This window comes from Mesorhizobium sp. P3_B5, from assembly GCF_056402815.1.
Genome location: NZ_JBFUGR010000009.1, coordinates 2501 through 59052, shown reverse-complemented (window position 1 = coordinate 59052; position 56552 = coordinate 2501). Strand labels below are relative to the sequence as shown.

At 63.2% G+C, this 56552-nt stretch carries 52 protein-coding genes, 1 tRNA gene and 2 rRNA genes (2 of these 55 running past the window's edge); 37 read left to right on the top strand and 18 right to left on the bottom strand.

All coding sequences use genetic code 11. The annotated features are described in order from the left end of the window. On the bottom strand, positions 1–356 hold the 5' portion of the coding sequence (locus tag AC1DVW_RS21770) for a TetR/AcrR family transcriptional regulator (protein ID WP_477325800.1). 292 nt of this gene lie to the left of the window's left edge; only the first 356 of its 648 coding nucleotides appear in the window; the start codon lies at positions 354–356; its stop codon lies beyond the left edge, outside the window. A 105-nt stretch (positions 357–461) separates the two neighbouring features. Between AC1DVW_RS21770 and AC1DVW_RS21765 the strand changes: the two genes are divergently transcribed. Genes AC1DVW_RS21765 through AC1DVW_RS21755 form a run of 3 tightly spaced genes read left to right on the top strand, consistent with a single transcriptional unit; the run spans position 462 to position 2953 of the window. Continuing rightward, entirely contained in the window at positions 462–1658 is a 1197-nt protein-coding gene (locus AC1DVW_RS21765; RefSeq protein ID WP_477325798.1) for a Tm-1-like ATP-binding domain-containing protein, read from the top strand. Positions 1659–1669: 11 nt separating this feature from the next. Next, the gene (locus tag AC1DVW_RS21760; protein WP_477325796.1) at positions 1670–2533 is read left to right on the top strand and encodes a phosphoenolpyruvate hydrolase family protein; all 864 of its coding nucleotides are present in this window, start codon (positions 1670–1672) and stop codon (positions 2531–2533) included. A 3-nt stretch (positions 2534–2536) separates the two neighbouring features. Continuing rightward, a complete protein-coding gene (locus tag AC1DVW_RS21755) occupies positions 2537–2953 on the top strand; it encodes a cupin domain-containing protein (RefSeq protein ID WP_477325794.1) in 417 nt (138 codons plus the stop codon). Positions 2954–3139: 186 nt separating this feature from the next. Here AC1DVW_RS21755 and AC1DVW_RS21750 read toward each other — a convergent pair whose 3' ends face one another. After that, positions 3140–4330, bottom strand: a complete 1191-nt coding sequence (locus AC1DVW_RS21750) for a M24 family metallopeptidase (protein WP_477325792.1) — start codon at positions 4328–4330, stop codon at positions 3140–3142. 376 nt (positions 4331–4706) lie between these two features. On the opposite strand from AC1DVW_RS21750, the gene AC1DVW_RS21745 reads away from it, so the two are divergent. The 6 genes from AC1DVW_RS21745 (at position 4707) to AC1DVW_RS21720 (ending at position 10502) form a co-directional block, all read left to right on the top strand. Further along, a complete protein-coding gene (locus AC1DVW_RS21745; protein ID WP_477325790.1) occupies positions 4707–6317 on the top strand; it encodes an ABC transporter substrate-binding protein in 1611 nt (536 codons plus the stop codon). Positions 6318–6579: 262 nt separating this feature from the next. Next, entirely contained in the window at positions 6580–7566 is a 987-nt protein-coding gene (locus AC1DVW_RS21740) for an ABC transporter permease (protein ID WP_477325788.1), read from the top strand. Further along, positions 7563–8393, top strand: coding sequence for an ABC transporter permease (locus tag AC1DVW_RS21735; RefSeq protein WP_477325786.1), 831 nt, complete (start codon positions 7563–7565; stop codon positions 8391–8393). Before AC1DVW_RS21740 ends, AC1DVW_RS21735 begins: the two co-directional genes overlap by 4 nt. Continuing rightward, entirely contained in the window at positions 8390–9220 is an 831-nt protein-coding gene (locus AC1DVW_RS21730) for an ABC transporter ATP-binding protein (protein ID WP_477325784.1), read from the top strand. Before AC1DVW_RS21735 ends, AC1DVW_RS21730 begins: the two co-directional genes overlap by 4 nt. Then, on the top strand, positions 9217–9999 hold the full coding sequence (locus tag AC1DVW_RS21725) for an ABC transporter ATP-binding protein (protein ID WP_477325782.1): 783 nt from the start codon (positions 9217–9219) through the stop codon (positions 9997–9999). The genes AC1DVW_RS21730 and AC1DVW_RS21725 overlap by 4 nt, the downstream gene beginning before the upstream one ends. Beyond that, complete coding sequence (locus tag AC1DVW_RS21720) at positions 9996–10502, top strand: L-2-amino-thiazoline-4-carboxylic acid hydrolase (RefSeq protein ID WP_477248638.1); 507 nt, start codon at positions 9996–9998, stop codon at positions 10500–10502. The genes AC1DVW_RS21725 and AC1DVW_RS21720 overlap by 4 nt, the downstream gene beginning before the upstream one ends. On the opposite strand, the gene AC1DVW_RS21715 is transcribed toward AC1DVW_RS21720, so the two are convergent. Genes AC1DVW_RS21715 through AC1DVW_RS21695 form a run of 5 tightly spaced genes read right to left on the bottom strand, consistent with a single transcriptional unit; the run spans position 10499 to position 15549 of the window. Further along, positions 10499–11290, bottom strand: coding sequence for a DeoR/GlpR family DNA-binding transcription regulator (locus AC1DVW_RS21715; RefSeq protein ID WP_477248637.1), 792 nt, complete (start codon positions 11288–11290; stop codon positions 10499–10501). The genes AC1DVW_RS21720 and AC1DVW_RS21715 overlap by 4 nt on opposite strands. A gap of 2 nt (positions 11291–11292) precedes the next feature. After that, entirely contained in the window at positions 11293–12096 is an 804-nt protein-coding gene (locus tag AC1DVW_RS21710; protein ID WP_477325980.1) for an HAD-IIB family hydrolase, read from the bottom strand. Positions 12097–12103: 7 nt separating this feature from the next. Beyond that, a complete protein-coding gene (locus tag AC1DVW_RS21705) occupies positions 12104–13396 on the bottom strand; it encodes an iron-containing alcohol dehydrogenase (RefSeq protein ID WP_477325780.1) in 1293 nt (430 codons plus the stop codon). 14 nt (positions 13397–13410) lie between these two features. After that, complete coding sequence (locus AC1DVW_RS21700; protein WP_477325778.1) at positions 13411–14865, bottom strand: xylulokinase; 1455 nt, start codon at positions 14863–14865, stop codon at positions 13411–13413. Positions 14866–14871: 6 nt separating this feature from the next. After that, positions 14872–15549, bottom strand: a complete 678-nt coding sequence (locus AC1DVW_RS21695; RefSeq protein WP_477325776.1) for a 4-hydroxythreonine-4-phosphate dehydrogenase — start codon at positions 15547–15549, stop codon at positions 14872–14874. A 160-nt stretch (positions 15550–15709) separates the two neighbouring features. Between AC1DVW_RS21695 and AC1DVW_RS21690 the strand changes: the two genes are divergently transcribed. From AC1DVW_RS21690 to AC1DVW_RS21670, 5 genes are all read left to right on the top strand, one after another. After that, the gene (locus tag AC1DVW_RS21690; RefSeq protein WP_477325774.1) at positions 15710–17092 is read left to right on the top strand and encodes an ABC transporter substrate-binding protein; all 1383 of its coding nucleotides are present in this window, start codon (positions 15710–15712) and stop codon (positions 17090–17092) included. Positions 17093–17158: 66 nt separating this feature from the next. Continuing rightward, on the top strand, positions 17159–18088 hold the full coding sequence (locus AC1DVW_RS21685) for a carbohydrate ABC transporter permease (protein WP_477325773.1): 930 nt from the start codon (positions 17159–17161) through the stop codon (positions 18086–18088). A gap of 10 nt (positions 18089–18098) precedes the next feature. Beyond that, positions 18099–18932 carry a carbohydrate ABC transporter permease gene (locus tag AC1DVW_RS21680; RefSeq protein ID WP_477325771.1) on the top strand — a complete coding sequence of 278 codons (834 nt, stop codon included), beginning with the start codon at positions 18099–18101 and terminating at the stop codon, positions 18930–18932. 14 nt (positions 18933–18946) lie between these two features. Then, positions 18947–20002 carry an ABC transporter ATP-binding protein gene (locus AC1DVW_RS21675; RefSeq protein ID WP_477325769.1) on the top strand — a complete coding sequence of 352 codons (1056 nt, stop codon included), beginning with the start codon at positions 18947–18949 and terminating at the stop codon, positions 20000–20002. Beyond that, positions 19999–20163, top strand: coding sequence for a hypothetical protein (locus AC1DVW_RS21670; RefSeq protein WP_477248629.1), 165 nt, complete (start codon positions 19999–20001; stop codon positions 20161–20163). The genes AC1DVW_RS21675 and AC1DVW_RS21670 overlap by 4 nt, the downstream gene beginning before the upstream one ends. A gap of 13 nt (positions 20164–20176) precedes the next feature. Here the strand turns inward: AC1DVW_RS21670 and ggt are convergent, their stop codons facing one another. From ggt to AC1DVW_RS21645, 5 genes are read right to left on the bottom strand one after another with little or no spacing between them, the layout of a single operon-like run. Then, positions 20177–21763, bottom strand: a complete 1587-nt coding sequence (gene ggt / locus AC1DVW_RS21665) for a gamma-glutamyltransferase (RefSeq protein ID WP_477325767.1) — start codon at positions 21761–21763, stop codon at positions 20177–20179. A 39-nt stretch (positions 21764–21802) separates the two neighbouring features. Then, a complete protein-coding gene (locus tag AC1DVW_RS21660; protein WP_477325765.1) occupies positions 21803–23089 on the bottom strand; it encodes an NAD(P)/FAD-dependent oxidoreductase in 1287 nt (428 codons plus the stop codon). A 2-nt stretch (positions 23090–23091) separates the two neighbouring features. After that, positions 23092–24477: a glutamine synthetase family protein gene (locus AC1DVW_RS21655; RefSeq protein WP_477325763.1), complete on the bottom strand. Its 1386-nt coding sequence runs from the start codon at positions 24475–24477 to the stop codon at positions 23092–23094. A 5-nt stretch (positions 24478–24482) separates the two neighbouring features. Next, positions 24483–25766, bottom strand: a complete 1284-nt coding sequence (locus AC1DVW_RS21650) for a glycosyltransferase (RefSeq protein WP_477325761.1) — start codon at positions 25764–25766, stop codon at positions 24483–24485. A 10-nt stretch (positions 25767–25776) separates the two neighbouring features. Beyond that, complete coding sequence (locus AC1DVW_RS21645) at positions 25777–26715, bottom strand: GntR family transcriptional regulator (protein ID WP_477271146.1); 939 nt, start codon at positions 26713–26715, stop codon at positions 25777–25779. 236 nt (positions 26716–26951) lie between these two features. Here AC1DVW_RS21645 and AC1DVW_RS21640 point away from each other — a divergent pair, with 236 nt between their 5' ends. The 9 genes from AC1DVW_RS21640 (at position 26952) to AC1DVW_RS21600 (ending at position 34971) form a co-directional block, all read left to right on the top strand. Next, entirely contained in the window at positions 26952–28016 is a 1065-nt protein-coding gene (locus AC1DVW_RS21640; protein ID WP_477271144.1) for a polyamine ABC transporter substrate-binding protein, read from the top strand. A 104-nt stretch (positions 28017–28120) separates the two neighbouring features. Next, entirely contained in the window at positions 28121–28963 is an 843-nt protein-coding gene (locus AC1DVW_RS21635) for an ABC transporter permease (RefSeq protein ID WP_477325978.1), read from the top strand. A gap of 183 nt (positions 28964–29146) precedes the next feature. Beyond that, positions 29147–29938, top strand: a complete 792-nt coding sequence (locus tag AC1DVW_RS21630; protein WP_477325760.1) for an ABC transporter permease — start codon at positions 29147–29149, stop codon at positions 29936–29938. Continuing rightward, positions 29935–31008 (top strand): ABC transporter ATP-binding protein, encoded by a 1074-nt coding sequence (locus AC1DVW_RS21625; RefSeq protein ID WP_477325758.1) that lies wholly within the window; start codon positions 29935–29937, stop codon positions 31006–31008. Before AC1DVW_RS21630 ends, AC1DVW_RS21625 begins: the two co-directional genes overlap by 4 nt. A gap of 15 nt (positions 31009–31023) precedes the next feature. Then, positions 31024–32298, top strand: a complete 1275-nt coding sequence (locus AC1DVW_RS21620; protein WP_477325756.1) for a glycosyltransferase — start codon at positions 31024–31026, stop codon at positions 32296–32298. Then, the gene (locus AC1DVW_RS21615; protein ID WP_477271138.1) at positions 32295–32645 is read left to right on the top strand and encodes a cupin domain-containing protein; all 351 of its coding nucleotides are present in this window, start codon (positions 32295–32297) and stop codon (positions 32643–32645) included. Before AC1DVW_RS21620 ends, AC1DVW_RS21615 begins: the two co-directional genes overlap by 4 nt. A gap of 79 nt (positions 32646–32724) precedes the next feature. Beyond that, on the top strand, positions 32725–33066 hold the full coding sequence (locus tag AC1DVW_RS21610; RefSeq protein ID WP_477271136.1) for a cupin domain-containing protein: 342 nt from the start codon (positions 32725–32727) through the stop codon (positions 33064–33066). A 31-nt stretch (positions 33067–33097) separates the two neighbouring features. Beyond that, entirely contained in the window at positions 33098–33442 is a 345-nt protein-coding gene (locus AC1DVW_RS21605; RefSeq protein WP_477271134.1) for a cupin domain-containing protein, read from the top strand. Positions 33443–33462: 20 nt separating this feature from the next. Continuing rightward, the gene (locus AC1DVW_RS21600) at positions 33463–34971 is read left to right on the top strand and encodes an aldehyde dehydrogenase family protein (protein ID WP_477325754.1); all 1509 of its coding nucleotides are present in this window, start codon (positions 33463–33465) and stop codon (positions 34969–34971) included. Positions 34972–34996: 25 nt separating this feature from the next. On the opposite strand, the gene AC1DVW_RS21595 is transcribed toward AC1DVW_RS21600, so the two are convergent. Continuing rightward, positions 34997–35653, bottom strand: a complete 657-nt coding sequence (locus tag AC1DVW_RS21595) for a GntR family transcriptional regulator (protein WP_477325976.1) — start codon at positions 35651–35653, stop codon at positions 34997–34999. Positions 35654–35976: 323 nt separating this feature from the next. Here AC1DVW_RS21595 and AC1DVW_RS21590 point away from each other — a divergent pair, with 323 nt between their 5' ends. The 8 genes from AC1DVW_RS21590 to atzF are packed head-to-tail and all read left to right on the top strand — an operon-like array spanning position 35977 to position 44271. After that, positions 35977–37104 carry a BMP family ABC transporter substrate-binding protein gene (locus tag AC1DVW_RS21590; protein WP_477325752.1) on the top strand — a complete coding sequence of 376 codons (1128 nt, stop codon included), beginning with the start codon at positions 35977–35979 and terminating at the stop codon, positions 37102–37104. Between the two features lie 27 nt (positions 37105–37131). After that, positions 37132–38250, top strand: a complete 1119-nt coding sequence (locus AC1DVW_RS21585; RefSeq protein ID WP_477325750.1) for an ABC transporter permease — start codon at positions 37132–37134, stop codon at positions 38248–38250. Then, positions 38250–39176: an ABC transporter permease gene (locus AC1DVW_RS21580; protein ID WP_477325748.1), complete on the top strand. Its 927-nt coding sequence runs from the start codon at positions 38250–38252 to the stop codon at positions 39174–39176. Before AC1DVW_RS21585 ends, AC1DVW_RS21580 begins: the two co-directional genes overlap by 1 nt. A gap of 14 nt (positions 39177–39190) precedes the next feature. Further along, complete coding sequence (gene biuH, locus AC1DVW_RS21575; RefSeq protein WP_477325746.1) at positions 39191–39892, top strand: biuret amidohydrolase; 702 nt, start codon at positions 39191–39193, stop codon at positions 39890–39892. A 9-nt stretch (positions 39893–39901) separates the two neighbouring features. Next, a complete protein-coding gene (locus AC1DVW_RS21570; protein WP_477325744.1) occupies positions 39902–41431 on the top strand; it encodes an ABC transporter ATP-binding protein in 1530 nt (509 codons plus the stop codon). Further along, positions 41431–42099 carry a cysteine hydrolase family protein gene (locus tag AC1DVW_RS21565; protein WP_477325742.1) on the top strand — a complete coding sequence of 223 codons (669 nt, stop codon included), beginning with the start codon at positions 41431–41433 and terminating at the stop codon, positions 42097–42099. The genes AC1DVW_RS21570 and AC1DVW_RS21565 overlap by 1 nt, the downstream gene beginning before the upstream one ends. Next, positions 42092–42442 carry a cupin domain-containing protein gene (locus tag AC1DVW_RS21560; RefSeq protein WP_477325740.1) on the top strand — a complete coding sequence of 117 codons (351 nt, stop codon included), beginning with the start codon at positions 42092–42094 and terminating at the stop codon, positions 42440–42442. Before AC1DVW_RS21565 ends, AC1DVW_RS21560 begins: the two co-directional genes overlap by 8 nt. Beyond that, complete coding sequence (gene atzF / locus AC1DVW_RS21555; RefSeq protein WP_477325738.1) at positions 42439–44271, top strand: allophanate hydrolase; 1833 nt, start codon at positions 42439–42441, stop codon at positions 44269–44271. Before AC1DVW_RS21560 ends, atzF begins: the two co-directional genes overlap by 4 nt. 61 nt (positions 44272–44332) lie before the next feature. Here atzF and AC1DVW_RS21550 read toward each other — a convergent pair whose 3' ends face one another. Then, entirely contained in the window at positions 44333–45202 is an 870-nt protein-coding gene (locus AC1DVW_RS21550) for a helix-turn-helix domain-containing protein (RefSeq protein WP_477248601.1), read from the bottom strand. A 106-nt stretch (positions 45203–45308) separates the two neighbouring features. On the opposite strand from AC1DVW_RS21550, the gene AC1DVW_RS21545 reads away from it, so the two are divergent. From AC1DVW_RS21545 to AC1DVW_RS21525, 5 genes are all read left to right on the top strand, one after another. After that, entirely contained in the window at positions 45309–46580 is a 1272-nt protein-coding gene (locus AC1DVW_RS21545) for an ABC transporter substrate-binding protein (RefSeq protein WP_477325736.1), read from the top strand. 107 nt (positions 46581–46687) lie between these two features. Continuing rightward, complete coding sequence (locus AC1DVW_RS21540) at positions 46688–47548, top strand: carbohydrate ABC transporter permease (protein ID WP_477248599.1); 861 nt, start codon at positions 46688–46690, stop codon at positions 47546–47548. Further along, positions 47545–48381 carry a carbohydrate ABC transporter permease gene (locus AC1DVW_RS21535; RefSeq protein WP_477248598.1) on the top strand — a complete coding sequence of 279 codons (837 nt, stop codon included), beginning with the start codon at positions 47545–47547 and terminating at the stop codon, positions 48379–48381. Before AC1DVW_RS21540 ends, AC1DVW_RS21535 begins: the two co-directional genes overlap by 4 nt. 9 nt (positions 48382–48390) lie before the next feature. Next, the gene (locus AC1DVW_RS21530) at positions 48391–49470 is read left to right on the top strand and encodes an ABC transporter ATP-binding protein (RefSeq protein WP_477325734.1); all 1080 of its coding nucleotides are present in this window, start codon (positions 48391–48393) and stop codon (positions 49468–49470) included. Between the two features lie 34 nt (positions 49471–49504). Beyond that, positions 49505–51556, top strand: coding sequence for an aldo/keto reductase (locus AC1DVW_RS21525; protein WP_477325732.1), 2052 nt, complete (start codon positions 49505–49507; stop codon positions 51554–51556). A gap of 63 nt (positions 51557–51619) precedes the next feature. Here AC1DVW_RS21525 and AC1DVW_RS21520 read toward each other — a convergent pair whose 3' ends face one another. The 4 genes from AC1DVW_RS21520 to AC1DVW_RS21505 form a co-directional block, all read right to left on the bottom strand. Then, positions 51620–52555 carry an ATP-grasp fold amidoligase family protein gene (locus tag AC1DVW_RS21520; RefSeq protein ID WP_477325730.1) on the bottom strand — a complete coding sequence of 312 codons (936 nt, stop codon included), beginning with the start codon at positions 52553–52555 and terminating at the stop codon, positions 51620–51622. Positions 52556–52962: 407 nt separating this feature from the next. Beyond that, positions 52963–53039 (bottom strand) — tRNA-Met (locus AC1DVW_RS21515). Between the two features lie 153 nt (positions 53040–53192). Further along, positions 53193–53307, bottom strand: a 5S ribosomal RNA gene (gene rrf, locus AC1DVW_RS21510). Positions 53308–53474: 167 nt separating this feature from the next. Next, a 23S ribosomal RNA gene (locus tag AC1DVW_RS21505) occupies positions 53475–56341 on the bottom strand. Here AC1DVW_RS21505 and AC1DVW_RS21500 point away from each other — a divergent pair. Beyond that, on the top strand, positions 56336–56552 hold the 5' portion of the coding sequence (locus tag AC1DVW_RS21500; RefSeq protein WP_477325728.1) for a hypothetical protein. 125 nt of this gene lie beyond the right edge of the window; only the first 217 of its 342 coding nucleotides appear in the window; its start codon is at positions 56336–56338; its stop codon lies beyond the right edge, outside the window. The genes AC1DVW_RS21505 and AC1DVW_RS21500 overlap by 6 nt on opposite strands.

Below are 56552 nucleotides of genomic sequence, written 5' to 3'. Positions count from 1 at the left end.
TTCAGCGCCGCCTTGAAGGTCGCCTCGAAAGCCTCGATGCGCGGCATCGCGCTGTCTATTAATTCCGCCAGGCGGCGTTCGGCATCGGACGAATCGGATCGCCACTCGAGTATCGGGCCTAGCCCCTCGTCGACGACCGCCTGCACCAGGGCTGTCTGGCTGGGGAAATAGCGGTAGGCGGTGGCGCGCGACACTTCGGCCGCTTCGGCAACCTCGCTGACCGAAGGCGTGACGCCAGCCTGCATCAACCGCGTTGCCGTCTCCAGCATCAGCCGCTTTGTGCGCGCACGGGGCCCACGCTCGGCGGCCTGGTCAGCATCGTCGTTCGCTGCGGCTTGTTGACGTGAGACATCCATGTCAATACGATACGCGCGTCTCAAAAATTTGCAATGGCCTTCGCTTGCCGACGGCTGGCAGAAGCCGACGACAAACGTCGGCCGCGTGACGACCGGGGAAACGCCATGAAGCGCATCTATGTGGTGGGCACCGCCGATACCAAGGGCGAGGAACTCGCCTTCCTGGCCGACGCAATCACCGCGGCCGGTGCGGCTGTTGCCCGCGTCGATGTCGGCACGCGGGGCGCGACCGTGCCGGTCGACATTGCGGCACGCGAAGTCGCCGACCATCATCCCGCTGGCCGCGGCGCCGTGCTTGATATCGACGACCGCGGCACCGCCGTCGCGGCCATGGGCATAGCCTTCGCCCGCTTCGCGCAGTCGCGCACCGACATATCAGGCATCATCGGCCTCGGCGGTGGTGGCGGCACCTCGATCGTCACGGCAGGCATGCGCGCTTTGCCGCTCGGCCTGCCCAAGATCATGATCTCGACGCTGGCCTCCGGCGACACCGCTCCTTATGTCGACGTCTCCGACATCGTCATGATGCCGGCGGTGACCGACATGGCCGGGCTGAACCGGCTGTCGCGTGTCGTGCTGCACAACGCCGCCCAGGCGATATCGGGCATGGCGGCGAAACCGGCACCGCCGCCCGGCGGCAAACCATCGATCGGCCTCACCATGTTCGGCGTCACCACGCCTTGCGTGACCGCCATCGCCGACCAGCTGCGCTCGACCTATGACTGCATGGTCTTCCACGCCACCGGCACCGGCGGCCGTTCGATGGAAAAGCTCGCCGACAGCGGCCTGCTCTCCGGCGTCATCGACATCACCACCACGGAAGTCTGCGACCTCCTGTTCGGCGGCGTGCTGCCGGCGACCGACGACCGTTTTGGCGCCATCGCCCGCACCGGACTGCCCTATGTCGGCTCTGTCGGCGCGCTCGACATGGTCAATTTCTGGGCGCCGCCGACCATTCCGGAAAAATATCGCGGACGCCTGTTCTACGAGCACAATCCGAACGTGACGCTGATGCGCACAAACGCCGAGGAGAGCCGAGCCATCGGCGAATGGATCGGCACGAAGCTGAGCCTTTGCGAGGGTCCAGTCCGCTTTCTCATTCCCGAAAAAGGTGTCTCGGCGCTCGACATCGAGGGCGGCGCCTTCTTCGACCCGGAAGCCGATGCCGCTCTGTTCGACGCCATCGAGCGCACGATCAACCCAAGCGACGCCCGTCGCGTGACGCGCTTGCCGTTGCACATCAACGACCCCGAATTCGCCAAGGCTGCGGTCGCTGCCTTTCTCGACATCGCCAGACAGTGAGATACGAAGACATGGCCGCCATACCGCGCAAGAAAATCCTGGAAAAGTTTCGCAAGATGATCGCCGACGGTGTGCCGATCGTCGGTGGTGGCGCCGGTACCGGTCTGTCGGCCAAGGCTGAGGAGGCCGGCGGCATCGACCTCATCATCATCTACAATTCCGGCCGCTACCGCATGGCCGGGCGCGGCTCGGCCGCCGGTCTGCTCGCCTATGGCAACGCCAACGAGATCGTCAAGGAAATGGCCTACGAGGTGCTGCCGGTGGTCAAGAAGACGCCGGTGCTGGCCGGCGTCAACGGCACCGATCCCTTCGTCATCATGCCGCTGCTTCTGGCCGAACTGAAGACAATGGGCTTTTCCGGCGTCCAGAACTTTCCGACCATCGGCCTGTTCGACGGCCAGATGCGGCAAAGTTTCGAGGAGACCGGCATGGGCTACGGCCTTGAGGTCGACATGATCGCCGAGGCGCACAAGCTCGACCTCTTGACCACGCCCTATGTGTTCAGCCCGGATGAGGCGCGCGCCATGACCAAGGCCGGCGCCGACATCGTCGTCGCCCATATGGGCGTCACCACCGGCGGTTCGATCGGCGCCACGTCAGCCAAGTCGCTCGACGACTGCGTGCAGGAAATCGACGCCATCGCCAATGCCGCGCGCTCGGTGCGCAAGGATGTCATCCTGCTTTGCCATGGCGGGCCGATCTCGATGCCGGACGACGCGCGCTACATTCTCGACCGCTGCAAGGGCCTGCATGGTTTCTATGGCGCGAGCTCGATGGAGCGGCTGCCGGCAGAAGCCGCAATCGCCAAGCAGACCGCGGATTTCAAAGCGGTCACGCTTGGCGGCAAGACGGCTGCAAAGAAAAAGAAGGGATGAGAGATGACCGACAAGAGCAAAATGTTTGTCTACCCCAGGGATGTCAGCGCCTTCGGCTTCGACTGGGGCCGGCTGGCGCTGACCGTCGCTCCCGAGGTGAACGGTGCGGAGCGCTTTTCCGGAGGGGTCGTCGACTTGCCCTCCGGCAAGGGCCACACGCGCCACAATCATCCGGGCGCCGAGGAAATCATCTTCGTCATTTCGGGGAATGGCGAGCAGATGGTCGAGGATGAGAAGGGCAATCCGGTGGTTGCCAAGGTCGGCCCTGGCTGCACCATCTACGTGCCGGAAAGCCGTTTTCACTCGACGCTGAACACCGGCGACGGACCGATGCAGCTCTTCGTCGTCTACTCTCCGGCAGGGCCGGAGCTGGTGCTGCGCGAGTTGCCGGATTTCAGGCTGATTCCGGCGGGGAAGTAATCTTCCTCCCATCCGCTCAATTGCGGGGAGGCCCCCTCATCCGGCCGCTTCGCGGCCACCTTCTCCCCGAGGGGAGAAGAGACTGGCGTTCGTGCCGGCCCTCCTCTCCCCTCGGGGAGAGGTCGGATTGCCCTGAATTGCCCTTCGCAATTCGGTTGGCAATCCGGGTGAGGGGGCCGCGCTCAGCTAAGCGACCCCACCCCTGTTCCACCCCCGACCCCGATCCCCGAACATCACATAGCCGGTCTCGGTGACCGCCAGCGTGTCCTCCAGCTTGATGAAGCCGCGCGTCGGGTGAAGCATCGTCGTCTCGACCGACAGCACCATGTTCCTCTCCAGCGGCTTTGCCGCATAGGTGCCTTCATAGGTCACCGGATGGTTGGTCATCAGGAACGGCGCTTCATGCGTGATCAGCCCCATGCCGTGGGCGAAGAAATCTGTATAGGGGGCGACCTTCGACGCCTTCAGCACGCCCTCGGCGTAGGAGATCATGTCGCCGCCCAGCGTGCCGGCTCTGACCTTGGAGAAGGCCGCCTGCTGCACCGTCTCGACCTCGGCCAGAAGATCCTCCAGTTCGGCGTCCAGTTCGCCCAGAATGCCCATGCGGCAGAGGTCGCCGATATAGCCGTGATAATTGCCGCCGGAATCGATCGACAGCACCTCGCCTGGCTTCCACGCCTGCGGTGAGGCGGCACGGTTGTGGCTGGCGCCCAGCGTCAACAGGCAATATTCGAAATGCGCGCCGCGATTGGTTTCCTCGCGCCGAAGCTGTTCGATGATTTCGCTCTTGGTCGTGCCTTCGCGGGCCCAGCCAATGGTCGCCAGCATGGAATCGGTGATCAGTTCGGACGCTGTGCGCAGCTTGTCCAGCTCGGCGTCCGTCTTGATGGCGCGCATGCTCTCCAGCATCGCGGTGGCGTCGATCAGCTTGGCATCCGGCAATGCCTTGCGGATCAGCGTATAGGCGTCCGAAGGCAGAAAACTCGGCTCGATGCCGATGCGGGCGCCCGCCTTGCCGATCTTCGTCAGGTGCTGGACCGCGAGATTGGCGGCGTCGAGTGTGCCCCAGCAGGCGGCATGCAGCGTCGGCGTCCAGAACGGATTGTTCTGGTGCTCCGCGCCCTCCATGCGGTTGCCGATATAGGCGGCGTGATCCAGCCCACCCTTCTCGTAGACGACGACAGGCAGATAACGGCTGTGGCCGATCGCATCCATGGCAGCGAAGAAGATGAACTTGTAGCCGCCGAGCAGATACTGCGTGTTGTGCTTGGACGTGGCGAGCAGCACGTCGATGCCCGCCTCCTCCATCAGCCGGTCGACCCTGGCGTGGTCGAACGGGATGTTGCTGACGGCAGTCTTGCCCGGGGCGACGTTCATCTCTCTCTCCCTGAATTCGCCAGCCGGTCGGTCGGATCGCCGGCTGTTTTGGTCCTGATCTTCTGGCTGTCCGCCAAATCTGCACCATTTTGCCCGGTCTGGTCCAGCCAGAAATAGGTTGTTCTGGCTCAACGGCTCAAGCTGCGGGCTCCGCCAGCCGCTTTCAGCCAAATCTGGTCTTACCAGATCGGGCGCATTGAGCCACTCCCCTGTAACTGGTCCAGCGGATGGAATTTTCAAAGCCACATGAAGATGCGCCAATTCCGTCTCTGGCGAAACCCTCGGCAAGGCCCATAATCTCCGCCGCATGGATGCTCGCGAGCGTCCTAGGATATTGGCGCACCCGGCCGGGTCGCGGAGAGGACGGAGTTCGATCATGTCAGATTTCACGATTTCCAGACGCACGATGCTTGCCGGATCAGCCTTGCTGCTGGCCTCCACCGCCATGCCTGATATCGGCTGGGCGCAGACGCCGAAAAAGGGCGGACGGCTGGTGCTTGCCGCCGATTCCGAGCCGCGCAACCTGAACCCGGCGATCGTCGCCTCCAACGGCGTCTTCTTCATCTCGAGCAAGATCGTCGAAACGCTGGCGGAAGCCTCGTTTGACGGCAAGGACGGGCTCGACCCGCGCCTGGCGCTCAGTTGGGAAGGCGCTGCCGACGGCCTGTCGGTGACCTTCAAATTGCGCGACGGCGTCAAATGGCATGACGGCAAACCCTTCACCTCCGCCGACGTCGCCTTCTCGGCGCTGCAGATCTGGAAGCCGCTGCAGAATCTCGGCCGCACCGTGTTCAAGGATCTGGCCGCCGTCGACACGCCGGACGAGCTGACCGCGGTGTTCAAATTCGCCAAGCCGACACCATTCCAGCTGATCCGCAATGCCCTGCCGGCGCTGTCGAGCGTGGTGCCGAAGCATATCTACGAGACCGGCGACATCGCCACCAACCCGGCCAACAATGCTCCGGTCGGCACCGGCCCGTTCAAATTCGCCGAATACAAGGCCGGCGAATATTACCTGCTGGCCAGGAACCCCGACTACTGGGGCAAGGACGAGCCCTGGCTCGACGAAATCATCTACCAGGTTCTGCCCGACCGCACCTCGGCGGCCAGCGCGCTCGAAGCCGGCGAGATCCAGCTCGCCGCCTTTTCCGCCGTGCCGCTGGCCGACCTCGACCGCATCTCCAAGGTGCCGGGCCTCAAGGTGATCACCAAGGGTTATGAAGGCCTGACCTACCAGCTGGTCGTCGAGATCAACCATCGCCGCAAGGAGCTGGCCGACCTCAAGGTGCGGCAGGCGATTGCACACGCCATCGACAAGGATTTCGTCGTCAAGACCGTTTTCCTCGGCTATGCCGCCACCGCCACCGGGCCGGTGCCGAAGAACGATCCGCAGTTTTACACCGCCGACGTGCCGACCTATGCCTTCGACGTCGCCAAGGCCAACGCGCTGCTCGACGAAGCCGGTTACAAGAAGGGCCCGGACGGCAAGCGCTTTACGCTAAAACTCTTGCCGGCACCCTATTTCAACGAGACCAAGCAGTTCGGCGACTATCTGCGCCAGGCGCTGGCGGCCATCGGCATCGACGCCGAGCTGGTCAACAACGACTCGCCCGCGCACATCAAGGCCGTCTACACCGACCACGCCTTCGATCTCGCGGTCGGCCCGCCGGTGTTCCGCGGCGACCCGGCGATCTCGACCACCATCCTGGTGCAAAGCGGCATCCCAGACGGCGTGCCCTTCTCCAACCAGGGCGGCTACAAGAACGACGATCTAGACGCCCTCATAGCCAAGGCCTCGGAGACGCTCGACACATCAGCCCGCACCGAGCTTTACAAGGAGTTCCAGAAAAAGGTGGCCGCCGACCTGCCGCTGATCAACGTCGCCGAATGGAGTTTCATCAGCGTCGCCAAGGATACGGTGGGCAACATCGCCAACAATCCGCGCTGGGCGGTCTCGAACTGGGCGGACACGTATCTGGCGGGCTAACCTCCAGACTTGCAGATCATCTGTCCGGGTGCTCAGGTTCGACAATGAGAGTCCCTTCGCGCCCCCCTCTGTCCTGCCGGATATCTCCCCCACGAGGGGGGAGATCGGCTGTCATTGTCGCCTTCGCAAATCGCCAACGTCGCAGGATGGAGCGCCGCGCTGAAACTGCCAATCTCCCCCCTCGTGGGGGAGATGTCCGGCAGGACAGAGGGGGGCGCCCTAGAACGCGACCTCAAATGCTCGCGAGCGGCGTCTTTACGCCATGACCCGCGCCCTCACCCTCCTCCGTCGCCGTCTCGTCGGCAGCATCTTCGTGCTGGCGATCGTCATCATCGGCACCTTCCTGCTGCTCGAACTGGCACCCGGCGACGCGGTCGACGCCTATATCGTCTCGACCGGCGGCGATGCCGGCATGATCGAACTGCTTCGTCATCGCTGGGGCCTCGACCAGTCGGAACTGACGCGTCTTGCCAACTATCTCTGGGCGCTGCTGCATCTCGATCTCGGCCAGTCCGTGACCTTCTCACGACCGATCCGCGACGTCATCCTCGAGCGCCTGCCCAACACCCTGCTTCTCATGGGCAGCGCCACCGCGCTTTCCTTCGGCCTCGGCTCGGCGCTCGGCATTTATGCCGGCGCCAGACCCGGAAGTTTTCGCGACCGTTTCCTGTCGATCGGCTCACTGGCGCTCTATGCCGTGCCGGGCTTCTGGCTCGGACTGGTGCTGATCGTCGTCTTTGCCGTCGACCTGCGCTGGTTTCCGATCGGCGGCATCGAAAGCATCGCCTCGAACAAGACCGGGCTTGCCCGCGCCGCCGACATCGCCACCCATCTCGTCCTGCCGGTGTCAGCACTCGGCTTCATCTACCTGGCGCTCTATCTGCGCATGATGCGCGCCGGCATGGCCGAGGTCTGGCGGCAGGATTTTGTCCTGGCCGCTCGCGCCAAGGGGCTGTCGCGCCGCCGCATCGTGCTCGCCCACGTCGCCCGCAACGCGCTGTTGCCGCTGGTCACCGTGCTTGGCCTGCAGTCGGCGCAGATGCTGGGCGGCAGCGTCGTCATCGAAAGCGTCTTTGCCGTGCCAGGCCTTGGCCGGCTGGCGCAGGAAGCGGTGGCCGGGCGGGACACGCCGCTGCTGCTCGGCATCATTCTCGTCAGCGCCGTGCTGGTCATCGTCATCAACCTGCTCGTCGACATAACCTACGCCTTCCTCGACCCGCGCGTCGGCGCCAGCGAGGTCGGCGCGTGAGCCCGCTCCGCCGCTTTCTGCGCACCCCGGAGGCCGTTGCCGGCGCCATCATCCTCGCCGCGCTGTTCGCCATAGCGCTGTCGGCGTCGCTGTTTTTTCCCGGTGACCCGCAAGCCATTGCCGGACCGGCGCTGCTGCCGCCGTTCCAGGATTGGTCGCTGCCGCTCGGCACCGACCGGCTCGGCCGCGATGTGCTGGCCGAGCTTTTCCATGGCGCCCGCACCTCGCTGGCGGTCGGGCTGGCGGCGGCAGCTGCATCCCTCTTTATCGGCGCTGTTGTCGGCACGCTGGCCGGCTTTGCCGGCGGTCTCGTCGACGAGGTGCTGATGCGCATCACCGACGCTTTTCAGACCGTGCCGAGCTTCCTTTTGGCGCTGGCCTTCGTCAGTGTCGTCGGGCCGTCGCTCGGCGTCGTCGTCGTGGCCATCGCGCTCAGCGCCTGGACCGGACCGGCGCGTGTCGCGCGGGCCGAAGTGCTGTCGATCCGCGAACGTGACTTCGTCGCCGGCGCCCGCGTCATCGGCATGCATCCGCTGCAGATCGCTTTTCGCGAAGTGCTGCCCAACGCGCTGCCGCCGGTGCTGGCGCTGTCGTCGGTGATCGTCGCCGCCGCCATCCTCACCGAAGCAGCACTTTCCTTTCTCGGCCTCGGCGACCCCAATCGCGTCACCTGGGGCGGCATGATCGCCGAGGGCCGCGCAGTGCTGCGCACCGCGCCCTTCCTGTCGATCATTCCAGGCATTGCGCTCGTGCTGACCGTGCTCGGCGTCTATCTCGCCGGCGAAGGCGTCGTCGAGACGACAGCGGTGCGAAGGAGCCTGTCGTGACGGCGCTGGCTTCGATCCGCGACCTGACGGTGACTTACCGCCGTGATGGCAGCGAGGTGGCGGCCCTGAAAGGGATCAGCCTTGATGTTGTTGCCGGCGAGCGCCTGGCCATCATCGGCGAGAGCGGCTCGGGCAAGAGCACGCTGGCGCTGGCGATTGCGGGGTTGTTGCCAGCTTCCTCCATAATCGGAGGGCGCATCGAATGGCCTGCGATGGATTTTCAATCGTCGAAGGATCGCCAACCTAAATTCGTCCCCCTCCCCGGTCGCGATATCGGCTTCGTCTTCCAGGACCCTTCGGCCAGCCTCGATCCCGTCATGCCGATTGGCAAACAGATCGCCGAGGTCGCCCACACCCATCTCGGCCTCGGTTGGGGAGAAGCCTTCGCCAAAGCCAAAACCCTGCTCGCCCGTGTCCGCTTGCCTGATCCAGGCGCCGCCATGCGCGCCTTCCCGCATCAGCTGTCCGGCGGCCAGCAGCAGCGTGTGGCGATCGCCGCCGCGATTGCGGCAGTCCCGAAACTCCTGATCGCCGACGAGGCAACCAGCTCGCTCGACACCATCGTCCAGGCCGAGATCGCAGCACTCATCCGGCGACTGGTGGCCGAGGACGGCATGACGCTGCTGTTCATCACCCATGACATCGCGCTGGCCGCCGAGCTTGCCGAGCACATTGCGGTATTTCGGCACGGCGAACTGGTCGAGATCGGTGCAATGACGCAGATCGTCAACGCGCCGCGCCACGCCTATACGCGTTCATTGCTGGATGCCAATCTCGGCCTCGATGCCGAGCCGCTGCTTGGTCGAACAGTCAGGCTCCCGGCATGAGCCTGCTGACGGTTTCCAATCTCGCCAAACGATACCATCGCAGCGGCAAATCGATCGCCGCGGTCGATGATGTCTCCTTCCACATCGAACCCGGTGAGACCCTGGCTCTGGCCGGGCCTTCCGGCAGCGGCAAGTCGACCATCGCGCGCCTGGTGCTGCGGTTGATCGAGCCTGATTCCGGTCACATCGAATTCGAGGGTAGCGATTTCCTGGCCTTGAACGGCGCAGCCTTGCGCGCGCGGCGTGCCCGTCTGCAGATGGTATTCCAGGATCCGCTTGCCGCCTTCAATCCGCGCGCCACCGTGGCGCGTGTGCTCGACGATCCCTTGCGCATCCATGGCATCGCTCCTCGGGCCGAGCGCCCGCGCCGCATCGCCGCTTTGTTGGACCGCGTCGGCCTGACCGCCGACCTCGCCCCTCGCGCCATCCATGAGATCTCCGGCGGCCAGCGCCAGCGCGTCACCATAGCCCGCGCCATTGCGACAAAGCCGTCGCTGATCGTGCTCGATGAAGCCGTGTCGGCGCTTGATGTATCGGTGCGTGGACAGATCCTGGAGTTGCTGCTTCACCTGCAGCGTGAGGAACGCATCGCCTATCTGTTCATTTCGCATGATCTTGGCGTTATCAGAGCGATCGCCCATCGCATCATCATCCTCGACGCCGGCCGCATTACCGAGAGCGGCGACGCGCGTGCCGTGATCGAAGCACCGCAATCGGCGATCGGCAAAGCGCTGGTGGCGGCAGCCCCGAAATTGAAAAGAAGCCAGGACGCATCATGACCGACCTCGAAGCCAGGGCCGAGAAACTGTCGCGCGAACTCGATTCCGCCTTCCGCAACCGCGCCGACCTCTACCGCCTGTTCCTCGATGAACTGACGGAAGAACTCGGCGCCGAAAAAGCCGAAGCGATCATGATCCGCACCATCGAGCAGCGCGGTAAGGAGGTCGCGGCCGCCGCCTTCGCCGCCTTTGGGCCCAACGACGCCCGCGCCATAGGCGAGGCATTTCTGGCCATCAGTCCGGATGGCGGCCGCATGTATCCGACCGATGTCGAACGCAGCGACGAGCGCATTGCCTTCAAGGTCAAGCGCTGCCCGTTGAAGGATGCCTGGGTGGAGGCTGGTGTTGGCGACGAAAAACTCGCCACGCTCTGCCGCATCGCCGGCGCCTTCGACCGCGGCCTGTTCGAGGCGACCGGCGTGCACTTCGACAATGTCACCTGGACGCCGGGCCACGGCTCCGGCTGCTGTCATATCGCCTTGACCAACCGGGATGCGGGCTAGACGAGATCAGCGGCTGCGAAAACGTGGATTTCCGTACCGGCCTCTTCGCTGGCCGCGCGCAATTCGGCCTGCGGTTCGCGGTCGGTGACGATGTCGGAAATGTCGCGGAGCGCGCAGACGCGCTCGAGGCTGGCGCGGCCGAACTTGTCATTGGTCACCACCAGGACCGTCGACAGCGATCGCGACATCATCGCGCGCTTGACCGCCGCCGCACCCGAGATCATGTCGCTCGGGCCATCCGCCGTCACCCCAGATGCACCGATGATGGCGACGTCGGCATTGTAGCGGTTGACGAACTCGACCGTGTCTTCGCCCAGCACGCTGCCTTCGCGGCTGTCATAGGTGCCCGGGCACAGGATGACGCGAAAGGTCGGATTGGCGCCGGCCACCGATGCCACACCGGTCGAGTTGGTGATTATGATCAAATCCCGCTTCAGTTGGGAAAGGTTGCGCGCCACCTCATAGGTGGTCGAGCCGCCGTCGATCATCACGATCTGGCCTTTCTCGACCAGGCTTGCCGCGCCGCGCCCGATCCGCGCCCGTTCCTCGACCATGGTCAGGCCACGCTCGGAAATCACCGGCTCCGACGTCACCAGAGAGATCGTGGCGCCACCATAGGTGCGGTTGAGAAGCCCGGCCTCGCCCAGTTCGATCAGATCGCGGCGGATCGTTTCGCCGGCGACGCCGATGCGTCTGGCCAGCTTTGAGATGCGGATGGAGGCGGAACGGCGCACTTCCGAGAGGATGAGCTCGTGCCGCTCCTTCTTCGTCAGTCGGCCTGGCTCCATGGCTATTCCCGTTCCTTCACTGCAATCAGCGCCTTCGCAAGTTCGGCAAATCCGTCCGCGCCGCGTCCCCCTGTGACGAAGGCGGGCGACGCCGGAAGTTCGCCGGCGAAGTCGAGAACATTAGCGACGCCGACGCTGTTGGGGAAGAAGCCGAACATCGGTGCGTCGTTTGGACTGTCGCCGACAAAAACAACACTGTCCTTGTCGCGGTCGATGTCTATACCGAAACAGTCCCGCAAGAATAGCCGGCTTGTCGACAGTTTGTCATAGCCGCCGAACCAGCCATTGACGTGGATGGACGAGATTTTTGCCGTCGCGCCATGGCGCCGGAAGATGTCGACGATCCTCAGCACCTCGGACTTGTGAAGTGGCTGCACATCCTCACGGAAATCGATCGCCAGATCGGCCTCGCGATAGGCTTGATCGGCCGCCACCGCGGCGCCTGGAATTTCCGCGAGCACATCCCTCTCGATCTGCCGAAGCTTCGCGGCATCGGCCTGCCGCTCGGTGGCACTTTTGGCGTAGTGGCGAACGATCCGCTTCCTGGCGTCGTCGTAGCGAAAGTAGAAAGCGCCGTTCTCGCCGATCACGCCGTCCACGGGCCATTGCCGCGCGATCAGGTCGCACCAGCCGGCCGGCCGGCCCGTGACCGGGGCAACGATGAAGCCCGCCTGCTTCAGCCGCTCCAGCGCCGTATAAGCTATGGCCGGCAGCCGGCCCTTGTCGGTCAGCGTGTCGTCGATGTCGGTGAGCACGACTGTGATCTTGCGTCGGTCCTCAACCGTGAAATCCGCGAGCGGGCGCAGCACCCGCTCAGGCCCCTGCCGGCACTGGCGCGAGCGACGCCGCCGCAACATCGAGCATGGTGAACCGGTCACGGATCAGCCGCGCATTGGCGACCGCCTCGTCGTAGAACGCAGGCGGTATCGCCACGTCCTCGGGCGTGGTCGGTGCACCCACAGCAAGCAGGGCCTGCGCGATATCGCGCGCCGGCCGCGCCGCCTTGGTGAGCTTTTCACGATGCGCCGGCCAATGCCTGGCCAGCATGGCGTTGATGGCGGCGGCTCGTTCGAGTTCGAGGATCTTTGGCTTGAACGCAGCCCAGCAGGAGCGCCCGAGCGTCGCGCCGAAGATCGCGGTGAAGCGATCCGGTGTGTCTGATGTCGGCGATAGCTGCAGCTCCGGCAGCGCCAGCACCCGTTCCTGCAGCCTTGCCATGGTCAGCGTCGTCACCGCGATGTGTTCGCCGTGATGCGCCTCCGGCAATCCCTGGCCGCGCATGTCGATGTAGTGCGCGATCAGATGTTCGCCCTGGCTGGCCGGATAGGAGCCGCCGCACAGCGTCATGCCGAGGCCCGACATCACGAGCGTGCGCACCAGCACTTCCATCGCCGCCAGATCGCCTGTCCTGAGGTCGCCGGCCTTTGCGATGAGCGCCTTCTCGTCTTCCGCCAGAAGCATGAACGGCGCTTCCCGGTACGGCGTGCCGATCAAAAGATGCGCCATCAGCCAATCGGTCTGGGCGGTTGGCCGGGCCATCGAATCGCCGAAACCGGCGGCGATCAGCCGATGCGGTGCCCGCGCCATCACGTCGAGATCGAGGAAGACGCCGACCGGCAACGTCGCTGTCAGCGACTTCTTCAGCCCGTCCTCGGTGATCGCCGCCGAGACCGATGTGTAGCCGTTCATCGACGGCGCGGTGCCAAACACCGCATAGGGTTTCTTGGAGAGATGCGCGGCATATTTGGTGATGTCGTTGATCGAGCCCGACCCGACCGCAACGAGGCTGCTGGCGTTTTGCGTGCGGGCGATGACCGATCGAACCGCCTCCATGTCGGGATGCGGATGGCGCGGCAGGATGATCTTGTCGACATCGCCCGTGCCGCGCAGTGCGATCGACACCCTTTCGCCCAGCGCCAGCCTTGTATCGGGATCCATGACGACGGCGAGCTTGCGGCCGAGCGGCAGCGGCGCCACCAGCGTGTCGGCCTCGTCGCCAAGGCCGCGGCCGATGACGATGGTCTTCAACGGCACCGACAGCATGCCGCCGCCATCCGGATCAGGCAGCGTGCCGGCGATGAGGCGATCGAGCATTTGTCTGGACATGAGATGCCGTCCGGTCAGTCGTGGAGTGGTGCCAGCGCATCGAACAGCGTTCGATAGCGCCGGTAGCTTCTGTCGTAGATTTCCCCGGCTACGGGGTCTGGGTCGATTGTCTCGATGCGGCCGGCCAGCCTTTCGGCGGCTTCCTGCACCGAGGTGGAGAGGCCGATGGCAGTGGCGGCCAGGATTGCCGCCCCGATCGGCGAGGCGTCAGTGGCGCTAGTGATTTCCACCGGCCTGGCGCTGACATCGGCACGGATCTGCGCCCATACGCGGCTGCGTGCGCCACCGCCCGAGAGCCTAATGCGTCGGGTCGCAATGCCGAGTTCGCTCAGCCGGTCGACCACGTCGCGCATGGCGAAGGCACAGCCTTCGAGAACAGCGCGGGCGCAAGCTGCTTTGCCGTGGAAGGAGGTCAGCCCATAGAAGGCGCCCCGCGCGCCGGCAATCCAGCGCGGCGCCATGGCACCGGACAGCGCCGGCAGGAACAAGAGATCGTCGCTGCCGGGAGCGATCGACGATGCCAGTTTCGACATCGCCGCCGGCGAGCTGACGCCGAAGGTCGACAGGAACCACGTCACCGCGCCACCCGAAAGCCATCCTGGATTGGAGACGAAATAGCGATCGCCGAGGAAGCCGTGTGTTTCGACCAGACCGTTCGAGTCGAGGCGAAGCGTATCTGAAATCGCACCGACCACTTCGGCGGTGCCGAGATTGCAGGCGACGACGCCAGGCACGACAACGCCGGCGCCGATGGCTGCGGAAAAATCATCGCCGGTGCCGACCGCCAGCGGTATCCCCTGGGGAAGCCCGGTCAGCTCCGCGCCGTCGCGCGTCAAGGTTCCCGCGACCGCCGACGCGTTGTCGATCTCCGGCAGCCTTGTCACGTCGATGTCGAACGCGGCCAGCAGATCGCCGGCATAGGCCCGATCCTTCAGCCCATAGAGCATGGTCGTCGAAGCCAGCGCGTGGTCGATGACGGCGCGGCCACACAGAGCGGCGACCACAAACGACACTGGCTGGTGCCAGCGCACGGCGTGGCGCGCTTCGGGCAGGTTGCGCGAGGCCCAGCGGATCTTGGCCGCCATATGCGTCGCGTCGAGAACGAGGCCGGTGCGTTCGCGGATGAAGCCGGCATCGATGCCCGCGGTTTCCGCCCCTGCCCGGCGATCCATCCAGATGATGCAGGGCGCCAGCGCTCGCCCGTTGCGGTCGACCGCAACGCAACCATCGAGCTGGCCGGCAATGGCCATACCCCTAACGTCGGAAGCGGTCAGCCCGGCCTTGCCGAGCGCATTGGCAATGGCGGGCTTCAAGGCAGCGAGCCACAGCGCCGGATCCTGCTCGGCCCAGCCCGGCGCCGGGAAGACCGGCTGGTAGGGCACGCTTGCCTCGCCACGCAGCCGCAGATCATCGTCGACGACGACCGCTTTCAGGCTCTGTGTGCCGAGATCGATGCCGACGACTGCCATGATGCCTCAGACGCGTTCGCAATCCGCGAGGACATCCCGCAGCTGCGAAAGGATAGAACCTTTCGTCGGCGAATAGGAACCGTCGAAAACCGCGGTGCCGATCGTAAAGGCATCGGCGCCAGCCTGCTTGATCGCCTTGATCCGCTCGGCCGAGGCAACGGCGCCGGCAACGATGAGATGCGCCGCCTGGCCAAGCCCGCGGCGGGCGGCGCGAACCAGCTCGATCGGATCGGCCTCGGTTGCGCGGTAGGCGAGGACATCGCATCCGGCACAACCTTTTTCGGCGAAGGAACGGCAATCGGCCTCGACATCGGCGGCAGAGCCGCCGAGCTTGGTCGGGTGGCCGACCGGCTTGCCCGGAAACGGGTAGTATTGCGTGTCGCTGCCTTTGAGCAGCTGCATGATCTCGTCGACCTGCGTGCCGCCCAGCAACCGGTGGATGCCGAGATCGCGGGCGATGCGCGCCGAGTTCAGGCAGGCTTCGGGCGTCGTCGAAACGACTTCCATATAGGAGGTCGCGCCGGTCCGATGGATGGCGCCGGCCAGCGTCTTCAGCACCTGAGGCGCAACACCGATATCCTTGAAGCCGACATGCTTCAGGCCGACCGGCTCGATCAACTCGACGAGATCGAGACAGTCCTCGACCGTGCGATCGTTGCGCGTCAGCATGAAGATGAAGTCCATTCCGAAATCCCTTGCCGCGGGTGGAGTGCCGGCTCGCTGCCGGTCTGTTAGCACCACCCTTCCAATTGTTGCAAGGTGCCACATTTTGATTTGCAGTACTACACATTTTGTGACAGAACGGGCGCCAGCTTCGCCAGGCACGCTCCGAGGAGAGAGAAGAATGCTCAAGTTGCTGACACGCGGGAGTACCGCATCCGGACTGCTCGTTGCCGCAGCCCTTTTGTGGCAAGTCACACAAGCGGCGGCGTGGAGTTTGGAAGAGGCGTCAAAGCCTTACAGCGGGCAGACCATCCGCATGGTCGGCGAGTCGCTGCCGCCGCTTGAAGCGCTGAAGAAGATGGCACCGCAGTTCGAGAAACAGACCGGCATCCATGTCGAAGTCGAGATGTACGAGCATTCGGAAGCCGTCAACAAGGTCCAGCTCGATCTCAACTCACACCGCGGCCGCTACGATGTCATCATCCAGCCGCACCGCGAACTCGGCAAGTTCGCCACCAACAATCATCTCATTGAAATCTCCAAGATGATGGCCGATCCGGTGCTGCGCGATCCGACCTTCGAGCCGGAAAAGCAGCTCTACCAGACCGCCTGGCACGAAATCTCCTGGTATGACGGCAAGGAGTACGGCTTCCCCTTCACCGTGCTCAACATGTTCATGTGGTATCGCTCCGACCTGCTGGCCGATCCCAAGGAACAGGCCGGCTTCAAGGCCAAATACGGCTATGACCTCGCCCCCGCCCAGGACTGGAAGCAATACCGCGACATCGCCGAATGGTTCTATCGCCCCGACCAGGGCTTCTACGGCACCGCCTTGCAAGGCAAGCGCCACGAGGCGCTGTGGTACGAGTGGCTCAACTTCCTCTATTCCTTCGGCGGCGACGTGCTCGACGTGAAGAGCGGCTCGGCCTGCGGCCCTGTCATCGTCAACAGCCCGAAGGCCGTCGCCTCGCTCGAATACTATAAGAGCCTGCTGCAGTTCTCGCCGCCGGACAGCCTCAACTATTTCTGGGACGACGTCATGGCGCTGATGCAGCAGGCCAAGGTCGCCGAGCTGATCATGTGGAACGACGCCACCTATGCCGTGTCGGTCGACACCACGGCATCGACGGTCGTCGGCAAGGTCGGCTTCGACCTCGTGCCGCAAGGCGATGGCGGCAAGATCGGCCAGGTCGAGGGCTGGACCTACCTCATCCCGGTCTATTCGAAGAACCCGCAGGCGGCCTTCCTCTTCGTCCAGTGGATGATGGGCTATGACCGCCAGCTCGAACAGCATCTCAACGGCGGCGCCTCGGGCCGGCCCGACGTCTATGCCTCGCCGGAGGTGCAGAAGCTGCCTTACGCCAAGGCCTCGATGGCGGCCAATGAACATGCGGTGCCGAAGGCGACGTTGCCGCAATCGGCTGAGATGACCGACATACTGGTGCGCGAACTCTCCTCCTACCTCGCCGGTGAGAAGGAAGCGCAGGCGGCACTCGACACCGCGGCGACCGATATCTCGACGCTGCTCGGTTCTTGCGCACCAATGACCTATCCGGCACGATAGGCCCCAAGCGTCGCGCAGAGGCTACCCGCAGCAGCGGGTAGCCGTTCTTGTACCCAGGAATTGCCCGTGACCAACCGCACTTCATTGCCGCGCGGAATGCCGCTCCTTGACCGTGGCGTGGGGCCGCTGCTGATGCTGCCGGCGACGCTGCTGGTTGTCGTCTTCCTGGTCGGCCCGTTCTACTACATGGTCTATACGGCGCTGACCGATCTCAGCTTCGCCGATGCGAGCCATTCCGGCGCCTTCATCGGCTTAGACAATTTCCGCAAGCTGATGCGCAACGATCCGTTCTTCTGGGCGTCGTTCCTGCTGACGCTGAAATTCGTCGTCATCGCCGTGCTGCTCGAATTCCTGATCGGCTTCGCGCTCGCCTTCCTGATCTTTCGCTTTGTCGCCAGCCAGCGGCTTTTGACCACGCTGCTGCTTATCCCGATGATGATCGCGCCGGTTGCCGTCGGGCTGATCTGGCGCCTGCTCTTGCAGGGCGATTTCGGCATGCTGACTTTCTACATGCGCAAGATCGGCCTGCTGGCGCAGAACGCGGCGGTGCTTTCGGCCCCCGACCTGGTGTTCCCGACCATCGTCGCCATCGATGTCTGGCAGTGGACGCCCTTCGTCACGCTGATCATGCTGGCCGGTATGATGAGCCTGCCGAGAGCACCGTTCGAGGCGGCGATGATGGACGGCGCCAAACCGTTTCAGATCTTCCGCGATGTCATGCTGCCGCTGCTCAGGCCCGTCATCGCGCTGGTGCTGCTTTTGCGCGGCATCGATGCCTTTAAGGAATTCGACAAGGTGTTTTTGATGACCGGCGGCGGTCCGGGAACGTTGACCGAACTGGTGTCGATCTACGCCTACCGCGTCAACTTCCGCAACTGGGACCTCGGCTACGGCGCCGCTGTCGCCTTCATGATCTATCTGGTGGTGCTGATCCTGTGCTCGGTCTTCTACAAGGCCGTCTACTGGACGGGCAGCAAGCCGGCGGCTGCGTTTTGAGGGCTCGTCGATGATCGATCAATCCACCAGCCGCGCCTGGAAGAGCTTCGCCTGGGCGGTGCTGCTGGTTGCCGTGGTGGTGGCGCTCACGCCTTACGTCTGGATGGTGCTGGCCTCGTTCAAGAACCGCGTCGACCTATTGTCGTCGGTGCCGAAATGGACCTTTGCGCCGACGCTCTCCAACTACCCGGCCGTCTTCATCGACAAGGAATACTGGCCGCTGGCCATCAACTCGGTGCTGATCTCGGTGTCATCGACCGTGCTCTGCATCCTCATCGGCGCGCCGGCCGCCTATGGCTTTGCCCGTTCCGATTTTCCCGGCAAGGAAGACCTGTTCTTCTTCTTCCTGACCACGCGCATGGCGCCGCCGATCTCGATCGCCGTGCCGCTGTTCCTGTTCTTCACCTCGCTTGGCCTGATTGACACCATCTATGCGGTGGTCATCGCCCACACCTCATTCAACCTCTCGCTGGTGGTCTGGATGATGCGCGGCTTCTTCGCCGAAATTCCGAAGGAGATCGACGAGGCGGCAATGATGGACGGGCGCTCGCGGCTGGGCGCATTCTTCTTCGTCGTCGCACCGCTGGCGGCACCCGGCATCGGCGCGACAGCGGTGCTCTGCTTCATCCTGTCCTGGAACGAGTTCCTCTATGCCTTCATCCTCGTCGCCTTCGATGGCCGTCCGCTCACCGTCGGCATACCGGGACTGGTGACGCCGCACGGCACGCTCTGGGGCCAGGTCGCGGCGGTTGCCATCGTGGCGACGCTGCCGATCGTCCTCTTCACCTTCCTTGTCCAGAAACAGCTCGTGCGCGGTCTCACCTTCGGCGCGGTCAAAGGCTGATCTCAGGAGTTCGCATGGCAATCGTTTTCGACGGCGTCACCAAGGCCTTCCCGGACGGGACGGTGGCGCTGCAGGCGCTGGACCTCGCCTTCGAGCCGGGCGAGTTCCTCGTCCTGCTCGGCCCTTCGGGGTCCGGCAAGACGACGGCCTGCCGGCTGCTCGCCGGCCTCGAACGTCCGACAGCCGGCCGCATCATGGTCGAGGGCCGTGATGTCACCGACCTGCCGCCGCGCCTGCGCGGCATGGGCATGGTGTTCCAGAACTACGCGCTCTACAGCCACAAGAGCGTCTACGAGAACATCGCCTATCCCTTGCGCATCCGGAAGATGCCGGCCGCCGAACTCGACCGCAGTGTGCGCGCCATGGCCGAGCTCCTGGAAATCACCCGTTATCTCGACCGCCGGCCGTCGCAACTGTCGGGCGGCCAGGCGCAGCGTGTTGCGGTTGCCCGTGCACTGGTCTGGCAGCCCAGCCTGTGCCTGATGGACGAACCGCTTTCCAACCTCGATGCGTTGCTACGCCTTCACATGCGCACCGAACTGAAGCGGCTGCATCGCGAGTTGAAGAAAACCTTCGTCTTCGTCACCCACGACCAGGAAGAGGCGATGACTTTGGCGACAAGGGTCGCGGTGCTGCGCGAAGGCGCGCTGATCCAGTTCGACGATCCGCGCGAAATCTATCGCCGGCCCGCCAATCGCTTTATCGCCGAATTCATCGGCCGTCCGGCGATGAACACCTTTGACGGTCATGTGCGTGGCGGCGTCTTCCACGCCGACGGTTTCTCCTGCCCTTTGCCCGGCCGGCCGGATGGTCCGATCACCCTCGGCATTCGTCCGGAGCAGATCCAGCTCGTCGATGCCTCGGCTGGCGATGCGATCAGCTTCGCCGTCGATGTCGTCGAACTGGTCGAGCCGGATGTGCTGATCTTCGCCAGGAGCAAGGCCGACTCTCTGATCGTCAGGACCGTCAACAACGATCGCGCCTACGATCCCGGCCAGACGCTGCATCTGCGCTTTCCCGTGGCGGCGCTGCATGTCTTCGACGCGGCATCGGGAGCACGGCTGCCGTGAGCACGCTGCTTGCGTTTGTCCCGCTGGTCGCGGCAGCTTTCGTCTGGTGGCAGTTCCACCGCTTCAACAATTCGAGGCGCTGGTTCTCGACCGGTGAGCTGATCTTCTGGGACGCCATCGCGCTGGTCATCCTGCAACTCGTCTGGCTGATCTGGTTCTGAAAAAGACGCTTCGTCAGTAGCCCAGTGCGCAACCGTCCTTGCGCGGATCGGAAGCGCCGGTCAGCGTTCCCTTCTCCCAGTCGATCAGCACCAGTTGACCACCGCCATGCGGCTCTTCCGCAATCGATACCTGATGGCCCCGCTGGCGCAAGCCGGCGATCGCGTCAGTCGGAATGCCACGCTCCGCCAGCACTGCGTTCTCTTTGTAAAACACCCTTGGCGCATCGAGTGCCTGCTGCGGGTCCATGCCGAAATCGAACATGTTGGTGAGCAGGTGAACATGGCCGAACGGCTGGTAGCCGCCGCCCATCACCCCGAACGGCATCACCGCCCGGCCATTTTGCGTCACCATGCCCGGCATGATGGTGTGCATGGGGCGTTTTCCCGGCGCGATGCGGTTCGGATGGTCCGCTGCGAGCTGGAAGCTCTTGCCGCGATTCTGCAGCACCACCCCGGTCTTCGGCCCCACCACGCCGCTACCGAACGAGCCGTAAGTCGAGTTGATGAAGCTGACCGCGTTCCGATCGCGATCGACCACGGAGATGTAGACGGTGTCGCTCGGCTGCAGCTCGAGCCGCGGCAAATGCGTCATGGCGCGCGCCGGATCGATGGCGGCGCGCAGCCGGTCCGCATGGGAGCTGGACAGTAACTGTTCCACAGGGACGTGGACGAAATTCTGATCGCCAACGAAATTATCGCGGTCCTGGTAGGCGAGCCGCCCCGCTTCGATCTCGAGGTGAAGCCGCTCGGCGCCGTTCGGTTCCAGCGAGCCGAGCGCATAGCCGGAAAGCACATTGAGCATGATCAGCGCCGTCATGCCCTGATTGTTCGGCGGCATCTGATGGATGTCGTAGCCTCGGTAGGATGTGTTCGCGGACTTTGCGTAGTCGCCTCTGGTTGCGGCGAAATCCTCCAACGCATGCAACCCGCCGAGGGCCTTGAGACGCGCCACCATGTCGTCGGCGACCACGCCTTCGTAGAACCCGGCGCGCCCTTTGCTCGCCACGATGCGCAAGGTTTCCGCCAGCTCGGGTTGTCGGTGCAGGTCACCGGCCTGCGGTGCCCGGCTGTTCGGCAGGAAGATCCGCGCGGCATGTTCGTCGGCGGCGAGCAGGGCGACCTCGTCAGCCCAATCGAAGGCGACGCGGTCGTGAACGATATAGCCCTGTTCGGCATAGCGTATGGCGGGCGCCAACGCGGCGTCGATGCCCTTCCTGCCATGATCGTCGAGTAGCCGGCACCAGGCGTCGATGGCGCCGGGTACGGTGACCGCATGCGGGCCGGTCTCGGGCAATCCATCATACCCCTTGCCCAAATACCATTCGGCCGTCGCCGCAGCGGGTGCGCGGCCCGAACCGTTGAAGGCCAGAACCTCACCCTCGCCTTTCGGGCAATAGAGAACGAAGCAGTCGCCGCCGATGCCGGTCGATTGCGGTTCGACCACCGCTTGCACCGCTGCCGCGCACACGGCCGCATCCATCGCGTTGCCGCCGGACCGCAGCATGTCGACCGCCGCCAGCGTCGCCAGCGGGTGCGAAGTCGCAGCCATCGCTTCCGTCGCGCGCACCGGCGAGCGGCCGGGGAACTGAAAATCACGCATGCAAACGCCTCCGATGGTCCCCGCCCGCCAACAGTAACGTCAATGCTTGATGCGGTCGCGCATCGCGTACCACAGCATGCCGAGCACATAGAGCGGACCGCGCAGCGCCGTGCCGCCGGGGAACGGCATCGGGGTCAGCGTCGAGAACAGATCGAGGCGTGACGAATCTCCGGTGATCGCTTCGGCCAGCAGCTTGCCCGACAGCGTCGACAGGATGACGCCCTTGCCGGAATAGCCATGCGCGAAATAGACCTCGCCATAGTGCCCAACATGCGGCAGCCGCGACGTTGTCACCGAAACCAGCCCACCCCAGGCGTGGTCGATGCGACAGCCCTTCAGTTGCGGAAATGTGGCTTCCATATGCGGCCGCACGAAGCCGGCAATGTCGGCCGGCGGCGACGGCGTGTAGCGTTCGCCGCCGCCGAACAGCAGGCGCCCATCCGCCGACATGCGGTAATAGTTGACGACGAAGCGGGTGTCGGACACCGCGACATTGGCCGGGATGACATTGCGTTTGCCCTCCAGCGGCTCGGTGGCAACGATGTAGTTGCCAACCGGCATGATGCGGCTGTTGACGCGAGGCTCCAGCCCGTTGAGCAGCGCATCGCCCGCCAGCACGACATGCTTGGCACGGACCGAACCTTTGGCCGTAGAGACGCGGATCGAAGGTTCGCGCTCCAATTTCACCACCACCGAATTTTCATGAATGACGACGCCGGCCGCGACTGCCGCGCGGGCAAGGCCGAGCGTGTAATTCAGCGGATGCATATGGCCGCCAAGCGGCTCGTACATGGCGCCGTGATAGGGCGTGTCGACCTTGCTTCGTGCCTGCGCAGCAGACAGGATCTCGACGTCACGGAACTTCATCACGCTCTCAAGGCACTTGGCCTCCTCTTCGAGATCCCTGAGGTCGGAGCCGTTGACGGCACCGACGAGATGGCCGGTCAGCCTGAGATCGCAATCGATGGCGTGGCGCTCGATGATGTCGAGCACCAGCCCGCGCGCCTCGAAGGCAAGATCGAACAATGCCTTTGCCCGTTCGGGCCCGTAGAGCTTGACCAGGCCCTTGGCGCCCTTGCGCAGGCCGGGGATCATCTGGCCGCCATTGCGCCCGGAGGCGCCCCAACCGATCTTGCCGCCCTCGAGCAGCACTACCTTCAGCCCGCGCTGGGCGGCGTGAAGGGCGGCGGAAAGGCCGGTGCAGCCACCACCGACCACCACCAGGTCAGCGTCTCCCTCACCTTGCAGCGCCGGATAATCCGGCGCCGGGTTGGCAGTGGCGACATAATAGGATTTGCCGATATCCAGGCCGGAATTGAACCCCATGATTACACCTTGAGCAGCAGGTGGTCGCGTTCCCAGCTCGTCACCACGCTCTGGAACAGGTCGAGTTCGACGCTCTTGACGCGCAGATAGGACTGGAAGAAATCCTCGCCGAGCAGCGCCCTCACCGGGTCGCAAGCGGTGAAACGATCGAGAGCCTCCTCCATGGTTTTCGGCAGTGTGCTTTTGATCTTGTAGGCATTGCCAGACGCCTCGGCCGAACGCGCGAGCTTCTGCTCGACGCCGAGATAGCCCGCGAGCAGCGAACCGGCGATGGCCAGATAGGGATTGGAATCCGCACCGGGCAGCCGGTTCTCAATTCGCCGCGCCGCCCCACCGCCGGCCGGCACGCGCAAACCACAAGAACGATTGTCATGCGACCATTCGATATTGGCCGGCGCGCTGTGGTTCGGCCTTATCCGGCGGAACGAATTCACGTTGGGCGCAAACAGCGGCATGATTTCGGGGACGTACTTCTGCAGGCCGCCGATGAAATGCCCGAACATCTCGGTATCAGCATCGTCGCTGCCGGCAAACAATGTGTTGCCGGCCTCGTCGATGACCGACATGTGCAGATGCATCGAGCTGCCGGCCTGCGCGGCGATGGGCTTCGCCATGAAGGTCGCATGCATGCCGCTCTGCTGCGCGGCCTGCCGCGTCAATCGCTTGAACAGCAGCACCTTGTCGGCCAGCGGCAGTGCGTCGCCATGCAGGAAGTTGATTTCCAGCTGCGCCGTGCCCGATTCATGGATCAGCGTGTCGAGCGGCAGTCCAGCGGCCGCCGCGTAGTCATAGATGCGCCGGATCACCGGCTCAAACTCCTCGAGCGCGGCCATGTCATAGGGATGCTGTGAGCCTTCGGCGCGGCCATTGGCGCCGACGGGCGCGGTCAGCGGCCGGTCGGGATCGGGATTGGGCGCGGTGAGATAGAATTCGAGCTCCGGCGCCACCACTGCCCGCCAGCCGCGCTGGCGGTAGAGATCGAGCACGGCCCGCAGCACATGACGCGGCGAGGCCATCCACGGCCGGTCGTCCATATGAAACGCATCGGCAAAGACATAGGCCTTGCCCGGGCCGCCGCCGGGCGCCAGGCAGAGCGTCGACACATCGGGCACCATGCGCATGTCCGGATCCGCATAAGCAAAACCTTCGTCGATCGAACCGGAATAGCGGCCATCGATGCTGACCAGAAAGGCGCTGCTCGGCAGATAGAGCGCGCGGTCTTCCAGCGCCTTGAGGAATTTGGCAGCCGGCAAGGCTTTGCCGCGCAAAACGCCATTCAAGTCGGGCACCAGGCACTCGACTTCGCTGATCGCATGCGCGGCCAGCCAGCTTTTCGGGTCGATGGTACCGCCCATAGGCGGAAAATTGATTGTGTGGTCTTCAGGCATTTTGGTCATGTCCGTACAAGAGAAAGAATGGCTTCAGCGGCCACATCCGTTCCGGGTTTCAGCGCCATCTCGGCTGCATTCTCCTTCAGGCGGGCGCGCATCGCATCGTCGGCCAGCAGGCCGAGAATGGCTCTCTCCAATCCTCCTTCGGTCCAGGCGTCACGGCCGATATGGTCGCCTACGCCGGTCTCTCGCGCGCGGCGCGCATTGTCGTGCCCGTCCCAGCAATAGGGCATGATCAGTGACGGCACGCCGAAGCGCAGCGCTTCGCAAAAACTGTTGTTGCCGCCGTGATGGATGAACAGGTCGGATTTCGCCACCACCGAGGGCTGCGGAAACCAGGCATCGAGATAGACATTGTCGGGAACCGCGCGATAGGCGTCGCGCAGGCCACCGACATTGACGATGAAGCGCGCCGGCAGCCTGTCGAAAACGGTAAGCATCCGCTCGATCAGCCCGACATCCATGGCGCCCAGGCTGCCGAAGCTGACATAGACCAGCGGCCCACCCTTGCGCGGAAACACCGGCACCTCGAATGGCCCTTCCGAACGCACGCAGCCCTCGAGATAGATGAAGCGGGAGGGGTCGAGCGGTTCGGCGCGCTGGCGGCGCACGATCGTCGGTGTCAGCAGCAGATTGAGGTCGGGCGAGGTTTCGAGGAACAATCCCTTCGGCAGCGGCGCAAGGCCGGAATCGACCCGGAAGCGGTTGAAGCGGTCATGTGCTGGTGCCGAGGCCGAAAGATACCGAGCCTCGAACGCCGCGCGTTGCGGGTCGTCAGTGCCAAGTCCCGAGAGATACGGAGGGACTTTTGCGTCGGGAAGTTCGGTCTCGGCGCAGGAGACGACACGCACCCACGGACAGCCGGCGGCGGCCAAGGCCGGAAACATGATGACGTTGTCGAGCACCACCGCGTCCGGCTTCAGCCGCGCCAGCAGCTGTCGCAGCGGCACCTCGGCACTGACCGCGGTGTCGACGATCGCCTCCCAGGTCGGCGCGACATAGGTTTCAAGCTGGTCGATCGGGCTCAGCCTGAAATGCGGCAAATGCCGGCGCACGAAGGCTTGCCAATAGCTCTGCCGCTCGCTGTCGCTCAGCGGATCGTCGGTCGGCAACTGGTATTCCTGAAAACCGTAATCGGCAAAGACGCCGGAGAAGCCGGCATGGCAGATGAAAACCGGCCGCGCGCCGCGGGCGCGCAAGGCTTGCGCGATGCCAACGCAATTCAACGCCGCGCCAAAACTCGCTTCGGGAAACAGCGCGATGGTCGGGCTGGCTTTGCGCGTCAACTCGTCCTCATCAATCCGGCCGGCTGATCATGCCGAACAATGCGGGAGCCCCGCGACTGGCCGCCTGCGGGCGCTGGCTGCGCGACAAGCGCAGATGCACGCGAAGCAGATCGGCGGCAACCTCATACTGCCGGCTTTCGAGATGGTCGAGTATCGTCAGGTGCTCGCGCAGCGACTGCTTCAGCCGGAAGACGTTGACGCCGGCATAGGTGCCCGGCAGCCGGCGCAGCCTGAGATGATCGGACAGCGCATCGGTGACGAAGCGGTTGCCGGCGCCATCGGCGATCATGCCGTGAAATTCGATGTCCAGCCGCTGGAACTCTCTGCCGTCGAACGCCGCATCAGGCAGTGCCGCCAGCGCTTCCATGCCCTGCCGCAGCGCTGCCGCACGCGCACCATCCAGCCGAAAGCCGGGCGCCACAATGGCGGCAGGCTCCAGCAGCAGACGGAACTCGTAGCTTTCGCCTTGCGCCTCGGGATCGTCCGGTGCCCGCCGGAAAAGCCAGGATTGCCCCGGCGCGCGGTCCAGAAGATTCTCCTCCGTCAGTCTCTGAAGCGCTTTTAGTACCGTCTTGCGTTCGGAGTTGTACCGCTTCATCAGCCCGCCGACGGTCACCGTCTGATCGAGCCGTCGTGCTGACCGGTCGCGCAGGATCGCTTCGGTAAGCTCATCCTCCTCGGTAACAGGCAATTCCCTTGCGATCGCCGCCTGCGCGGCAAGATCGACGGCCAGGCGGTAGCCGGTTTCGGCCTCCCAGCGCACCACGCCCTGTTCGGTGAGCAGGCGCAACGCCGCTCGCACGGGCGTCCGCGAGACATTGCAGAGCGAGGCGATCTGCTGTTCCGGCAAATGCGCACCAGGCCCAAAGCCGCGCTGCCGGGCGACATCCAGGATGCGCTGTGCCAGATCGAGATGGTTGGTGCGGGGGCGTCGGGCTGCGGCTTGCATGACTGGTCTCGGGGAACGGACGTGACGGCCAAGGTTTGGACGATCGCCGTCGCCGACGCAATCAGCCAGATTCCTTGGTCGTTTGTCAGATTATGGATTGACGTACTTTTTTCTGCAATAGTACTGTCAGCTCAATCGGCGATAAAGACCGGGGAACTGGATCGAGGCAGCGGCACGGGCCGCAAACGCCGGTCCGACGAAAGAAATTCGACGATCAACCGGAATGGGAGTCTGTCATGACCGCCACTTTTCTGCGGCACCGTTCGCTGAAGATGTCTTCAATCGCGCTTGGCCTTGGCCTGGCGCTGTCGGCGCCAGCCACTGCGGCCGACCTCGTCATCTCCAACTGGGATGGCTATATGGCGCCCGATGCCATGGCCGCCTTCAAGACCGCCACCGGTGTTTCCGGCGAAGTCGTGGTGCACGCCACCAACGAAGAGATCATGGGCAAGCTCATTGCCGCCGGCGGCAAGGGCTATGACGTCGTCTTCGTCTCCTCGCCCTTCGCCGAGGTACTGAACAAGCTCGGCCTGACCGAGCCGATAGACCACGCCAAGGTCCCCAACCTTGCCAACCTCTATCCGGAGGCGACCAAGCTGCCGCACGATGTCGGCAATGCTTTTTCGGTGCCCTACACCTGGGGCACCACCGGCCTCTGTTACCGCTCGGATCTGGTGAAGGTGGCGCCAACCAGCTGGAGCGATCTGCTGGCTCCCTCCGACGACCTCAAGGGCAAGACCACCATGCTGGCGACCGATCGCTGGCTGCTGGCCGCCGGCCAGCTCGACAAGGGCTATTCGGTCAACGAGACCGATCCGGCCAAGATGGCCGAGGTCAAGGACCTGCTGATCTCCGCCAAGAAGACCTTGCTCGCCTATGACGACACCACCTTCTATTCGAAGCTGGTGTCAGGCGAAGCGTTGATGGTGCAGGCCTGGGACGGCTGGTGCAACTACGGCATCGCCGACAAGCCCGAGATCAAATATGTGATTCCGAAGGAAGGCTCGGACCTGTGGGTCGACACGATGGTGGTGATGAAGGCTTCCGAGCACAAGGACGCCGCCTTCCAGTTCATCAACTTCATGCTCGACGCCAAGAACCACGCCTGGGCTGCGCAGAACATCGACTACAAGGTGCCGAACAAGCCGGCGATGGAAAGCCTGCCGGCCGATTTCCTGGCCAAGTTCCCCAACATGGCGATGCCGGTGGCCGACCTCGTCAAGTTCGAACAATTGCGTGACGTCGGCGAAGCCCAGCGCGACTATTCCAAGATCGTCAGCGAGATCAAGGCCGCGCAGTAAGCCGCGGCAAATCAGAGATCACAACCGACGGCGGATTTCCGCCGTCGGCTGCTGAATGCGGTACCCCAATCGTGTCCTCAACCAGACTTCGCTCCTCCTTGCTGATGGCGCCGGCACTGGCCTGGCTGACCGCCTTGATGGTGGTGCCATGCGCGCTGGTGCTGGCGCTCGCCTTCTTCCGGCGCGGCATCTATGGCGGCATCGAATACACCTTCACGCTGGAGAATTTCGGGCTGGTCTTAGACCCGCTCTATGCCGGCATCTTCTTGAACTCGGCGCGCATTGCCGGCACCGCAACCCTGATCGCGGTGGTGATCGGTTACGCCGCGGCTTATGCCATCGCGGCTGCGCCCCGCCGGCTGCAGCCGGTGTTCCTGTTCTTCGCCGTGCTGCCCTTCTGGTCCAACTATCTGATCCGCACCTATGCCTGGATCGTGCTGCTCAACCGCGAGGGCCTGATCACCCAGCTCTTGCGCTGGTTTGGCTACACCGGCGAGCCGCCGTCGATGCTCTATACCGAAGGCGCTGTCATCGCCGGCCTCGTCTACAACTATCTGCCCTTCGTCATCCTCGCCTGCTACGCGCCGCTGTCGCGGCTGAATCCCGAGCTTGCCGAAGCCTCGCGCGACCTAGGCGCCTCGGCCACAACCACATTTCGCCGTGTCATCCTGCCACTCACCGTGCCCGGCATCGCCGCCGGCGCGGTCTTCGTCTTCGTGCTGTCGATCGGCAATTTCGTCACCCCGGCGCTGCTCGGCGGCGGCCGCTTCCAGATGATCGGCAACCTCGTCTACGACCAGTTCCTGACCGCCAATGACTGGCCCTTCGGCGCCGCACTCGCCATGGCGCTGATCGCCATCATGCTGCTGGTGCTGATGGCGCAGGCGCTGGCCGCCAATCGCGCCTCGGGCCAAACCGCGCAAGCCGGGGGCGACGCCGATGGCTGAGCACATCTTCCTACCCTTCTCCCCGTTCACGGGGAGAAGGTGCCCCGAAGTGGCGGATGAGGGGCGGCGCCAGCGCCTGCGAGGTTGGGCGCTGCCCCTCATCTGCCTGCCGGCATCTTCTCCCCGTGAACGGGGAGAAGGACGCTGGACGCCTGCTTGCCTCCCAATTATCGGAGGGCAGCCATGACCCATACCTTTGCCCGCACTTGCGGCATGCGCACAATCCTCACCCTCGTCTTCGCCTTCCTCTACATCCCGATCGCCGTGCTGGTGGCGCTGTCGTTCAACGAGGGCGGGCTGCCGACCGCATGGTCCGGGTTTTCGCTGAAATGGTATGTCTCGCTCGCCGGCAATTCCGCGATCCTCTCCGCTGCACTGAACACGCTGATCGTGGCGCTGGTCTCGACCGCCATCGCCACCTTGCTCGGCACGCTGCTGGCGATCGGCGTCGAGATGCGCCGGCAGTACGGCAAAGGACTGGAAGCACTGATCTTCGCGCCGATGATCATTCCCGACATCGTGCTGGCGATCGCGCTGCTCTCGTTCTTCTCGATGCTCAACATCACCATGGGCCTGCACACCATCATCCTCGCGCATGTCGTCTTCAACCTCGCCTTCGTCTGCTCGGTGGTGCGCGCGCGGCTGAAGAGTTTCGACTGGTCGATCGTCGAGGCCTCCGCCGATCTCGGCGCCTCCGCCATCACCACCTTTAGGCGCGTCACCTTGCCGGTCATCCTGCCGGCGGTGATCGCCGGCGCGCTGCTCGCCTTCACGCTGTCGGTCGACGAGTTCATCGTCGCTTTCTTCACCGCCGGCGCCGGGCGCACCTCGACCACGCTGCCGATGCAGATCTACGCGATGATCCGCTTCGGCATCACGCCGGAGATCAACGCGCTGGCGACCATCGTCATGGCTGTCTCGATCACCGCGCTGACCCTGTCGCAGCGGCTCAACCGTGGGATCATCGGCCAATGAGCGAACCGCGTACGCTGCTGGCCATCGATCATGTGTCGAAGAATTTCGGCCGCGTCACCGCGGTCGACGGCATTTCGCTCGACATCCGCGAGAACGAGTTCTTCGCGCTGCTCGGTCCGTCCGGCTGCGGCAAGACCACGCTGTTGCGCATGCTGGCCGGCTTCGAGACGCCCAATGACGGGCGCATCCTGCTCGATGGCAGGGACATCGCGAAAATCCCGCCCAACAAGCGGCCGGTCAATCTGATGTTCCAATCCTACGCGCTGTTTCCGCATATGAGCGTCAGGGCCAATGTGTCCTACGGCCTCGAAATGGAGCGCTTGCCGACCAGCGAAATCCGCTCCCGTGTCGACGCCATCCTGGCGACCACCGAACTCGTCGCCTTCGCCGATCGCAAGCCGGAGCAATTGTCGGGCGGCCAGAAGCAGCGCGTTGCGCTCGCCCGGGCCTTGGTCAAGCGGCCGCGGCTGCTGCTGCTCGACGAGCCGCTCGGCGCGCTCGACAAGAAACTACGCGGCGCCATGCAGCTTGAGTTGAAGCGCCTGCAGCACGAGGTCGGCATCACCTTCGTCATCGTCACCCATGACCAGGAGGAGTCGCTCGTCATGGCCGACCGCATGGCGGTGTTGAAAGACGGCAGACTGCTGCAATGCGATACGCCACACGCGATCTACGAACATCCGGCAGACCGTTTCGTTGCCGACTTCATCGGCGTGATGAATTTTGTTCCGGGCAAGGCCACGGCTGACGGCGTGGTGGCGGCCAACGGTGCACGGATCGCTGGCAAACTTCCCGCCACGCTTTCGCCGGGCGCCGCTGCGGTCGCGTCGGTGCGGCCCGAACGTATCCGGCTGTTTCCGTCAGCTGAGACAGTCAACCGTGTTGCCGGCACCGTTGAGGCGCTCGCCTACCACGGGCTCGACCTGCAACTGCATGTCCGCACCGATTTGTCGCCAAAACCATTCCTGGTGCGCGTCACCGCTGACGCCGCCGACCGCCGGCCGGTTTCATCAGGCGACGCTGTCGAACTCGGCTGGGACGCCGCCGACGTCAGAATTTTCGCAGAGTGATTGAAGGAGAGCTTGATGGCGCAGAAGACGATCGCGTTTTTCCCCGAAGCGGCCTTTGGCCCGGCGCTCAATTCCGTCGGCATCGCCCAGGCGGTCGAGGCGCGCGGCCACAGGGCGGTGTTCCTGTCCGATCCCGGCTTCGTCGATGTCTACAAGGGTTACGGCTTCGAGGCCCATCCGGTGAACCTGTCCGAGCCGATGCCGCCCGAACAGATGGCCAAGTTCTGGGAAGACTTCATCAACGGCCACATCCCGAATTTCCGCAAATCGCCCTACGACCAGGTCGACAACTACGTCAAGGATTGCTGGACGGCGATCGTCGACAGCGCCAAATGGGCGCAGAAGGATCTGCCGCGGGTTCTCAACGCCATCAAGCCAGACGTGATCTGCGTCGACAACGTCATCCTGTTTCCGGCGATCAAGCAGTATGGCAAACCCTGGGTGCGCGTCATCTCCTGCTCGGAAAACGAGATCGAGGACGAGGATATCCCGCCGCATCTGTCCGGCTGCGGCGAGAACGACCACGCCGGACACCAGCGCTACCGCGATCATTTCAACGCCGTGATCAAGCCGATCCATGACGACTTCAACGCGTTCCTCAACGCCAACAACGAGGCGCCCTATCCGATCGGCCAGTTCTTCGAGGCTTCGCCCTACCTGAACCTGCTGCTTTATCCAGAGGCAGCAAAATTCAAGCGCCGCCATCCGCTCGATCCGGCAAAATTCCAGTATCTGGAAGGCTGCGTGCGGCAGGAGAAGCCCTACACTGTGCCGACTTTTGCTGAGAATAATGACGGGCCGCTGCTCTATGTTTCCTTCGGCAGTTTAGGGGCCGGCGATGTCGAGCTGTTGAAGCGCATCATCGCGACGCTGGGCAAGACGCGCTACCGCGCGCTGGTCAATGTCGGCGGCTACAAGGACCAATATACCGACGTGCCCGGCAACGTCATCGTCGACAGCTGGTTCCCGCAGCCCTCGGTCATCCCGCAGGTCGATGCGGTGATCCACCATGGCGGCAACAACTCGTTCACCGAGTGCCTCTATTTCGGCAAGCCGGCCATCATCATGCCCTATGTCTGGGATGGCCACGATAACGCCACGCGCGTCGAGGAAACCGGCCACGGCTTCGGCATGCCGCGCTACGACTGGACCGATGCCGAGCTGGTCGCAAAGCTGGAAGCTTGCCTGACCGACCCGAGAATGAAGGCGAAGCTGGGGAAGACCTCGGCGCAGATGCAATCGCAGAATGGACCGGAGAAAGCCGCCTGCCTGCTGGAGAAGCTGCTGTGACCTCCTCCGTGCCACACCTCTACCAAGCCTCCACCCGCACTGACCTGGTCGACTGGGGCGCGCAGCCGGATGCGCTGGAAGGCGCTTCGCACTCGACCGGCAGGCTGGTGCACAAGGGGCCGAACAACCAGCCGGAATCCGGTATCTGGGTCTGCACCCCCGGCCGCTGGCGGCTGGCGATCCCGCGCGACGAATTATGCCATTTCGTCGCCGGCCGTGCGACCTACCGATCTGATGTCGGCGAGGTGATAGAAGTCGCCGCGCAAACCGTGGTCATGTTCCCTGCCGGCTGGGCCGGCGAATGCACCGTCCACGAGACCATCCGCAACATCTACATGCTGGCCTGAAACATGATCCCGAAAAGTGGGAACCGGTTTTCGGACAAGATCATGCTCAAGCAAGAATCAGCGACTGGAGCTTCATGACATGCCGACACCTTATTGGCCGAACGTCGCCTCGGTAGCGCTGGACGATTGGGGCGCAAGCTCGTCGCCGCTCGCCGGTTCGCCACACGCATCGGGCAAGATCCTGTCCCAGAACTCGGACGGATCGAGCGAATGCGGCCTGTGGTCATGCACGCCGGGCACGCGCCACATAATCTTCGCAGCCGATGAGTTCTGCCATTTCCTGTCTGGGCGCGGCAGCTATATCAGGGAGAATGGCGAACAGGTCCCGGTCGAGGCCGGCACGCTGGTGTTCTTCCCCGCCGGCTGGACCGGCATCTCCATCATCACCGAAACGCTGACCAAGGCCTTCATGTGCCGGTGAGCACCCAGCAACAGTTTCAAGGAATATTTGTATGACCACGCCGATCATGAAATCGCCGCTCACTATTACCGACCTCGTCGACTGGGGCGTCATTCCGACAATGATCGAAGGCGAATCCCGCACCTCCGGCAAGCTGCTGCACAAGGGGCCGGAGGGCCGTTCCGAATGCGGTCTATGGGTCTGCACGCCCGGCAAATGGCACTGCCATGTCACCCGCGACGAGTTCTGCCATTTTCTCGAGGGCCGCTGCACCTACGTCCACGAATCCGGCGAGGTGATCGAGATCGAGCCCGACACGGCGGCGTTCTTTCCACAGGATTGGAAGGGCATCTGCACCGTCCATGAGACGATCAAGAAGGTCTACATGATCCGCTGAGCGGATCTGAGAGGATGTCCATGGATTTCTCCGCTGACCGCCCAACCTTCTTCGTCAATCCGGACTACGGGCCGATGACCGGCTCGAACAAGCCGGTGATCGATCCGGCGACGCTGGAAACGGTTGGTGCCATCGCTGCGGCAACAGACGGCGAGATCGATGCCGTGCTGACCGCGGCGACTACGGCGCAAGCGGCGTGGAAAAGGCTCGACGCCAAGAGCCGCGCCAAACATCTGCATGCCGTCGCCAATGCCATCGAAGCCGCCGACTTCACCCGCTGTGCCGAGCTGATGGTCCGCGAGATGGGCAAGCCCTATCCGGAAGCCATCGGCGAGATCGCCAATTGTGCACCGATCTTCCGCTACTATGCCGAAATGGCGCGCGACGATGCGGGCAAGATTGCCGGCACGACGCAGGCGGGTTCCTTCCAGTATGCGCGCTACGAGCCCTATGGCGTCTCCGTCCACATCATGCCGTACAATTTCCCGATCCTCTTGATGTGCTGGACGGTCGCCGCCTCGCTTGCCGCCGGCAATGCCTGTGTGATCAAGCCGGCCGAAGCGACGACGCTGTCGACGCTGGACTATATGACGGTGTTCCGTTCCCTGCCGGAAGGCCTGGTTTCCTGTCTGCCCGGCGGGGCGTCCACGGCGCAGGCTTTGATCGCCTCCGGCCGCACCCATGCCGTCGCCTTCACCGGCTCGGTGGCTGCCGGCAAGGCCGTCGCCGTGGCTTGCGCCGAACGCATGAAGCCTTGCGTCATCGAGGCCGGCGGCAGCGATCCCCTGATCATCTCCGCGCACGCCCCACTGGACATTGCCGCTGCAGGCAGCGTCACCGCCGCGTTCCACCTCACCGGCCAGGTCTGCACCTCAGCCGAACGGTTTTTTGTGGTCGATGCCGTTCATGACCGCTTCGTCGAGCTATTCGCCGAAAGGACGCTCGCGCTGCGGATCGGCAACGGGCTGGACAAATCCGAGATCGGACCGCTGGTCAGCGAGGCGGCGCGGGCGAAGGTCATGCGGCTGGTGGACGACGCGGTCGCGCACGGCGCAAAGGCGGTCACCGGCGGGCGCATTCCGCCGGCGCACACTATCGGCTGGTTCTACGAGCCGACGATCCTGACCGGCGTCACCCCCGATATGGCGATCGTGCGCGAAGAGTGTTTTGGGCCGGTCGCCGCGATCTGCCGGGTGAAAGATTTCGACGAGGCGATCAGGCTCGCCAATGACAGCCCGTTCGGGCTCGGCGCTTCCGTCTTCACCACCGACCTTGCCGAGGCGCATGAGGCGGCCGAACGGCTCGAGGCCGGCATGGTCTGGGTCAACAATCCGCTGATCGACAATGACGCGCTGCCCTTCGGCGGCTGGAAGGCCTCCGGTCTCGGCCGCGAGCTCGGTCGCCAGGGTCTGGACGCCTTTCGTCGCTCGAAGATGGTGATCATCGACCACAAGCCCGAGATCCAGGGTTGGTGGTACCCCTATCCCGACAGCTGGTTCCGCGAAGCCGGCGGCCGCAAGCATGTTTGAGATGAAGGGTGAAGGGTCGGGTTCGTTAGCGGGATAGGCCGGCCAAATCGGGGGCCGGATGCACCGGGTCAACACTGGCAAAAACGGCGCTCGCCTCACTGACGATGGAAACATGATCCCTGGCGGCTTTGCCGGCGGCAGTGCCGTCACCACGCATGATCGCGGTTACGATCGCGTCATGCTCCTTCCAGGATTTGGCGAGGCGGCCCGGCAGCATGAATTGAGCACGGCGGAAGGGCGCCAGGCGGCTGCGTGTCATCACCGTCATTTCGTAGATATGCGTGTTGTGGGCGCCCCGGTAGAGCCGGCTGTGGAACTCGGTGTTGAAATATTCATAGTCCTCCTCGGCGCCTAGCTGCACCAGCCGCGCCGAGCCTTGATGCTCGATCTCGAGCGCGCGGCGCTCGCCGCAGGTCATCCGCTCGGCGGAGAAGCGGGCGCAGATCGCCTCCAGTTCGGCCATGCTTTCGAACATCGAGGCGAGGTGCTCCTGCGTCACCACGGCGACGATGGCGCCCCGGTTGGGCCGTCTTTCGACCAGGCCCATGGCGCTGAGATGACCGAGCGCCTCGCGCACCGGCGTGCGCGAGACGTCGAAGCGGGCCGCCAACGAAGCCTCGTCGAGCTTTTCGCCGGGGCGCAGGAAGCCGGTAACGATGCGGTCGCCGATCGCCCTCACCATCTGATCGACGGTCGTGCCCGCCCTGATCAAGCTGCGCTTTCCCGACACGTCTCCTCCGTCCAGCCTTTTTGCAGGGTTGGCTCGCGGGCCAGTCCCGACTCGGGTCGCCTCACTCTATGCCTTTATTTTAATCTACATGTCAAACTGGCTATTTCCAAGGCAAAAAGTGTATGCAATTGCCTTTCGCTTGAGCAGGCAGCCTCGGCATTATAACTGATTTTATTGCATAAATTACGATTTTAGAACTGGCACGTTGATTGCATGCACTTTCCTGACAAGGCGTTAACCGACCCGGAAAAGGGTCCTAGAGGGGAGCATAAGAGATGACCGACAGATTCATGCTTAGCCGCCGCCAGCTGCTCAAGACCTCCGCCGCCGGAGCAGCCCTTGGTCTTGCCTCGGCAGCCTTTCCCATCAACAGGGCCTTCGCCGCGGCCGCCACCGTCGGCTTCATCTATGTCGGGCCGAAGGACGACTACGGCTACAACCAGGCGCATGCCGAGGGTGCGGCGGCGCTGAAGGGCATCGAGGGCATTTCCATCGTCGAGGAGGAGAACGTCCCCGAGACGGTCGACGTCCAGAAGACGATGGAATCGATGATCAATCTCGATGGCGCCTCGCTGATCTTCCCGACCTCCTTCGGCTATTTCGATCCGCATATGCTGGCCATGTGCGCGAAATTCCCCGACGTGCAGTTCCGCCATTGCGGCGGCATGTGGAACAAGGACAAGCATCCGATGAATGCCGGCTCCTATTTCGGCTATATCGGCATGGGTCAGTATCTCAATGGCGTCGTCGCGGGCCACACGTCGAAGACCAAGAAGCTCGGCTTCGTCGCCGCCAAGCCGATCCCGCAGGTGCTGCTCAACATCAATTCGTTCCTGCTCGGCGCACGCTCGGTCGACCCGACCATCACCTGCCAGGTGATCTTCACCGGCGAATGGTCGCTGGCGGTCAAGGAAGCGGAAGCCACCAACGCGCTGGTCGATCAGGGTGCCGACGTCATCACTTGCCATGTCGACAGCCCGAAAGTGGTGGTCGAAACAGCGGCCGGACGCGGCGCTTTCATCTGCGGCTATCACGCCAACCAGAGCCCGCTGGCGCCGGAAAAATACCTGACCGGCGCGGAATGGAACTGGGCCAAGGTCTACAAGATGTTCGTCGACGACCTCATCGCCGGCACACCGCTACCCAATTTCACCCGTGGTGGCCTGGCCGATGGCTTCGTCAAGATGAGCCCGCTCGGCCCTGCTGTGAGCGAGCCGGCCCACAAGCAGTTCGACGCCACGCTGGCCGAAATGATGAAGGGCGGCTTCTCCGTCATCAAGGGTCCGTTGAAGAGCAACAAGGGCATTGTCGTCGCCACCGAAGGCCAGGCCTTCGTCGAGACCGCTATCGAGCTCGAAAGCATGGACTATCTCGTCGAGGGCGTCGTCGGTTCGACCGCCTGAAGCTGAACGCGCGCACGGAGACGGGCCATGGCAGATACGGTCAGCAGCGCACCGGCGGTGTTCGGCGCCAGGGGATATTCGGCGGCGCTGGAATGGATCGCCAGGCGGGCGGAAGCCTTCGTCATTCCGCTCGCGGCACTGATCGTCGGCATGGTGTTGTTCAGCCTGTTCATTGCGTTGGTCGGCAAGTCGCCCGTCCAGCTCTATGAAACCATGTGGCGCGGCGGCTTCGGCTCGTGGTTTTCGATCCAGAACTCGCTGTCGCGCGGGGCACCCCTGCTGCTTGCCGCCCTCTGCGTGGCGCTGCCGGCCCGGCTCGGCCTCGTTGTCATCGGTGGCGAAGGCGCCATCGTACTCGGTGGCGTCGCCGCCGCTGCCACAGGCGTGGCGCTGAGCGGCGCGCCATCATCAATCGTCATTCTTGCCATGGGCGTGGCGGGCATGGCCGCCGGCGGCATCTGGATCGGTGCCGTCGGCGCGCTTCGCCACTACCGCGCCGTCAACGAAACCATTTCCAGCCTGCTGATGGCCTACATCGCCATCGCCCTGATGAACCATCTGGTGGAAGGGCCGCTGCGCGATCCCGCCTCGCTCAACAAGCCTTCGACCCAGCCGCTGGCCGACGCCTATCGCATCGGCAACATTCCCGGCATGGAGGTGCATTGGGGCCTCGTCGTCGGCATCGTCGCCTGCATCCTGTCCTGGCTGCTGATCGAAAAGACCCGCTGGGGCTTTGCCGCCCGCATCGCCGGCGGCAATGTCAGGGCAGCCCAGGTGCAAGGGCTGGCCGTCGGACCGCTGATCGTCGGCTTCACCGCGCTTGCCGGTGGCTTCGCCGGCCTTGCCGGCATGCTGGAAGTCGGCGCCGTGCAAGGCAGCGCCAATGCCTCGCTCGCCGCCGGCTACGGCTATACCGGCATTCTTGTCGCCTTCCTCGCCCGCCACAACCCGTTGGCGATCATCCCGGTCGCCATCCTGCTTGGCGGCATCAACGCGTCCGGCGGCCTGATCCAGCGCCGCATGGACCTGCCCGATGCCACCGTACTGGTGCTGCAAGGCATGCTGTTCGTCGTCATTCTGTTCAGCGAAACCTTCTACGGCCGCTTCAAGGCGTTCAATCCCGACCTCTGGAAGAGAGGCGCCTGATGGACGCGACCGAGATCGGCCTCTGGGGCGTTCCGCTCGCCATCCTTGGCGGCGCCATCCGGGTTTCGACACCCTTCATCTTCGTATCGCTTGGCGAAGCCATTACCGAACGCTCCGGCCGCATCAATCTCGGCCTTGAAGGCACGCTGGTCTTCGGCGCCATGACCGCCTATGCGGTGGCGGTGATGACCGGTTCGCCCTGGCTCGGCCTGCTGGCGGCCGCCGCGGCCGGCCTCTGTTTCGGCCTGTTCCACGGCTGGATCTGTAAATTCCCTGGCGTTAACGACATCGCCATCGGCATCGCGCTGATGCTGCTCGGCTCCGGTCTTGCCTTCTTCTTCGGCAAGCCGTTCATCCAGCCCTCGGCGCCCGACCTGCCGGCCATTCCCTTCGGCGGCTGGTCCGACATTCCGCAGGTTCAGGCGGCACTCAACGTCAATGTGCTGTTCCTGATCGGCGCGGCACTGGCGGTGTTCCTGTGGTGGGCTTTCCGCAACACCCGCGCCGGCCTGATCCTGCGCGTCGTCGGCGACAGTTCCGATGCCGCGCGCGCCATGGGCCTCAACCCCAACACCGTGCGCCTCATCGCCACCGGGATCGGTGGCGCGCTCGCCGGCATCGGCGGCGCCTATCTCTCCCTCTACTATCCCGGCAGCTGGACCGAACGCATCTCGTCGGGTCAGGGGTTGATGGCGGTGGCGCTGGTCATCTTCGCGCGCTGGAATCCGCTCGGTTGCTTTGCCGCCGCCTTGCTGTTCGGCGGCGCCGGCGCGCTCGGCCCGGCGCTGCAGTCTGTTGGCGTCACGCAAGGCTACTATCTGTTCTACGCCGCTCCCTACATCCTCACCCTGATCATCATGATCGCCACCTCATCGCCAAGCCGTTCGCTTGCCGGCGCGCCGGGCGAATTGTCGATCACCAAGTAACTGGAGTTTTTGCCATGAACGCCAGAGCCGAGATCACCCAGCGCTACATCGACGCCGACCCCTATCCATGGCCCTACAATGGCGAACTTCGCCCCGACAATACGGCGCTGATCATCATCGACATGCAGACCGATTTCTGTGGACCGGGCGGCTATGTCGACCATATGGGCTACGACCTCTCACTGGTGCGGGCACCGATCGAGCCGATCAAGTCGGTGCTGTCGGCGATGCGGGCGAAGGGCTACACCGTCATCCACACACGCGAAGGCCATCGGCCCGACCTCGCCGACCTGCCGGCCAACAAGCGCTGGCGCTCGCGCCGCATCAATGCCGGCATCGGCGATCCCGGACCTTGCGGGCGCATCCTGGTGCGCGGCGAGGCGGGCTGGGACATTATCCCCGACCTCTATCCGGCCGAAGGCGAGCCTATCATCGACAAGCCGGGCAAGGGCTCGTTCTGCGCCACCGACCTGGAGCTGATCCTCAACCAGCGCGGCATCGAAAACATCGTGCTCACCGGCATCACCACCGATGTCTGCGTGCACACCACCATGCGCGAGGCCAACGACCGCGGCTTCGAATGCGTCATGCTGGAGGATTGCTGCGGCGCGACCGACTACGGCAACCACCTCGCCGCGATCAAGATGATCAAGATGCAAGGCGGCGTGTTCGGCGCGGTGTCGAATTCGGTATCCTTCGTCGCCCAACTGCCATGAGGTTCGACCATGAGTGAAGGCGGCAGGAAAGCAGTCGGTGTCGAGACCATCGGCATGACCATGCGCTTCGGCGCCTTCACCGCGCTCAGCGAGGTCTCGATCAAGGTGCCAGCCGGATCCTTCCATGCGCTGCTGGGCGAAAACGGCGCCGGCAAGTCGACGCTGGTCAAATGCATGATGGGTTTTTACCACCCGACCTCCGGCGACATCCTGGTCGACGGCCGCGAGGTGGCGATCACCAGTCCCCGCGATGCCTCGGCACTCGGACTCGGCATGGTCTACCAGCACTTCACCCTGGTCCCGTCGCTGACCGGCGCGGAAAACCTGGTTATCTCGCGCGAAAAGGTGCCTGGTATCATCGACTGGCGCAAGGAGCGCGCCGACCTTGCTGCCTTCATGGAACGGATGCCGTTCAAGCTGCCGCTCGACGTCAAGGTGGCCGAACTCGCGGCCGGCGAAAAACAGAAGCTGGAGATCATCAAGCAGCTTTATCTCGGCCGCAGCTTCCTGGTGCTGGACGAGCCGACTTCCGTGCTCACCCCCGGCGAGGCGCAGGAAGTGCTTGGCCTCGTGCGCGACATGACCAGGGCGGGCGGCCTCACCGTGCTGATGATCTCGCACAAATTCCATGAAGTGACGGCGTTTGCCGACGACATCACTGTGCTGCGCAAGGGCAGGTTGACCGGAACCGGAAACGTGTCGGCTCTCTCGCACAGGGAGATGGCGGCGATGATGATCGGCGACCAGCCGATCGCCGCGCTCGACAGCCGCGCGCCGGTGCCGACCGACGCTAGGCAGATCCTGACGGTGAAGGCGCTGAAGGCGCCGGACCGGACAGGCCTGAAAACCATCAACATCGGCGAACTCGATGTGAAGTCCGGCGAAATCGTCGGCGTCGCCGGCATCTCCGGCAACGGCCAGAAGGAGTTTCTCGAAGTCCTGGCCGGACAGCGCACGCGCGACGGCGGCGACGTTCTGGTCAAGGGATCGCCCTACGGCGCCAGCCGCAGCGAGGCGCGCACGCTCAATGTCCGCTTCATTCCCGAGGAACCGTTGCGCAACGCCTGCGCGCCGAAGATGACGGTGGCCGAAAACATGGCCTTCCGGACCTTCGATTTGAACGACGCCGGCAAGCCGATCAGCTGGATCAGGATGAGCGCCATCCGCGACTATGCGACCCGCCTGGTCGAGCAGTTCAAGGTCAAGACCGCTTCGCTCGCCTCGCCGATTTCGTCGCTGTCGGGCGGCAATGTGCAGCGCGCCGTGCTGGCGCGCGAACTCACCGGCGAGGTTGACCTGCTGATCGTCTCCAACCCCTGCTTCGGCCTCGACTTCTCGGCGGTGGCCGAAATCCGCGCCCGCATCATGAAGGCGCGCAATGCGGGTGCCGCCGTGCTCCTGATGTCGGAAGACCTCGACGAACTGCTGGAGCTTTCCGACCGTATCTTCGTCATGTCGGATGGCGCTTTGGTCTATGAGACGCCGATTGCCCAAGCCAGCGTGCAGACGATCGGCGAGCACATGGCGGGACATCACTGATGGCGGAAATAGACGCGCTGCCGTTTTCCTTCACCTTCAAGCCGCAGACCATGGCGCTGGTCGTCATCGACATGCAGCGCGACTTCGCCGAGCCTGGCGGCTTCGGCGCCAGCCTCGGCAACGACGTCAGCCGGGTCGTGGCCATCGTGCCGACGGTGAAGCGGTTGATCGAAGGGTTCCGCGCAGCCGGCCTGCCGGTGATCCACACGATGGAGTGTCACCGGGCCGACCTTTCGGACCTGCCACCGGCCAAGCGCAATCGCGGCAATCCATCGATCCGCATCGGCGATGTCGGCCCGATGGGCCGCGTGCTCATCGTCGGCGAGCCGGGAACGGCGATCCTCGACGAGCTTGCCCCGCTGCCCGGCGAGATCGTCATCGAAAAGCCCGGCAAGGGCGCGTTCTATGCCACGAGCTTCGGTGAAGACCTCATGCGGCTCGGTGCGCAACAACTCGTCTTCGCCGGCGTCACCACGGAGGTCTGCGTGCAGACGACGATGCGCGAGGCCAACGACCGCGGCTATGAGTGCCTGCTCGCTGAGGACGCTACGGAAAGCTACTTCCCGGAGTTCAAGGCGGCCGCCTTGGCTATGATCAGGGCGCAAGGCGCCATCGTCGGCTGGACGGCGACGACCGACCAGGTGCTTCAGGGAATTGCCAATGCCTAATCTTGCTTTTGCTGGCCTCGTCAATGGCGGCTGGCGCGATCTGGCATTTGAGCATTTCCGGGACGGCATCTCCGTGCATTGGCTGCTCAAGGGCGGGCCTGTCGAGCCGTCGGTTGCCATCCTCAACTACCGGCCCGGCGCCGGCGTGCCGCGCCACCGCCATGTCGGGCTGGAAACCATCGTCGTGCTCGAAGGCATACAGAGCGATGAGAACGGCGACTATCCCGCGGGCAGCGTCATCCTGAACCCGGTCGGGACCGAGCATTCGGTGTGGACGAAAGACGGCTGCGTCGTGGTGATCCAGTGGGATCTGCCGGTGATCATTCTGGGGGAGGCCAAATGAGCGACATCCGCTTCGACATAGGGAGTTTGCACGCGGCCTATCAGGCCGGCGTCAGCATCAGTGAGATGATCGATACGGTCTACGCCCGTATCGCGGCGGCGGAAGACCCCGGCATCTTCATCCATCTCGTGAGCAAGGCAGAGATGCTCGCGGAAGCAGAATGGCTCGGCCCCTTCGATCTCCAGGCAAAGCCGCTGTGGGGCATTCCCTTCGCCGTCAAGGACAACATCGACGTTGCCGGCATGCCGACGACGGCCGCTTGCGCCGAATATACCTACACACCGGGGATGGACGCCACGGTCGTGGCGCGGCTGAGGGCAGCCGGCGCGCTTGTCGTCGGCAAGACCAATCTCGACCAGTTCGCCACCGGCCTCGTCGGCGTCCGCACACCCTGGCCGATCCCTCGCAATGCAATCGCTCCAAGACTGATCCCGGGTGGATCCTCGTCCGGTTCGGCGGTAGCGACAGCCGGCGGCATCGTCTCGTTTGCGCTCGGCACCGACACCGCCGGTTCCGGCCGCATCCCGGCCGGCCTCAACAACATCGTCGGGCTGAAGCCGACCGTCGGCGCGCTGTCTACAACAGGCGTCGTGCCGGCCTGCCGGACGCTCGACTGCGTCTCGATTTTCGCATTGACCGTCGATGATGCCTATGCGGTCCTCGCAGTGGCTGCCGCAAAGGACGACGCCGATTCCTATTCGCGCGCCATCGACATCCTGCCCCTTGCCACGCGCCCGCCGGTGCTGACAGTCGGCGTGCCGGCCAGGGCCGATTTGAAGTTCTTCGGCGACACCTCGATGCAGGCCGGCTTCGACGCGGCTCTTGTCTCGCTGGAGACGCTGGGCTGCAGGCTGGTCGAAATCCCCTTCGGCGATTTCTACGCCACTGCCAATCTTCTCTATGAAGGCGCCTGGGTCGCCGAACGCTACGCAGCGATCCGGGAGTTCATGGACGCCAGCGAAGCGGCGCTGCATCCGGTGACGCGCAAGATCATTGGCGGCGCCCGCAATCTTTCGGCGGCCGACGCCTTCAAGGGCCTCTATGCCTTGCAGGCGTACAAGGCGAAACTCGCCCCTGTCATCGCTTCGGTCGACCTGTTCTGCGTGCCGACCGCGCCGACCCACTACTCGGTCGATGCGGTGCTTGCCGATCCGATCGTTACCAACAGCCGGCTCGGCACCTACACCAATTTCGTCAACCTGCTCGACATGTGTGGCATCGCCGTGCCGACGGGACAGCGCGATGACGGCCTGCCGATGAGCGTCACCTTGCTGGCGCCTGCGGGAAGGGATGCGCTGACGGCGGCGCTTGCCCGCGACCTGCATGCAGCCAGCGGCCTCCCGCTCGGCGCGACGGGCTGGCAGCAGCCGCCCCCTCTCCCGGCTCCGTCGCCAAGCGCCGACGGCATGATCGACCTGGTGGTGGTCGGCGCGCATCTCTCGGGCATGCCGCTCAACGGCCAGCTGAAACAGCTCGACGCGCAATTCTCGAGAGCCGTGAAAACAGCGCCCGCCTACAAGCTCTATGCACTCGCCGGCCAGTCTGTGCCCAAGCCGGGGCTGGTGCGGGTCGCCAATGGCGGGACAGCAATTGATGTCGAGGTCTGGCGGCTTGCGACAGACGCGTTCGGGCGCTTCGTCGCGGCGATCCCGTCGCCGCTCGGCATCGGCACAATCGACCTTGCAGACGGCACGTCGGCCAAGGGTTTCCTGGTCGAAACCGCCGGGCTGGCGGCAGCGACCGACATCTCGGCCTATGGCGGCTGGCGCAGCTTTGTCACCAGCGCCCGCGAACCGCAACAGCGCCTGGAAGGCGTTCCTGCCAATTGAACGACGGTCGCGCGTCCAAGACCCGTTTCCCTGTCCTGACTTGGGACCGCCTCTGACGGAACTACCTGATGCCTGCGCCTTTGCGGAAATCGGAAGGCGACATGCCGGCAAGCTTGCGGAACGACTTGTTGAAGGCGCTGAGCGAACCGAAACCCGAGTCCATGGCGACCCTGAGCACGTTGGCGTCCTGGTGCATCAGCATTGCCTGTGCGTAGCTGAGCCGCAACAGATTCACATATTCGTTGAGCGTCATGCCGGTCGATTTCTTGAACGTGCTCATGGCGTATTTGGGATGGATGTCAGCTGCGGCCGCGATGTTCACGCAGTCGATGTCGTAGAGAAAGTTCTCCGCGATAAAGTCGCACATACGCCCGACATTACGTGAAGACTGCTGATCGAAGGGGCTGCCGGCTGCCTGTCCGATCGCCGTTTCCGGCACCAGCCGGTACGGCTCGAACCGCATCCGCTCCAGCCGCAGCAGCAGTTCGTTCACGGCATGCTCCGCCTTTGCCGGATCGCCGGAACGGACATAGCGGTTCCAACGCTCGAAATTGTCGTCGTCCGACCGGTCGGTCGCATTGCTCACCAGTGTCGCGCCTGTCATCAGCCGATGCCGGACATCGGTCGGCAGGTGCAGCCGGAAGAAATGCACCAGCGGCAGATGCGCGCCGGCATAGACGGCATCGTCGCTGAGATCGTCCATCTGGTGCGGCAGGCCGCCCCAGAACAGGCACATCTCGCCGGCCGACAGCGAGATCTCATGGTCGCTCATGCGGTAGTGCACGCTGCCGCGCACAATGAAATTGACCTCGACCTGGGCGTGCCAATGCGGCTTGAGCATAACCAGGGGCTGTGTATGAAACATCTGCAGCAGCAGCGGCAGGCCTTCCACGCTGCTGGCGCCAGGCTGATAAAACGGCCGATCCGGCATCTTACTTTCCGCCAATTCCGTATTCCCTTTGACGGCGACAAGCCTTCCGCACCGCATAGTCTACCCACGCTCACCAAGACAGAGCAAATGAAATGGGAGGATTTCAATGCGCACCCTACTGACCTGCGCCGCGCTCGCGCTTGCTCTGGGCTCCGGCCCGGCCCTTGCGCAGTCTGGCGAAATCACGATCTGGAGCTGGAACATCGCCGCTTCATCGTTGAAGGCGACCGTCGCCGGCTTCAACAAGCAGTACCCCGACGTCAAGGTGACGGTCGAGGATCTCGGCAACCAGCCGACCTATGACAAGTCGATCGCCGGCTGTGCCGCGGACGGCGTCGGCCTGCCCGATATCGTCTCGATCGAAAACGGCGAGGCCGAGAATTACTGGAGCCAGTTCCCCGACTGCTTCGTCGACCTGCATACGCTCGGCTACACCGCCGAGGACCAGGCAAAATTCCCCGACTTCAAGCGCACCGAACTCGAAGTGGGCGACAAGGCCTATGCAATGCCATGGGATTCCGGCCCGGTCGCCGCCTTCTACCGCCGCGACTTCTATGAGAAGGCCGGCGTCGATCCCGCCTCGATCAAGACCTGGGACGATTTCATCGCCGCCGGCAAGAAGATCCAGGCCGCCAATCCGGGCGTGACGATGACCAATGCCGACTTCAACGGCGACTCCGAATTCTTCCGCATGATCTCGAACGAGCAGGGCTGCGCCTACTTTGCCGCCGACGGGCAGTCGATCACGGTCAACCAGCCCAAATGCGTCGACTCCATGACCAAGCTCAAGGAGATGAAGGACGCCGGGATCATCTCCTCGGCCGACTGGGGCACCAAGATCACCAACAACACCGCCGGCACCGTCGCCACCCAGATCTATGGCGGCTGGTATGAGGGCACCGTTCGCACCGAATCGGCGGGGGAAAACGGCAAATGGGGCGTCTATCTCATGCCGAGCCTGACAGCCGACGGCCCCCGCGCCGCCAACCTCGGCGGCTCCTCGCTTGCCATCACATCGGCATCGAAGAACAAGGAGGCCGCCTACGCCTACTTGAAGTACACGCTCGAGACCAATGAAGGCCAGATAACGATGCTGAAGGACTTCGGCCTCGTACCCTCGCTGATCTCGGCGCTGAATGACCCCTATGTCTCCGAAGGCCTGCCCTATTGGGGTGGCCAGGCAGTGTGGAAGGACATACTCGCCACCTTGCCCAAGGTCGTTCCCAGCCGCGGCACGCAGTTCCAGAGCGACGCCGAAATTATCGTCCGTGCCGTGCAGACGAAATATCTGGCCGGCGGCTATCCGGACGCCAAGGCAGCGCTCGACGATGCCGCCAATCAGATTGCGGCAGCGACCGGACTGCCCGTCAAGTCCTGATCTGGACGAGATGGTCCCGGGCGGCATCGATGCTGCCCGGGACCATTTCCAACGCGCTGCGTGTTTGAGCACGCGTGCTCACCCGCCAATGCGGAAAGGAGGCAACCATGCGCTATCAGAACGCCACGGCGTATCGCTTCCTTGCGCCTTATCTGCTGATCTTCGCGATCTTCTGGCTATGGCCGATCATTGACTCTTTCCTGATCTCCTTCCAGGCGACGCGCACCGTGCCATGGCGGTTCGCGCCCGGCTTCAACTGGGGCCGGCTGATCGGCGACCCCGCCTTCTTCAATGCGCTGGAGAACACGCTGCTCATCCTGGTCATCCAGGTGCCGGTGATGATCGCGCTCGCCACGGTGATGGCGGTGCTTTTGAATTCGCCGCTGCTGAAAGCCAGGGGCCTGTTCCGCTTCGCCTTTTTCGCCCCGGTCGTGGTCGGCGAAGTGGCCTACTCCGCGGTCTTCCGGCTGATGTTCAACCTCAATTTCGGCATCATCAACAAATTGCTGAACAGCGTCGGCCTGCCCAGCGTCGACTGGTTTTCCAACGTCACGCCGGCGATGGCGCTGATCATGATCGCGGTGACCTGGCGCTGGGCCGGCTACAACGCCATCATCCTGCTGGCCGGCATGCAGTCCATCCCTCAGGATGTCTACGAGGCGGCGACGCTCGACCGCGTCAGCAAGGTGAAGCAGTTCTTCTACATCACCCTGCCATTGCTGAAGCCGATCATCGTCTTCTGCTGCGTGCTGTCGATCATCGGCACCATGCAGCTGTTCACCGAACCGTTCCTGATCACCGAACGCGGCGGCCCAGGCGGCGGCACCGAAACGCTCGGGCTGCTGCTTTACCGCCAGGGTTTCAGGTCGCTGAACTTCGGCTACGCCTCGGCCGTCGCCTACACCATGGCCGGGCTGGCAATCGCCATCACGCTGGCGCAACTCTGGCTGACGAAGGAGCCGAAATGAGCTCGCGTTCGCAAGCCAAACTGGGCCGCAGCGTCGCGCTGCATCTCTTCCTGACGCCGCTGGCGCTGATCTGGCTGTTTCCGCTGTGGATGATGACCATCTTTTCGACGATGCCCGACAACGGCATCTTCAGCCCCGGCATCGAGCTTCTGCCGCACGGCAATTTCATCGAGAATTTCAACAATCTGCAGCGCGACACCGATTTCGTCCGCGCCATCGGCATCTCGGTTTCGGTGGCCGTGACCTATACGGTGCTGTCGGTGCTGCTCACCTCGATGGCCGGCTGGGCGCTGGCGCGCTACCAGTTCTTCGGCAAGGGCGCGGTCGTCGCGATCATCCTCGGCACCATCACACTCCCCTATGCCGTCGTGCTGATTCCGCAATTCATCATGGTGGCGCGCGACTTCAAGCTCGCCAACACCTGGGTGGCGCTGGTCGTGCCGCCGCTTTTCAATTCGCTGGGTGTCCTCTTCATGCGGCAGAGCTTTTCGATGATGCCGGCCGATCTGTTCGACGCGGCGCGCGTCGAAGGGGTCAAGGAATGGCGCATCTTCCTGTTCGTGGCGCTGCCTTTGGCGCGGCCGACGCTGGCAGCACTTGCCATCATCCTGTTCCTCGCCTCTTGGAACAACTACCTCTGGCCGTTGCTGATCAACAGCCAGCCCGGCTCGATGACGGCTCCGGTGGCTCTCGGCACGCTGATCGGCCTGACCAAAGTGTCATGGGGCGGCATCATGGCAGGCTCGATGATGCTGACGGCGCCGATGCTGGTCGTTTTCGTGCTCTTGCAGCGTCATTTCATCGCCGGCATTGCCGCCGGCGCCATCAAGTAAGGATCGGCAATGGCGGCGGTTACACTCAGCAATGTCGTCAAGCGCTTTGGCAACTTCGAGATCGTTCATGGCGCGAACATCGATGTGAGCGACGGCGAATTCGTCGTCTTCGTCGGCCCCTCCGGTTGCGGGAAGTCGACGCTGCTGAGGATGATCGCCGGCCTTGAGGACATCAGCGGTGGCGAGATCGCCATCGGCGGCAAGGTGGTCAACGATGTCGAGCCGGCCGACCGCGGCATCGCCATGGTGTTCCAGTCCTACGCGCTCTATCCGCATATGACCGTCGAGCAGAATCTGAGCTTCGGCCTCAGGATGACCGGCAATCCGAAAGCCGATACCGAGCGGCGGGTGAAGCGGGCGTCCGAAATTCTGCGCATCACCGAGTTGATGGCGCGCCGGCCACGCCAGCTTTCCGGCGGCCAACGCCAGCGGGTCGCCATCGGCCGCGCCATCGTGCGCGAACCCCAGGTGTTCCTCTTCGACGAGCCGCTGAGCAATCTCGATGCCGAACTGAGAGTGCAGATGCGCGTCGAGATCTCGCGCCTGCACAAGGAACTGGGCACGACGATGATCTACGTCACCCACGACCAGACCGAGGCGATGACGCTGGCCGACAGGATCGTGGTGCTGCGCGGCGGCCATGTCGAGCAGATCGGTCGTCCGCTCGATCTCTACGACAATCCCGACAATCAGTTCGTGGCGGGATTTGTCGGCTCGCCAAAGATGAACTTCATCAACGGCCGCGTTGTCGGGCGCGACACGCACGGCATCGTCGTCGAGCTGGCGGGCCAGGAAAAGACCCGCATCACGCAGCCTCTGGCCGGCGCAGCACCCGAAACGGGAAGCCAGGTGATCGTCGGCGTGCGGCCGGAGCATTTCGGCAATGCCGGAGAAGGTGATGCCGACCTTGTCGTTCGCATCGACGTGGTCGAGCACCTCGGCGGCACAAGCTTTCTCTATGCCAGGACGACCAACGGCGAAGACGTGGTGATCCAGCGCGACGCGGCAAAGGTTCCCGTCACCACTGAGGTCACTGTTTCCATTCGCAAATCCTACCTGTTCGACGAAAACGGGCTGCGGCTGCGCTGACCGTTTTCCCTTTCCAGCTTTAAGGAGAATGACAATGACTTCAACCGCGCCCATCCGCTGGGGCATTCTCGGGCCGGGCAGCATCGCGCTCGCCTTTGCCGGTGGCGTGGCCCAGTCGCGCACCGGCAAACTGGTCGCCCTCGGCGCCCGAAACCCCGGCAAATCGGGCCTTGCCGAAAGCTTTCCCGGCGCCCGCATCCTTGACGGCTACGACGCTTTGCTCGCCGACCCGGATGTCGATGCGGTCTACATTTCGATACCGCATCCCGGCCATGCCGAATGGGCGATCAAGGCGGCCGAAGCCGGAAAACATGTGCTTTGCGAAAAGCCGATGGGGCTCACCGCCTTCGAGGCCGACGCGATGATCCATGCGGCGCGCAAGGCCGGCACCTTTCTCGGCGAAGCCTTCATGTACCGGCTGCATCCGCAGACGCTGAAGCTGGTGGAGTTGATCAGGTCGGGCGTCATTGGCGAGGTCCGCATGATCAAGTCCAGCTTCGGTTTCGCCATGCCGGGCTTCATGCCGGAGCACCGGCTCTATGCCAACGACCTCGCTGGCGGTGGCATTCTGGATGTCGGCGGCTATCCCGTGTCGATGGCGCGGCTGATTGCCGGCGCCGCTGCAGGAGTTCCCTTCGCCGAGCCCGACAAGGTGACCGGCGCCGCGCATCTTGGCCCCTCCGGGGTCGATGAATGGGCCTCGGCGCTGCTGCATTTTCCAGGCGGCATCGTCGCCGAAGTCTCGTGCAGCATCTCGCTCAACCAGGACAATGTGCTGCGCATCCTTGGCACCAAGGGCCGCATCGAGGTACCGGATTTCTGGTTCGCCGGCGGCAACCGCGACGTCGGTCTGGGTCAAATCGACGTGATCCTGTCTGACGGAACGCGCGACACCATCAGCGTCAATGAAACGCGCCATCTCTACTCTTTCGAGGTCGACGCCGCCGGCGAGGCCATCCTGGCCGGTAGCAAGGAATTTGCCTGGCCGGGCATGGGCTGGGCCGACAGCCTCGGCAATCTGCGCGTGCTCGACAAATGGCGCACTGCCGTCGGGCTCGAATACGAGATCGAGAAGCCAGCAAAACGCATCAACACGATTTCCGGCCGGCCGTTGCGCTCTAACGGCACCGCCATACCGAAGCGTCAGATTCCGGGCTTGCAACGACCGGTCTCGGTGCTCGCGCTCGGCTTTGAGGATTTCCGCACGTTTTCCTCGGGCTCGATCCTGCTCGATGGTTTTTTCGAAGCGGGCGGCAATCTGTTCGACACTGGCTATGTCTATGGCGCCGGCTATACCGAAGCGCTGCTCGGGCAATGGTTGAAAAATCGCGGCGTGCGGGAGCAATCGGTCGTTATCGGCAAGGGCGCTCACTCCCCGCTCTGCTATCCCGATGTGATCGGCAAGCAGCTTGCCCAGTCGCTCGACCGGCTGCAGAGCGATTATGTCGATATCTATTTCATGCACCGCGACAATCCGGATGTACCGGTCGGCGAGTTCGTCGACGCCATGGACCAGGAGGTAAAGGCCGGGCGCATCCGTGGCCCGTTCGGCGGCTCCAACTGGACGATGGAGCGCATGGATGAAGCGATTGCCTATGCCGAGCGGACCGGCAAGCAGAAGCCCGGCGCGCTCTCCAACAATTTCTCGCTGGCCGAGATGCTGGAGCCGATCTGGGCGGGCTGCGTCACCTCCTCCAGCGACGAGTGGAAAGCCTGGCTGACATCCAGGCAGATGCCCAATTTTGCCTGGTCGAGCCAGGGGCGGGGTTTCTTCACCGACCGCGCCGGCCGCGACAAGCGCGACAGTGAAGAGCTTGTCCGGGTCTGGTACTCGGAGAAGAACTTCGGCCGCCGTGACCGGGCGATCGAACTCGCCGGCAGGCTGGGCAAGAGCCCGATCCACATCGCGCTCGCCTATGTGCTGGCGCAGCCCTTTCCGTCGGTTCCGCTGATCGGCCCGCGCACGCTCGGTGAACTGGAAGACAGCCTGCAAGCGATCGACATTTCGCTCTCACCGGAGGATCTCGAGTGGCTGGACGGCGGTTCGGATCGAAACCAGCCAGCCAGAGCCCAATCATCCCGATAGGATCGGGACGAGGCTCACTTTGCTGTTCGACCATGATCCCAACCCGAGGGGTGGGGTCATGGTCTATGTCTGCAGCGTTTCCAGAGGCGGGGTCCCGGCAAGATGGGCCGCGTGCAAATCGCCAACGTCCGCCATGCATTTCGCACGCAGCGCATTTGCATAGAGCCGGGCAATGCCCTTGTGTCGCCGCCGCAAATAATCCGATTGATCGAGCCGCCAGTGCCGCTCGATATCCGCCATAATCGCCGGATTGCTCCAGACGGAGTAGCCGCCCCCCGTATAAATGGTGACCTCGCCGGCGAACAGCCGCTCGTTGGTGACCAGAAAATCGACACGGGCATAGTCGAGGTCGCCAGCGATGCGCGGCGCGATGGCGACTGCCTGACGAATGTACTCGACCAGGCGCGCTGTCACGGGCAGCGCCTGGTCCTCGCGCGGATAGTCGACATCGCGGCCGGCCAAGGGATTGCCCTCAGGGTCGAACAACCGCGACATGTGCGCCTTCTTGTCCTCGGCCCTGACATGGCACACAACACCGCTGCAGATCTGAACCTTGATCTCGGTGGCAATCTCGCCGCCGCTGAGCGGCAGGCGCTGTTCAACGAAGACCGTCGGCGTAATCGACCAATAGGCCCATTCGCCGTTGTGCCGTCCTTGACGTTTCCTGAGCCAGCGTTTCGTCTGGCTCACGATGGTTGCGCGCTCCGGCTGGCCGCCGGAAACGAATATGTTCATGTCGCAGCCATGGTTCGTCTTGACCACCACGTCTTTGGCCAGCAGGTCGAGCGGGATGTCATCGGGATCGTGGCCCGACCACAGCGTCTCCGGCACCATCAATTCCGGGCAAACCTCGCGGATGTAATCCTTCACAGCGAGCTTGTCCGACAACGTCACGAACAATGGATTGTGGTCGACGATTCTTCGCCACAACATCCGCTCGTGATAGCTCTCCGGCGCCGCAGGGTTGGGCAGATAGCCAAACCTCCTGGCAAGTCGCATGACGAGCATCGGGTGTCGAACAGTCAGCAGCAGCCGCGCGACTGCCAGAATAAGGCGGTGTTTCGCGGGAATATTGGCTCTCGACTTCATTGAAAGGATTCAATCACCCTGAACAGAGCGCTTCTGCTGCCAAGCAGATTGTTGGGCCACGGTTTGCCTCGCCCTTTGGTCATGCAGCTAGCATCGACCGAGCGTGCCGACAAGCGCGCCGGCCAAAGCTCTATCGGTTCGAACGGCCATAGCCGCATAGCAAAACGGCCCGCACAAGGCGGGCCGTTTTGGATTTGGTTGCGGGGACAGGATTTGAACCTGTGACCTTCAGGTTATGGTCCGAAGGACGAGGAGCTACCATCGCCAGGGAAGCGGAGCTTCCCGCCAGCGATCGAGCTCGTGGATTTGAGGAAGGTTGGTTGCGGGGACAGGATTTGAACCTGTGACCTTCAGGTTATGAGCCTGACGAGCTACCGGGCTGCTCCACCCCGCGTCAACCTTAGAGGTAAGTTTTACCTTACCGGAATCAAGAGCCCCCAAATGAAAGGGCCGCTTGCGCGGCCCGTGTTCCCGTTGGCGGGCCTGTTCGTAAGGAGAAGATTTCACTGACATCCGATTGGATGTGAGTTCAACGTGCGTTTAGCAGACCTGGCAGCGACCTACTCTCCCGCGTCTTGAGACGAAGTACCATCAGCGCTGGAGCGTTTCACGGCCGAGTTCGGAATGGGATCGGGTGCAGCCGCTCCGCCATAACCACCAGGTCGGCAAAACGCACGTTGTTCGAGAAGCTTTTTGAGCGATTGGCCGCGACAATGCATCAGGCGTTACGCCTTTGGCTCTGTCGGAGCTGTTCGCTGGTCTTTGTCGTGCCTGTCACCTCGGCGCAATCCAAAGGATTGTCGCCAATCAGTGAGCATAAGGAATGAGAACGATCAAGCCGATCGAACTATTAGTACCGGTAAGCTTCAAGCGTTGCCGCTCTTCCACACCCGGCCTATCAACGTGGTCGTCTTCCACGGTTCTCAGGGAATACTCGTTTTAAGGTGGGTTTCCCGCTTAGATGCCTTCAGCGGTTATCCCGTCCGGATATAGCTACCCTGCTATGCGGCTGGCGCCACAACAGGTCCACCAGAGATCCGTCCATCCCGGTCCTCTCGTACTAGGGACAGATCCTTTCAATATTCCTACACCCACGGCAGATAGGGACCGAACTGTCTCACGACGTTCTGAACCCAACTCACGTACCGCTTTAAATGGCGAACAGCCATACCCTTGGGACCTGCTCCAGCCCCAGGATGCGATGAGTCGACATCGAGGTGCCAAACAACCCCGTCGATATGGACTCTTGGGGGTCATCAGCCTGTTATCCCCGGCGTACCTTTTATTCGTTGAGCGATGGCCCTTCCACGCGGGACCACCGGATCACTATGACCGACTTTCGTCTCTGCTCGACTTGTCAGTCTCGCAGTCAGGCAGGCTTATGCCATTGCACTCAGCGACCGATTTCCGACCGGTCTGAGCCCACCATCGCGCGCCTCCGTTACTCTTTAGGAGGCGACCGCCCCAGTCAAACTACCCACCATACATTGTCCCGGACCCGGATAACGGGTCGCGGTTAGACATCCATAGTAATAAGGGTGGTATTTCAAGGTTGGCTCCACCTGAGCTGGCGCCCAGGTTTCAAAGCCTACCACCTATCCTACACATGCCACTACGAATGCCAATGTAAAGCTATAGTAAAGGTGCACGGGGTCTTTCCGTCTAACCGCAGGAACCCCGCATCTTCACGGGGAATTCAATTTCACTGAGTCTATGCTGGAGACAGCGGGGAAGTCGTTACGCCATTCGTGCAGGTCGGAACTTACCCGACAAGGAATTTCGCTACCTTAGGACCGTTATAGTTACGGCCGCCGTTTACTGGGGCTTCGATTCAGAGCTTGCACCCCTCCTCTTAACCTTCCAGCACCGGGCAGGCGTCAGACCCTATACGTCGTCTTGCGACTTCGCAGAGCCCTGTGTTTTTGATAAACAGTCGCTACCCCCTGGTCTGTGCCACCCTCCTCTACTTGCGTAGAAAAGGGTCACGCTTCTTCCGAAGTTACGCGTGCAATTTGCCGAGTTCCTTCAGCATAGTTCTCTCAAGCGCCTTGGTATACTCTACCAGTCCACCAGTGTCGGTTTCGGGTACGGTCTATAAGGAGGAGCTATTTCCTGGAACCACGCAGCAGCCCTTTCAATCCGATAAGATTGGACTACCTCAATGATCCGTCACTTCCTCCAGGCCCACGAATATTAACGTGGTTCCCATCGTCTACGCATTTCTGCCTCGACTTAGGGGCCGGCTAACCCTGCTCAGATTAGCTTTAAGCAGGAACCCTTGGACTTTCGGCGGGGGAGTCTCTCACTCCCCTTACGTTACTCATGTCAGCATTCGCACTTCTGATACCTCCACCACCCCTCACGGGTATGGCTTCATCAGCTTACAGAACGCTCCGCTACCGCTTGGCCCTTGCGGACCAAACCCTAAGCTTCGGTGTATGGCTTTAGCCCCGTTACATTTTCGGCGCAAAGACCCTTATTTAGACCAGTGAGCTGTTACGCTTTCTTTAAATGATGGCTGCTTCTAAGCCAACATCCTGGTTGTTTTGGGATCCTCACATCCTTTCCCACTTAGCCATAACTTGGGGACCTTAGCTGTAGGTCAGGGTTGTTTCCCTTTTCACGACGGACGTTAGCACCCGCCGTGTGTCTGCCGACTAGTACTCCCAGGTATTCGGAGTTTGGTTAGGTTTGGTAATCCGGTGAGGACCCCTAGCCCATCCAGTGCTCTACCCCCTGGGGTATTCGGTCGACGCTCTACCTAAATAGATTTCGCGGAGAACCAGCTATTTCCGAGTTTGATTGGCCTTTCACCCCTAGCCACAAGTCATCCCGAACTATTGCAACAGTTATGGGTTCGGTCCTCCAGTAAGTGTTACCTTACCTTCAACCTGCTCATGGCTAGATCACTCGGTTTCGGGTCTAATGCGACGAACTGAACGCCCTGTTCAGACTCGCTTTCGCTGCGCCTACACCTAGCGGTTTAAGCTTGCTCGTCACACTAAGTCGCTGACCCATTATACAAAAGGTACGTGGTCACCCAGGACGAACCTTGGGCTTCCACTGTTTGTAGGCAATCGGTTTCAGGTACTCTTTCACTCCCCTTGTCGGGGTGCTTTTCACCTTTCCCTCACGGTACTAGTTCGCTATCGGTCATGCACGAGTACTTAGGCTTGGAGGGTGGTCCCCCCAAATTCAGACAGGATTTCACGTGTCCCGCCTTACTCGAGGACGATTGATTGCATTACGCGTACGGGGCTGTCACCCACTATGGCCCTACTTTCCAGAAGGTTCCGCTTGTCTCTCAATCGCCACTGGCCTGGTCCGGGTTCGCTCGCCGCTACTTCCGGAGTCTCGGTTGATGTCCTTTCCTACGGGTACTTAGATGTTTCAGTTCCCCGCGTTCGCCACTTTACCCCTATTTTATTCAGGGTAAGTTACCTATTATCGATACTTGGAAACCACAGCAGCAAGTCTGCGCGATCTCAAAGAGATCGTCGCTTAACACTCAATCCTTTTGGGATTTCGCGTCGCCCTGCTGCTCTGATTTTCCAAGTACCTTAGGTGGGTTTCCCCATTCGGAAATCTACGGATCAAAGGGTATTCGCACCTCCCCGTAGCTTATCGCAGCGTATCACGTCCTTCATCGCCTGTGCATGCCAAGGCATCCACCAATTGCCCTTAAGACACTTGATCGTTCTCATTGCCAATGCCCACCTGCGCAATCCCGAAGGGATTGTCGCTTCAGCCTTCCCCTTGCGAGGTTGGCGTCAGCGCAATCTCGAAGAGATTGTCGCCTGGAACAGATCCTGTGCAGGATCCGATCCGATGTCATTGGCACAAAAAGACCAGCTTCTCGAGATCGGTTCGAGGGTGCGGTTAGGCAAACCCATCATATGCGGGAGAT

What these genes read in the sequence shown, in the direction of transcription:
- AC1DVW_RS21630 (WP_477325760.1), top strand. Translation starts at nt 29,147, where the DNA reads ATGACCCATACCTTTGCCCGCACTTGCGGCATGCGCACAATCCTCACC.
- AC1DVW_RS21550 (WP_477248601.1), bottom strand. Translation starts at nt 45,202, where the DNA reads ATGCCGGATCGGCCGTTTTATCAGCCTGGCGCCAGCAGCGTGGAAGGC.
- AC1DVW_RS21690 (WP_477325774.1), top strand. Translation starts at nt 15,710, where the DNA reads ATGCTCAAGTTGCTGACACGCGGGAGTACCGCATCCGGACTGCTCGTT.
- AC1DVW_RS21725 (WP_477325782.1), top strand. Translation starts at nt 9,217, where the DNA reads ATGAGCCTGCTGACGGTTTCCAATCTCGCCAAACGATACCATCGCAGC.
- AC1DVW_RS21760 (WP_477325796.1), top strand. Translation starts at nt 1,670, where the DNA reads ATGGCCGCCATACCGCGCAAGAAAATCCTGGAAAAGTTTCGCAAGATG.
- AC1DVW_RS21545 (WP_477325736.1), top strand. Translation starts at nt 45,309, where the DNA reads ATGCGCACCCTACTGACCTGCGCCGCGCTCGCGCTTGCTCTGGGCTCC.
- AC1DVW_RS21700 (WP_477325778.1), bottom strand. Translation starts at nt 14,865, where the DNA reads ATGGCAGTCGTCGGCATCGATCTCGGCACACAGAGCCTGAAAGCGGTC.
- AC1DVW_RS21585 (WP_477325750.1), top strand. Translation starts at nt 37,132, where the DNA reads ATGGCAGATACGGTCAGCAGCGCACCGGCGGTGTTCGGCGCCAGGGGA.
- AC1DVW_RS21525 (WP_477325732.1), top strand. Translation starts at nt 49,505, where the DNA reads ATGACTTCAACCGCGCCCATCCGCTGGGGCATTCTCGGGCCGGGCAGC.
- AC1DVW_RS21590 (WP_477325752.1), top strand. Translation starts at nt 35,977, where the DNA reads ATGACCGACAGATTCATGCTTAGCCGCCGCCAGCTGCTCAAGACCTCC.
- AC1DVW_RS21540 (WP_477248599.1), top strand. Translation starts at nt 46,688, where the DNA reads ATGCGCTATCAGAACGCCACGGCGTATCGCTTCCTTGCGCCTTATCTG.
- AC1DVW_RS21675 (WP_477325769.1), top strand. Translation starts at nt 18,947, where the DNA reads ATGGCAATCGTTTTCGACGGCGTCACCAAGGCCTTCCCGGACGGGACG.
- AC1DVW_RS21595 (WP_477325976.1), bottom strand. Translation starts at nt 35,653, where the DNA reads ATGGTGAGGGCGATCGGCGACCGCATCGTTACCGGCTTCCTGCGCCCC.
- AC1DVW_RS21625 (WP_477325758.1), top strand. Translation starts at nt 29,935, where the DNA reads ATGAGCGAACCGCGTACGCTGCTGGCCATCGATCATGTGTCGAAGAAT.
- ggt (WP_477325767.1), bottom strand. Translation starts at nt 21,763, where the DNA reads ATGCGTGATTTTCAGTTCCCCGGCCGCTCGCCGGTGCGCGCGACGGAA.
- atzF (WP_477325738.1), top strand. Translation starts at nt 42,439, where the DNA reads ATGAGCGACATCCGCTTCGACATAGGGAGTTTGCACGCGGCCTATCAG.
- AC1DVW_RS21560 (WP_477325740.1), top strand. Translation starts at nt 42,092, where the DNA reads ATGCCTAATCTTGCTTTTGCTGGCCTCGTCAATGGCGGCTGGCGCGAT.
- AC1DVW_RS21765 (WP_477325798.1), top strand. Translation starts at nt 462, where the DNA reads ATGAAGCGCATCTATGTGGTGGGCACCGCCGATACCAAGGGCGAGGAA.
- AC1DVW_RS21740 (WP_477325788.1), top strand. Translation starts at nt 6,580, where the DNA reads ATGACCCGCGCCCTCACCCTCCTCCGTCGCCGTCTCGTCGGCAGCATC.
- AC1DVW_RS21570 (WP_477325744.1), top strand. Translation starts at nt 39,902, where the DNA reads ATGAGTGAAGGCGGCAGGAAAGCAGTCGGTGTCGAGACCATCGGCATG.
- AC1DVW_RS21605 (WP_477271134.1), top strand. Translation starts at nt 33,098, where the DNA reads ATGACCACGCCGATCATGAAATCGCCGCTCACTATTACCGACCTCGTC.
- AC1DVW_RS21660 (WP_477325765.1), bottom strand. Translation starts at nt 23,089, where the DNA reads ATGGGGTTCAATTCCGGCCTGGATATCGGCAAATCCTATTATGTCGCC.
- AC1DVW_RS21655 (WP_477325763.1), bottom strand. Translation starts at nt 24,477, where the DNA reads ATGCCTGAAGACCACACAATCAATTTTCCGCCTATGGGCGGTACCATC.
- AC1DVW_RS21640 (WP_477271144.1), top strand. Translation starts at nt 26,952, where the DNA reads ATGACCGCCACTTTTCTGCGGCACCGTTCGCTGAAGATGTCTTCAATC.
- AC1DVW_RS21645 (WP_477271146.1), bottom strand. Translation starts at nt 26,715, where the DNA reads ATGCAAGCCGCAGCCCGACGCCCCCGCACCAACCATCTCGATCTGGCA.
- AC1DVW_RS21530 (WP_477325734.1), top strand. Translation starts at nt 48,391, where the DNA reads ATGGCGGCGGTTACACTCAGCAATGTCGTCAAGCGCTTTGGCAACTTC.
- AC1DVW_RS21610 (WP_477271136.1), top strand. Translation starts at nt 32,725, where the DNA reads ATGCCGACACCTTATTGGCCGAACGTCGCCTCGGTAGCGCTGGACGAT.
- AC1DVW_RS21695 (WP_477325776.1), bottom strand. Translation starts at nt 15,549, where the DNA reads ATGGACTTCATCTTCATGCTGACGCGCAACGATCGCACGGTCGAGGAC.
- AC1DVW_RS21565 (WP_477325742.1), top strand. Translation starts at nt 41,431, where the DNA reads ATGGCGGAAATAGACGCGCTGCCGTTTTCCTTCACCTTCAAGCCGCAG.
- AC1DVW_RS21705 (WP_477325780.1), bottom strand. Translation starts at nt 13,396, where the DNA reads ATGTCCAGACAAATGCTCGATCGCCTCATCGCCGGCACGCTGCCTGAT.
- AC1DVW_RS21580 (WP_477325748.1), top strand. Translation starts at nt 38,250, where the DNA reads ATGGACGCGACCGAGATCGGCCTCTGGGGCGTTCCGCTCGCCATCCTT.
- AC1DVW_RS21680 (WP_477325771.1), top strand. Translation starts at nt 18,099, where the DNA reads ATGATCGATCAATCCACCAGCCGCGCCTGGAAGAGCTTCGCCTGGGCG.
- AC1DVW_RS21620 (WP_477325756.1), top strand. Translation starts at nt 31,024, where the DNA reads ATGGCGCAGAAGACGATCGCGTTTTTCCCCGAAGCGGCCTTTGGCCCG.
- AC1DVW_RS21520 (WP_477325730.1), bottom strand. Translation starts at nt 52,555, where the DNA reads ATGCGACTTGCCAGGAGGTTTGGCTATCTGCCCAACCCTGCGGCGCCG.
- AC1DVW_RS21755 (WP_477325794.1), top strand. Translation starts at nt 2,537, where the DNA reads ATGACCGACAAGAGCAAAATGTTTGTCTACCCCAGGGATGTCAGCGCC.
- AC1DVW_RS21635 (WP_477325978.1), top strand. Translation starts at nt 28,121, where the DNA reads ATGGCGCCGGCACTGGCCTGGCTGACCGCCTTGATGGTGGTGCCATGC.
- AC1DVW_RS21715 (WP_477248637.1), bottom strand. Translation starts at nt 11,290, where the DNA reads ATGGAGCCAGGCCGACTGACGAAGAAGGAGCGGCACGAGCTCATCCTC.
- AC1DVW_RS21720 (WP_477248638.1), top strand. Translation starts at nt 9,996, where the DNA reads ATGACCGACCTCGAAGCCAGGGCCGAGAAACTGTCGCGCGAACTCGAT.
- AC1DVW_RS21600 (WP_477325754.1), top strand. Translation starts at nt 33,463, where the DNA reads ATGGATTTCTCCGCTGACCGCCCAACCTTCTTCGTCAATCCGGACTAC.
- AC1DVW_RS21745 (WP_477325790.1), top strand. Translation starts at nt 4,707, where the DNA reads ATGTCAGATTTCACGATTTCCAGACGCACGATGCTTGCCGGATCAGCC.
- AC1DVW_RS21535 (WP_477248598.1), top strand. Translation starts at nt 47,545, where the DNA reads ATGAGCTCGCGTTCGCAAGCCAAACTGGGCCGCAGCGTCGCGCTGCAT.
- biuH (WP_477325746.1), top strand. Translation starts at nt 39,191, where the DNA reads ATGAACGCCAGAGCCGAGATCACCCAGCGCTACATCGACGCCGACCCC.
- AC1DVW_RS21750 (WP_477325792.1), bottom strand. Translation starts at nt 4,330, where the DNA reads ATGAACGTCGCCCCGGGCAAGACTGCCGTCAGCAACATCCCGTTCGAC.